This window comes from Klebsiella sp. K47, from assembly GCF_051858335.1.
Taxonomy (GTDB): domain Bacteria; phylum Pseudomonadota; class Gammaproteobacteria; order Enterobacterales; family Enterobacteriaceae; genus Klebsiella; species Klebsiella pneumoniae.
Map to the genome: position 1 here is coordinate 1 of NZ_JBPYUI010000031.1, position 47,473 is coordinate 47,473.

A 47,473-nucleotide genomic window follows, 5' to 3' on the forward strand; every position below is an offset into this window, starting at 1 on the left:
GATGCGTGATCTGATCCTTCAACTCAGCAAAAGTTCGATTTATTCAACAAAGCCCAAGCCTTGATGACGCACCACAACTTCTTGAGAAATTTTCCCAGCTCAGGGATATCGGTAAACGGGTTTCGACTGACGATGAGACCTCTTTATCAGGAAAACCATGCTGAACTTTTACCCTTTGTATGTTGACTGGAAGTACACCTGATGCCGCACTTTTTCATTGAGCGCCCCATCTTCGCATGGGTTATTGCCCTGTTTATTGTTCTGACGGGACTGTTGTCCATACCTCGTTTACCGGTTGCGCAATACCCTGAAGTTGCGCCACCCGGTATTATCATTTCAGTGAGTTACCCTGGAGCTAGCCCGGAAGTGATGAACACATCCGTCGTGTCTCTGATCGAGCGTGAAATTTCGAGTGTTGACAATTTACTCTATTTTGAATCTTCCAGTGACACGACAGGGATGGCGTCAATTACGGTAACTTTCAAACCCGGCACCGACATCAAACTCGCCCAGATGGATCTGCAAAACCAAATTAAAATTGTGGAATCCCGCCTGCCGCAGTCGGTAAGACAGAATGGGATAAATGTTGAGGCAGCTAATTCCGGTTTTTTAATGATGGTGGGGTTAAAATCGCCAAGCGGAGCCTATCAGGAAGCTGACTTAAGCGATTATTTTGCAAGGAATGTTACTGATGAACTCCGTCGCGTACCTGGTGTAGGTAAAGTCCAGCTTTTTGGCGGAGAAAAGGCACTCCGCATATGGCTGGACCCGATGAAATTACACAGCTATGGGCTCTCTGTTACGGATGTATTAAGCGCCATCAGTCAACAAAACGTGATTGTTTCACCGGGCAGAACCGGAGATGAACCCGCGACGAGCAGTCAAGAGGTGACCTATCCAATAACGGTAAAAGGGCAGCTCTCTTCGGTTGAAGAATTTCGCAATATCACGATTAAATCACAGGTCTCAGCCGCCCGGGTGACACTGGCAGACGTTGCCCGCGTGGAATCCGGGTTGCAAAGTTACGCATTTGGCATCCGTGAAAATGGCGTGCCTGCAACGGCTGCCGCCATTCAGTTGTCTCCTGGCGCAAATGCGATTAGTACTGCGTCGGGTATCCGCGCGCGGTTAACAGAACTGTCCGGTGTGCTTCCCGAGGGAATGACATTCACCGTGCCTTTCGATACGGCTCCATTTGTAAAGCTATCGATATTGAAGGTAGTTGAGACATTTGTTGAAGCCATGGTTCTGGTCTTTTTCGTGATGCTGCTTTTCCTTCACAAGATACGCTGTACGCTTATTCCTGCGATTGTGGCACCCGTGGCGCTGCTCGGCACATTTACCGTAATGCTATTAAGCGGTTATTCCATCAATATTTTAACCATGTTTGGAATGATACTGGCCATCGGGATTATTGTTGACGATGCTATTGTTGTGGTGGAGAACGTCGAACGACTGATGGAAGACAAAAAAATGTCTCCACAGGATGCAACGCGAGAAGCGATGCGTGAAATTACGCCGGCAATCATTGGTATTACGCTGGTGCTCACTGCGGTGTTTATACCAATGGCCTTTGCCAGCGGTTCTGTGGGTATTATTTATCGACAGTTCAGCATTTCGATGGCGATATCCATTTTACTGTCGGCATTCCTGGCGCTGACGTTAACGCCTGCGCTTTGTGCAACCCTGCTCAAACCACATGGTATTCATCAGGGTAAAAGCAGCGTATTTTCAGCGTGGTTTAACGCTCACTTTCATCGCCTGACTTCGTTTTACGCCACTGGTCTGGGATTTGTACTGAAGCGTACTGGCCGTATGATGATGATTTACGCTGCATTATGTTTGGCATTGTTTGCCGGGCTGTCCACCTTACCATCATCATTTTTACCCGATGAAGATCAGGGTTATTTTATGTCCTCAATCCAGCTTCCTTCTGATGCCACGATGCAGCGGACGCTTAAGGTCGTCGATACATTTGAAGAGGAGATCGCCCATCGGCAGGCGGTAGAAAGTAACATTATGATTCTGGGATTTGGTTTTTCAGGGTCAGGCCAAAATTCGGCCATGGCATTCACCACCCTCAAGGACTGGAGACAACGCAAAGGAACCACGGCACAGGAAGAAGCTGACCATATTCGGTCCCAAATGGCAAACGTGCCGGACGCCGTAACAATGAGTCTGCTGCCTCCGGCTATTTCTGATATGGGAACCTCATCCGGGTTCACTTATTATTTACAGGACAGAGGGGGGAAAGGCTATCAGGCACTCAAAAAGGCGGCCGATGAGCTTATTGTACAGGCAAATCATAATCCTCACCTTGCCGATGTCTATATTGATGGACTTGGTGAGGGAACAAGCCTTTCCCTGCATGTCGACAGGGAAAAAGCGGAAGCCATGGGGGTTTCGTTTGATGAAATAAATCAAACCATTTCCGTTGCAGCAGGTTCCAATTATGTTAATGACTATACCAATAATGGTCGGGTTCAGCAGGTTATCGTCCAGGCGGATGCGCCATACCGGATGCAGCCTGAACAACTTTTGGCTTTGTCTGTTAAAAACCGTCTGGGGCAGATGCTTCCATTATCCACTTTTGTGACGCTTTCGTGGAATGTTGCACCGCAGCAACTGATACGCTATCAGGGATATCCTGCCATACGCATAACCGGGAGTTCCGCACAGGGAAAATCGTCAGGTACCGCAATGGCGGCAATGGACAATCTGGCTAAGCACTTACCACCGGGGTTCGCCGGTGAGTGGGCGGGAAGTTCGTTACAGGAAAAAGAGTCTGCATCACAGCTTCCGGGTCTTATTGTGCTCTCGGTACTGGTGGTATTCATGGTGCTGGCTGCTCTTTACGAAAGCTGGTCCATTCCCTTCGCGGTCATGCTCGTTGTTCCTCTGGGGCTGCTCGGCGCTGTGCTGGCCGTATCCGTTACAAATATGACGAATGACGTCTTTTTCAAAGTGGGTCTGATAACCCTGATTGGACTTTCCGCCAAGAATGCGATTCTGATTATCGAGTTCGCGAGACAATTGATGAAAGAAGGAAAGAGCCTTATTGACGCGACATTGACGGCTGCAAAGCTACGCTTACGGCCAATTCTGATGACTTCTCTGGCTTTCACATTAGGTGTTGTTCCGCTGATGCTTGCCAGTGGAGCCAGCGACAGCACGCAGCATGCGATTGGTACCGGTGTATTCGGCGGGATGATTAGCGGAACGCTACTGGCCATTTTCTTTGTTCCGGTATTTTTCGTGACGATCACACGATTTACAGGCATGCGAAAATACAGACTGGGGAATAGCCGGAACGGCTAATCTCTGCCCTGTGTTCCGGCCAGTTTAAAGCAGACTTCTTGCTGAACTGGCTGGCATTACATTATCAAGGACATTATGACCATCATTACCACTCAAAGATTAATCATTCGCCATTTTAAGGAAGAGGATGCGGCAGCTCTTTTCGATTACCTCTCTTCACCACGTACTCCTTGCTTTAAGGATGAAAAGTTACATTCACTCGCTGAGGCAGAGGTCGACGTGGCTAAACGAGCCTCTGACCCAACACAGTTTGCCGTTTGTCTAAAAGAAACCGATACGTTAATCGGACATCTTTTTGCGGACAATAGCAACGAACCAGACAACAATACCTGGTCAGTAGGCTGGCATTTTAATCAACGTTTTGAACATCAGGGATATGCAAGCGAGTCAGTTGCTGCACTGTTTGATTATTTATTTAAAGTAAAAGGCGCCAGACGTTTGTATGCCTGGGTGGAAGATTATAATTACTCCTCTCAAAAACTATGCGAGCGACTACTTATGCGACGTGAAGGATGTTTTAAAGAATTTGTCTCCTTTGAAAACGAGGAGGGTAAGGCAAGGTATGACGACACATACATCTATGCGTTACTGCATAAAGAATGGACGAAGTAGAGGACGAAGAAAAATGTCCGCTCCTCGCTCATGGCGGACCTTTGGCTCAGTTAACAGTTCGCGCCGTGCCAGAAGCGGATCTCGCTTACTGCCAGGTATCAGTATTTACGGGAAGCAGATCAGCCAGGCTAGGGATATCTATTATTGAGTATTGAACTGAAATCGTATGTCTTGGATTTAAAATCGTTTGCGGGTGGGATATAGGCATTGAGCTTTTTACTGATGCTTGATACTCTCAGAGCACAAGCAGCGACCCAACACCATACTATAAAAGCCACAATAACGACGTATAGAGATTTCAAAATCTCTATACCATCACTCTGTGAAGAACCTCTGTATATCTCAGCACCGATATATAATAGCAACGATATTAACACAAAAGGTATTATCCACTTATGGAATTTATGAGGGTATATATTCCCGTTAGTAATTGTGTACATGCCCTGATAACGCAAGACTGCCTTCAAGGACGGAATTAATGACTGTGCATAATCGGAACTCAAGCATATGATTTTATAAGATAAATGCCAATCTCTATGCAGTCCGAACGACTGTAGGCGGAACTGCTGTTCCGCCTTTGCTAACGGATCGGAGATGGGTACAGAAGAGGTTCTAAGCCATTCGACTGCTTTTATCTGCTCGGAGGATGAGCGTGAAAAAAAGTCTCTGCGATGAAACTGAATATACTTTTTTGTAATCGCTCCAATGATAGTAAGAATGACTGCGGAAACCACTTGGTTACTAAATAGGTCCTTTATTACCGATATCATAGCTTTTCTCCTGCTTATCTAATTTCTAAAAGAGATAATATTTTATTTTTTAAAAGCTAAAGAATTTGGTTCCTCAATTTTATAGCAACTACTGTTCCTTTCAAAAGATCTCAGTCTAAAGAATACTACTTTCTCCGGCAGCAACTCCATTACCTGTGGTTTAACACGTAGCATAAAGTCATCAATGGAGCTATCCCGTTCCCGAACTTCCGCTCCTCGCTCAAATCAGACCTTCATCCCAGTCAGATTGCCCACGTCGTGCCAGAAGCGCAAGTAGGAGCGCCAGAAGCCCGCAAATATTGATGCTTCGTTTCCCCGGGATGCTTACACTTACAAACCAAAAAAAGCCCCTGCGCGAAAGCAGGGGCAAGCCATGTCAGAGCTTTTTTTATTAGTTAAACACCATCCCGCCGTCGATCAGCAATGACTGACCGGTCATATAATCAGAATCCGGGCTGGCAAGATAGGAGACGCAGGCGGCGACATCTTCCGGCTCGGACAGGCGGCCGAGGGTGATGCGTTTGGCGAACTCGGCGGTACCGTAACCCAGCGGTTTACCGGCGGCTTCGGACACCTGGCGGTCAATTTCGGCCCACATTGGCGTTTTGACAATCCCCGGGCAGTAGCCGTTGACTGTGATGCCCAGCGGCGCGAGGTCGCGAGCGGCGGTCTGGGTTAAGCCGCGTACGGCGAATTTACTCGAGCTATATACCGCCAGCTCCGGGTTGCCGACGTGGCCGGCCTGGGAACAGGCGTTGATGATTTTCCCGCCGTGACCCTCTTTCTTAAAGGCCTCGACCGCCGCCTGGATGCCCCAGATCACCCCTTTGACGTTGATATTATAGACTTTGTCGACAATCTCCGGGGTAATGGACTCGATCGGCGTGGACGGCGCCACGCCGGCGTTGTTGACGATGACGTCGAAGCCGCCCAGCGTTTTGCGCGCCTGTTCGACGGCGGCAAACACCTGATCGCGGTCGGAGACATCCACTTTCACCGCCATGGCGCGGCCGCCGGCCTGGTTGATTTCGGAGGCGACCGCTTTGGCGGTGGCGTCGTTATAATCGGCAATGGCCACGGCAAATCCATCCTTCACCAGACGAAGGGCGATAGCTTTACCAATCCCCTGGCCGGCGCCGGTAACAAGTGCGACTTTTTTCATTTTCCTTTCCTTATTGTGATGACTTACAGAATCTGACTCAGATGCAGCTGGCCCATCAGCAGCGGGTTATCGCGATAATCCACCGGGATGGCCACTACCGCCGGGCCGTCGACGTCCATCGCCGCGCGCAGGGTCGGCTCCAGCGCCTCGGCGCTTTCCACGGCAAACCCTTTCGCGCCGAAGGATTCGGCATAGGCTTTAAAATCCATCGGCCCAAACTCGACGCCGGACAGGCGCTGGTATTTTTTCTCTTCCTGGATAGCGACCATGTTGTAGCCGTTATCGACCCAGATAAGATGCAGCACGTTGGCTTTCAGGCGGACGGCGGTCTCCAACTCCATGCTCGACTGCAGGAAGCCGCCGTCGCCGGAGACGGAGACCACTTTGCGCTCAGGATTGACCAGCCAGGCGCCGATGGCCCAGGGCAGGGCGACGCCCATGGTCTGCTGGCCGTTGGAGATCATCACCTGGCGGGCGCGGAAGCTGTACAGGTAGCGGGCAATCCAGATATGGAAGCTGCCCATGTCCACGGTCAACGTGACGTCGCTGTTGACGATGTCCTGCATGGCGCGAACGATGCGCAGGGGATGCAGGGCAAACTGGTTGAGCTGCGCGCCGCGGCGGTCCAGCAGCTCGCGCTGGTGCTGGCGGTCGCGGAGGATCTCCGCCGCCTGCGGGGAGAGCACCAGCCGATGATCGATATTTTGCGCCAGCTTGTTGAGAGTGCCGGCGATATCGCCCACCAGCTCGACATCCGGGGTGTAGTTGCGCTCTTCATAGGCGGGCAGCACGTCGATGTGCACCAGCGTCGCGTTGCCGCTGTTCCACATCGCCGGTTCGTATTCCACCGGGCTGTAGCCGATGCAGATCACCAGGTCGGCGAGCTGCAGCAGACGGTCCCCGGCCTGGTTGTTAAACAGCCCAACCCGGCCGGCGAAGCGAGAGAAGTTATCCTGATTCACCGCTCCGGCGGCCTGATAGGTGCTGGTGACTGGAATATGGCTGGTCTCCAGCAAACGGCGCAGCGCCTTGCTGTTTTCCGGCTGGCTGGCCATCAGGCCGAGCAGGAAGATCGGGTTCTTCGCCTGGGCGATAAGCTTCGCCACCTGGTCGATGGCATCATCCGGCGCGGCGCCCATCTGCGGGGCCCCGCTGGCCGGCAGCACTTTGCCGCTGACCGGGCCATCGACCACATCCTGCGGCAGGCTAACGAACGCGCTGCCCGGCCGGCCCTGCTCGGCGGCGCGGAAGGCGTTGGAGACCACTTCCGCCAGCGCATCCGGCGCCGTCACCTCGACGGCGTATTTGGTTACCGGGCTGAACATCGCCACCGTATCCATACTCTGATGGACCTGTTTGGCTTTATCGGCGCGTTTTACCGCGCCGCCCAGGGCCACCACCGGGTCGCCTTCGCTGTTCGCGGTGGCCATGCCGGTGATCAGGTTAGAACAACCCGGACCGGAGGTGACCAGCGCCACGCCCGCTTTGCCGGTAATACGTCCGACGGCGGCGGCCATAAATGCGGCGTTGGCTTCGTGGCGTACCGGAATAATGCGAATGGAGGAATCCAGCAGTGAATCGAAGACCTTGTCGATTTTAGCGCCGGGGATGCCGAACACCTGGCGTACCCCCTGAGCTTCCAGCTGACTGACGACGAGATCGGCGCCGTGCGCCCACTGGCGTACCGGATACTGTTTGTCCATGTGACCCCCTTAACTTTCTACGGAACGGATGGCGGCATCGAGATTATCGGGATGCAGATTAGCCTGCAGGAACGCGCTGTCGGCGGGCAGGTCGATCATCAGCTTGTGAATTTCGCCGAAGGTCAGCACCCCGTGGTCGAGCTGGTAATCCAGCAGGTGACCGCCGCCTTTGCGGTCATCGGTAATAAAATGCTCGTGATACCCGGCGACGTTGATCCCCTGCATATGCTGCGGGGTCCGGAAGCCGACCAGCACCCCTTCGCGCTGGTTAAAGCGGAACACCGGCTGATCGTCGAGGACGTCGGTCATCGCCCGGTACGGCGGTGTCTGGCGCGGCACGGTGCGGGTATGGGCATGGCGGAAATGGCCGTCGATGCGCAGGGCGCAGAACAGGTTGTCAGAGGGGATTTGCTGGTCGATCACCTCGTGCAGTTGCTGGCGGCTCACCGGATGGTCAAAGGTTTTCCGGTACTGCGGCTGGAACCAGGTCATCACCGCGAACGGCGTTTTCTGCTCCGGCTGGGCTTTGCGCGCGCTGCCGTCGGCGCGCAGCTGATAGACCTGACTGCTGAAGGCGATCAGCTCCCCGTCCAGCTCATTAAAGGTGCCGAGGCCGAAATCGCCGTGTTTCAGCAGGTCGGCGATGGTGGTGCTGCCTTCGTAAACCCCGCTCAGCAGGGCGCTCATGAGCGATGTCTGATAGAGCACGCTCTCGGGATGCTGCGCGGAAAACGCCCGCAGGGTTTCGCATAGACTCTCTTCGCAGGTGCATTCAGCAGAATGATTCATATACCACTTCCTCGTTCAACAAATATAAGAAAGGTTAAATAAATGTTGACCCGATTCAGCTCACAGTTCCAATATAGAAACCATGCTGGTTTGAGACGTTTTCGATATGGAACTTCGTTATCTTCGCTATTTTGTCGCCGTCGCCAGGACGCGGCACTTCACCCAGGCCGCCAAGGAGCTGGGTATTTCACAGCCTCCGTTAAGTCAGCAAATTCAGCGGCTTGAGCGCGAAGTGGGGACCCCGCTGTTCCGGCGTTTAACCCGCGGGGTGGAGCTGACGGAAGCGGGAGAGTCTTTCTATGAGGATGCCCGCCAGATCCTCGCCATGAGCGATGCGGCGCTGGAGAAGGCCAAGGGCATTGCGCGCGGGATGAACGGCAGCCTGTCGCTAGGCATTACCAGTTCTGATGCTTTCCATCCGCAAATCTTCACGCTGCTGCACCGTTTTCAGCTCGACCACCCCGGGGTGACCCTGCACCAGATGGAAGACAATATGGCCAATCTGATGACCGCCCTGAGCGAGGCCGAGCTGGATATCGCCTTCGTCCGCCTGCCGTGCGAGAGCAGTAAAGCCTTTAATCTGCGGATTATTGATGAGGAGCCGATGGTTATCGCGCTGCCGCGCGATAATCCGCTGGCGACGCAGCCGACCCTTGCCCTGGAGCAGCTGCGCGACGTGGCGCCGATCCTCTTCCCGCGGGAGGTGGCCCCCGGGCTGTATGAGCTGGTGTATAACAGTTGCCTGCGCGCCGGGATCGATATGGAGCGCGCCTGGCAGTCGTCGCAAATTTCATCGTCGCTGAGCATGGTCAATGCAGGCTTCGGCTTCGCGCTGGTTCCGCAGTCGATGACCTGCATCCAGCAGCCGAACGTCAGCTATCACCCGCTTAGCGGGGCGCCGCTGAAGACCGATATCGCCATCGCCTGGCGGCGCTTCGAGCGCTCGCGTACGGTGAAACGCTTTCTGGCGATGTTCTGATCTTCGCGGCGCCAGCGGCTTACTGCGCCACCCAGCCGCCATCCATGTTCCATGCGGCGCCGCGCACCTGGGCGGCGGCGTCGCTGCACAGAAACAGCGCCATTTCGCCCAGCTGTTGCGGGGTGACAAACTCCCCGGAGGGCTGTTTTTCCGCCAGCAGCTGGGCGCTGGCCTGCTCCGGGTCGACCCCCTCGGCGATGCGCTTATCGATCTGCTGCTGCACCAGCGGGGTTAGCACCCAGCCCGGGCAGATGGCGTTGCAGGTGATGCCGCTGCGCGCGGTTTCCAGGGCCACGGTTTTGGTCAGCCCGACCACCGCGTGCTTGGCGGCGACGTAGGCCGATTTCTCTTTCGACGCCACCAGGCCATGCACTGAGGCAATATTGATGATGCGCCCCCAGTTGCGCTGGCGCATACCCGGCAGCGCCAGGCGGGTGGTGTGGAAGACGCTGGAGAGATTGATGGCGAGAATATCGTTCCATTTGTCCACCGGGAACTGTTCCACCGGGGCCACGTGCTGGATGCCGGCGTTATTGATCACGATATCGACGCCGCCGAAGGTGCTTTCGGCATAGTGCATCATCGCCTCGATCTGCCCGACGTCGCGCAGGTCGGCGTCGTGATAGCCGGGGATCTTGCCCAGCGCGGCGATTTCAGCCCGGGCGTGGCTGCTGTCGCCGAAGCCATTGAGCACCAGCTGGGCGCCTGCCTGCGCCAGCACTTTGGCGATCCCTAAACCGATGCCGCTGGTGGAGCCGGTGACCAGCGCCGTTTTACCGTGTAAGTTCATTTTATTACTCCTTCAATCTGGTATCAGACAATGCCGGTCACATAGAACGTGGCAATGACAAACAGTACCGCGAGGCTTTTGATCACCGTGATGGCGAAAATGCCGCCGTAGGCCTGGCGATGGCTCAGGCCAGTGATCGCCAGCAGGGTGATCACCGCCCCGTTGTGCGGCAGGGTGTCCATGCCGCCGCTGGCCATGGCGGCGACGCGGTGCAGGACCTCGAGCGGAATATTGGCGGCGTGGGCGGCGGCGACAAAGGTCTCGGACATCGCCGCCAGGGCGATGCTCATCCCCCCGGAGGCCGAGCCGGTGATCCCGGCCAGCACCGTGACGCTGATCGCCTCGTTTAACAGCGGATTGGGAATGGCCGCGAGGGCTTTTGACAGCACAAGGAAACCCGGCAGGGCGGCGATAACCGCGCCGAAGCCATACTCAGAGGCGGTGTTCATCGCCGCGAGAATAGCCCCGCCCACCGCCGTCCGGCTTCCCTCCGCCAGCCGGCCGCGGATATTGCGATAGCCGCAAACCAGCACCAGCACAATGCCGGAGAGCAGCGCCGCCTGCACCGCCCAGATGGCGGTGATTTTTCCCACTTCGGTGACGACAGGCTTCGCCAGGCCCGGCAGGGTGAGCTCATGGCTGGCGCCGTACCACTGCGGGATCCAGTGGGTGAACAGCAGATTCAGCACCCCCACTAACAGCAACGGGGCGATAGCGATTAGCGGATGCGGCAGATCGATGTCATCCGGGGTCTCCGGCTCATTTTGCAGGTCGGTCCCATAGCCTTCGCCGCGGGCCTGCGCTTTGCGGCGCTGACGCTCCAGCCACAGCAAACCGAAGATGATAATGAACAGCGAGCCGATAAGCCCCAGCCAGGGGGCCGCCCAGGCGTTGGTGCCGAAGAAACTGGTGGGAATAATATTCTGGATCTGCGGCGTGCCGGGCAGGGCGTCCATGGTAAACGAGAATGCCCCGAGGGCGACGGTGGCGGGGATCAGCCGTTTGGGGATCCCGCTCTGGCGAAATAGTTCGGCGGCGAAAGGGTAGACGGCAAAGGCCACCACAAACAGCGACACCCCGCCGTAAGTCAGCAGGGCGCACACCAGCACGATCACCGGGATCGCGTGGCGGCGCCCAAGGATGCGGATGGCGGCGGCGACAATCGAACGAGAGAATCCCGACAGCTCAATCAGCTTGCCGAATACCGCGCCCAGCAGAAACACCGGGAAATAGAGCTTCACAAAGCCGACCATTTTTTCCATAAACAGGCCGGTAAAGGCCGGGCCGACCGCGCCCGGGTCGGTGAGCAGCACCGCGCCGAGGGCGGCGATCGGCGCAAAGAGGATCACGCTGTATCCACGGTAGGCTGCCAGCATCAGTAACGCCAGCGCGGCCAGGGCTATTATCACACTCATCACGACGTCTCACTCTCATTGTTATTGTAGGGGTACAGAACGCGATACTAGGGTTTCAGGGCGAAGCGCAGCTGGTGTTCCCGGCGCGACTGGATGCGCTGGTGCCGGGCCTCGTCCCAGCGGTAAAAGCCTTGCCCGCTGCGGGCGCCGGTGTCGCCTCGCGCCACTTTCTCCGCCACCAGCGACATCATCTCCGTGCCGCTGGCCAGCTCCGGCAGCAGGTGCTGGCAGATATCCTGGACCGTCGCCAGGCCGGTCATGTCCGCAGCCTCCAGCGGGCCGACCATCGCATAGCGGCGGCCCAGCGAGGCGCGCATCACCTGGTCCACCACCTCCGGGGAAGCGATGCCGCTGTGGACGATATGCAGTGCTTCGCGCAGCAGGGCGAACTGCAGCCGGTTGCCGACAAAGCCCGGCGCGGCGCGGTTGAGCACCACTGCCTCCAGCGCGCAGGCGGCGCAAAAGTCGCTCACCTGGCGTGCCAGATGAGGCAGCGTGGCGCTCCCGGGCACCACTTCCACCAGCGGGATCAGGTGCGGCGGATGCCAGAAATGGGCGATCAGCAACCGTTCAGGGTGGCGCATGCCCTGCGCCAGCCGATCCGGCGGCAGGCCGCTGGTGTTGCTGGCGATAATCGCCTCGTCGGCGATCAGCGTTTCCAGCTCGGCGTACAGGGCGTGCTTCAGCGCCAGCCGTTCGGGGATCGCTTCAATCAGCAGCGTGGCATCGGCCAGGGCATTCAGCGTCGGGGTGGGGGTCAGACGGGCCAGCACCGCGTCGCGGTCGGCGGGATCCTGTTGACCGCTGGCCTCCAGCTCGCACAGGATGGCGCTGGCCACTGCCGGAACCTCGGCGAGACGCTGCGGATCGGTGTCATACAGGCGGACGGCGTGACCGTGGCGGGCGAAATGGCAGGCGATACCGACGCCCATCAGTCCCGCGCCAAGTACCGCCAGGCGTGGTGTAAACATAGTGGCTCCTGTTAACGTTGTAGAGTCATGGCGATGCCCTGGCCGCCGCCGACGCACAGGGTTGCCAGCCCTTTGCTGGCGCCCCGGCGCTGCATCTCATGCACCAGGCTGACGAGGATCCGGCAGCCGGAGGCGCCGATGGGATGTCCAAGGGCGATGGCGCCGCCGTTGACGTTGACCTTCTCGCTATCCCACTCAAGCAGCTGACCGACGGCCAGCGCCTGGACGGCAAAAGCCTCGTTGGCTTCGATAAGGTCCACCTCGTCCAGCGTCCAGCCGGCGCGATGCAGCGCCTGGCGGCAGGCGCTCACCGGGCCGATGCCCATCACCGATGGGTCGACCCCGGCGACCGCTGAGCTGACAATGCGCGCCAGCACCGGCAGCCCAAGCTCGCGCGCTTTATCGACGCGCATCAGCAGGACCGCCGCGGCGCCGTCGTTCAGCGACGAGGCATTCCCGGCGGTGACGCTGCCGTCAGCCGGGCGAAACGCCGGGCGCAGCTGGGCCAGCTGCTGCTCGCTGGTCTCCGGGCGCGGTTGCTCATCGTCAGTCACGAATCGCGGCGGCTTTTTGCCCTGCGGGACGCTGACCGGAACGATCTCCTCGCGAAAGCGCCCGGCGGCGATAGCAGCCGCCGCTTTGCGCTGGGAGCTGGCGGCGAAGGCGTCCTGGCGCTCGCGGCTGATGTCGAAGGCGTCGGCGAGGTTCTCGGCGGTAATGCCCATGTGGTAGTCGTTGAAGGCGTCCCACAGGCCGTCCTGGATCATGCTGTCCTGCAGGCTGGCGTGGCCGAAACGCAGGCCGTCGCGGGCGCCATGCATCAGATAGGGAGCATTGCTCATGCTCTCCTGGCCGCCGGCGATAACGATCCCGGCGTCGCCGCAGCGGATCGCCTGCACCGCCTGCTGAACCGCTTTCAGTCCGGAGCCGCAGACCAGATTGACGGTGACCGCCGGAGTGTCGACCGGCAGGCCGGCCCGCAGCGCGGTCTGGCGCGCCGGGTTCTGCCCGCAGCCGGCGGTAAGCACCTGGCCGAAAATTAGTTCGTCGACCGCTGCGGCGGGCAGCTGGCAGCGTTCAAGCAGGCCGCGCACCACCGCCGCGCCGAGGTCGACGGCGGAAAGAGGGGCGAAGGCGCCGCGAAAGCTGCCTATCGGGGTGCGTACTGCAGTAACAATGGCAATATCGGTCATGATCTCTCCTTAACTGAAGCGCATTTCGCGCACGTCGTCGGCGACGATCAGCCGTCCCGCCGTTTTACGTATCACCTCGTCGGGGCTGACCCCCGGGGCCACTTCGCGCAGGACAAACGCGCCGTCGACAATCTCCAGCAGGGCCAGATCGGTGAGTACCCGGCGAATACAGCCCACGCCGGTGAGCGGCAGGGTGCACTGCGGCAGCAGTTTGGATTCGCCGTTTTTTGAGGCGTGGGTCATCACCACGATGATGTTCTGCGCGCCGGCCACCAGGTCCATGGCGCCGCCCATCCCCTTGACCATTTTTCCAGGGATCATCCATGAGGCGATGTTGCCCGCGACGTCGACCTCAAAGGCGCCAAGAACGGTCAGGTCGACGTGGCCGCCGCGGATCATGGCGAACGACTGGGCGGAATCGAAGATCGCCGCCCCGGTTTGCGCGGTGACGGTTTGTTTACCGGCGTTAATCATGTCGGCGTCGATGGTTTCCTCATCGGGAAATTCGCCCATCCCCAGCAGGCCGTTCTCCGACTGGAGCATCACTTCAATGCCGGCGGGAATGTAGTTGGCCACCAGCGTCGGGATACCGATCCCGAGGTTGACGTAGTCGCCGTCGCGCAGCTCCTGGGCGACGCGCATCGCCATTTGTTCACGGGTCAGCATCTCAGTGCCCTCCGGCGCGCAGGGTGCGCTGTTCAATACGTTTTTCGAATTGCCCGACGATCAGCCGGTCGACATAGATCCCCGGAGTATGGATGGCGGAGGGGGGCAGTTCGCCCGGCGGCACAATCTCTTCCACCTCCACCACCGTAATGCGCCCGGCGGTGGCCATCAGCGGGTTGAAATTCTGCGCGGTGTGGCGATAGACCACGTTGCCGTACCAGTCGGCTTTCCAGCCTTTGACCAGCGCGAAATCGCCGCGGATCGCCTCTTCAAGGATGTAGTGTCTTCCGTCGAACTGGCGCACCTCTTTGCCTTCGGCGACCGGGGTGCCATACCCGGTGGCGGTGTAAAAGCCGGGGATGCCAGCGCCGCCGGCGCGGATTTTTTCCGCCAGCGTTCCCTGCGGGGTGAGTTCTACCGCCAGCTCGCCGCTCAGCACCAGCTGTTCAAACAGCGCGTTTTCCCCGACGTAAGAGGCCACCACCTTGCTGACCTGGCGCGACTCCAGCAGCATGCCGAGACCGAAACCGTCGACCCCGCAGTTGTTAGAGACCACCGTCAGCCCCTGCACCTGGCGACGCTGCACCTCGGCGATCAAGTTCTCAGGAATGCCGCACAGGCCGAAGCCGCCGGCGAGCAGCGTCATGCCGTCCGTTAACCCTTCCAGCGCCGCTTCGTAACTGGCGACGCGTTTATCCAGTCCTGCCATCTTGTCTCTCCTGCCTTGCGATAGCCTTATCATTGGCGCAGGCGACTGATTTGATAATTTTGAATTTGTGACTCACTCATTTGGAATTTTAATTAATTTCCTGTTAACTAATTTTTTTCAATTAGTTAACAGGAAGAAAAATGAGAATGAGTGTCAAACAGTTACGCGCGTTTTTAGCGGTAGCTCACACTCTGAATTTCGCCCACGCCAGCGAAAGGCTGAATCTGTCGCAGCCAGCTCTCAGCCTGACCATCAAAGGGTTGGAGGAGGCGCTGGGCGGCGCGCTGCTGCAGCGCAGCACCCGCAAAGTGACCCTTACCCAGGAGGGGGAACTCTTTCTGCCGATGGCCCGTCAGCTGCTGGCCGACTGGGATAACGTCGAGGAGGCCATGCGTCAGAGCTTTACCCTGCAGCGGGGTAAAATTTCGGTCGCCGCGATGCCGTCGTTTGCCGCCAACGTTCTGCCGGAGGCGCTGAAAGCCTTTCGCGACCGCTATGCCGGGGTGAACGTTACGGTGCATGACGTGATTAATGAGCAGGTGATCGAGATGGTGCGCGAGGGGCGGGTGGAGATGGGCATCGCTTTCGAGCCATCGCCCAACCACAACCTGCTGTTTACCCCGTTGGCGGTGGACCGCTTCGTGGCGATCGTTCCCCAACAATCCCCGCTGGCGAAGAAAAAGCAGCTCAGCTGGCAGGAGCTGTTGACCCTCGACTTTATTACCCTGCAGCGCCCCTCGGCGGTACGCCTTATGCTGGAGGAGGCGCTGGCGCGCAGCGGACGTCAGCTGGACGTGGCGCTGGAGAGTCATCAGCTGGTGACGGTGGGGAGGATGGTGGCCAGCGGCCTGGGGGGCAGCGCGGTGCCGGCGCTGTGTAAAACGCAGATGGCATCGTTGGGCGCCGTCTGCATCCCGCTCTGCGATCCGCCGATTGAGAAGTGCGTCGGCGCGATCCATGCCGGACATCTGCCGCTGTCGAAGGCGGCGCAGGCGCTGCTGGATACGCTGAAAGGGTTTTTACCCACCTGAGGTGTGGGCGTCAAAAAAAACCGGCCTGCTGGCCGGTTTGACAATCAGATTTTACAGGCGTCGCCGCAGTCGTCGTCGGCAACGATCGCCTGGGCTTTTTTGTCCGCTTCTTCCAGACGCTCCGCGTTGCGCTCTTCCGCTTCATCCAGGCCGCTGAAGACCAGGTTGTCGAGATCAATTTCCATAAGTTACCTATCGTTGCTGGTTTTGAATCAGGGTCAAGTATAGGGCATAACCGCCAGCGGATGTAGCCGCGCTTCGCGCCGAAGGCACAGAGCGTTAAGTCGCTGAGCGGAGGGCGTTACCTACCATAATTCATCGTTGACAGAATAAGTTTAACGACAAATAACGTCGCCAGGATAATTTCCTGCCTAAATATTAAATGAAAGGACAACGAAGGAGTAATTAAGCGTTGACGAAACGCTTTTATGTTAATATGGCCGCGATTATGGATGAATCTATGGATCTTAATCAATGGAACATACTGTTGCAGGCGCCATCAAAGAATGGCGTAAACATAATAAAGTGATCGGTCAGGTCAAAATAAGCTATAAAAAAATTTTACGAAAATGCAGAGAGCTCTCGCTCGCAGGAGGTAAATACAGAGAATATCAAGGACTTTGTGCGAAATATCAGTGCGCGCGGTTGACCGCGGTGACCAAAGGACTGGTGCCTTTTGAGGATAAACCGTTTAAAGCGTATCTCAATAAACGGCTGTCAAAACGACGCAAACTGGATATTGCCCATGGTTCACTGAATTTCATCGAGAAAACGTTTCACCCTGATGTCCTGCCGCAGCTCTACAATGTCGCGGATTTTGGCCGCGAGATGTTTTCTATTCCCTTGAAAAATGGCGATAAGCTTGACGTTAAGCTGCTGGCCTCGCCGTTTCAGGAGGAAGGGGAGCTGATGCTGCAGCTGTTTCTTGGCGACCGGCGCGTCTATAGCGTCTGTTTTTCCTGCACCGACGATGGCCGCGCTTATATCGGCGGCATCCAGGGCGGGAAAGATATCACCAATGACGAAGTGAAGGTGCTGACTAAAGAGCTGCATGGCGCGCGGCCGAAAAATATCATCATGAGCGTGCTGTATGGTTTGCTGCGATATTTCAACATCTCCACGGTCTACGCCATCGATTCTGATTACCACGTGAAAAGCGATCTGGTGAAAGCCAGTTATTCATCGCTGTGGCTGGAAATGGGCGGTGAGAAACAGGCTCGCGGCTGGTATAAACTGCCGGCGCAAGAGATCAAAAAGAGTATTGAAGAGGTGAAAAGTAAGCACCGGAGCCAGTTTATTAAGCGCGAAGGTCTTAAAGAGCTGATTCAAATTAATATGGCGAATGCCCTGCAGCAAATTACCTTGCCTGCGCGGGTGAATTAACGCCACTCACACGTCAGGCGGGCAGCAGGGGGCTGCTGCCCGGCTGGCGATTTCCTCTCTCCCCAGGTCGCTGTGCCGTAGGTTACTGCCCGCTCTCGCCGACTGGCGGTGACGCGGAGACGGTGAGCAGCGGAGCGCTGCGCCACCATACCATCAGGGCGACAATCGCGATAACGCTCAGCACGCCGAAGGCGGTGGCATAGGAGTAGTGCCCGGCGATAGACCCGGTTAACGCCGGACTCATTGCCGCCCCGGCGCCCTGCATCAGCATCACCACGCTCTGTCCAGCGTTAACGTGCCCGCTGCCGCGCAGCAGCGAGACGATAAAGCTGGGCACCGCCACCCCCAAAATCCCTGCCGCCAGGCCATCAAGAATTTGCACCGGGACCATCATCGCCGGGGCGTCGCTGGACGCCGCCAGCGCCGCCCGGATGGGCATGATCAGCAGCGCCAGCAGGATGCATCGCCAGTAACCGTATTTGTCGATGCTGCCGGCGACCCGGATGGCCACCGGGATCATCACCACCTGCGAAATAATCACCGTGGCGGCGGCAAACAGTCCGGGATTGAGGTGTCCCGGCGCGGCGGCGATCCGCATGCTCAGCATCGGCAACAGTGCGGCATTGGCGAGATGGAACAGCATCAGGGTTACGCCGGCGATCAGCAGCGGCGTATGGCGGAACAGGATGGCAAACCCCGGCAGGGAGGGCGTGGATGCCGCTTCGATGCCGCGGGCGGCATCATCGTCGATATCGCCGCCGCGGATCGCCAGCAGGGCGACCAGGGTAAGCAGCGTGGTACAGGCCATCAGAATGAAAATGCCGCCGATGCCCCAGTACCAGGCGATAGCCCCGGCCATTAGCGCGGTGAAGAAATTTCCCGCGTGGTTGAAGGCTTCGTTTTTCCCCATCTGGGCGCTAAAGCCGCGCTGTCTGGCAAGACCGAGGGTAATCCCGGCGATCAGCGGTCCGACAAAGGCCGCGCAGATGCCGCTGGCGACTTGCGAGAGGGCGACCACGCTGGTCTTCTGACTAAACCAGAGCAGCAGGGTGGTGAGGGTGATCACCAGGCAGACCCCGGCCAGCAGCAAGCGCTTATGCCGCGAGCTGTCGGTGATGAAGCCGGCGGGCAGGGTCGCCAGCAGGCCGGCGATACCGCCGACGGACATCAGCAGGCCAATGTCCTCCGCCTGCCAGTGACGCTGGGTGAGAAAGATCCCCAGAAACGGGCCGAGGCCGTCGCGCACGTCGGCAATAAAAAAGCTGGTCAGACATAAAGCCCGCAGAGAACGAAGCGACATTTTCTACCTTTAGCATGCGCGATCTGCGCGTCGGAATGGTCACCGGATACCTTCATCCTTTATCGCACAGTTCGATGAAACAAAAATGTCCCGCACTCGTCGGGTACCGTGGCTATGCAACATACCCGCTTGCGGCGGCTTTCGCCAGAGGCGTACGAAAGTTCTGTAGCGGCGCTATTAGCGTTCGTCTGCCTTGACGATCTGCAGGGCGGCGGGGCTCGCCACGGTGCCGCTGGCAGTAATAAACCCCGGATGGACAGCCTCGCCGCTGGCGCTGTCCACCAATGCTATATGCGGCGCACTGTGCAGCACGTGCTGGTGGCCCCATTCCATCAGGGCGAACAGCACCAGCGCCAGGCTACGGCTTTTATCAGTCAGAACATATTCATACCGTTCGCGGGAGCCGGCTTCCCGGTAGGGCACTTTGTTGAGCAATCCCGTTTCGGTCATGGTTTTTAACCGGGTGGTGAGCGTCTGGCGGGTAATATGGGTGTGCGACAGCAACGTTTCAAAGCGCGTCACGCCGTAAAACGCCTCGCGTAGGATCAGCAGCACCCAGCGGTCGCCGAGTATTTTGGCTCCTTCCGCCAGGCCGCACAGCGCCGGGTCGAGGTAGGGCAGTGATTTATTTTTTGACATCGCGAGATTGACCTTCTACTCTGAGTTTGAATTTTAGACCTAGATGCTAAGGAGAATAGCGTGCCATTTGTTAACGTGCAAACCATTAAAGGGATCATGACCGCGGAACAGAAAAGTGAGCTGCTGCGACGGATGACCGATCTGCTGGTGGAGATTGAGGGGCAGGGCGATCCGCAGTTCCGTCAGTCCGTCTGGATCCGCATTGACGAACATGACCCGGAGCAGTGGAGTCTGGGCGGCGTCCAGCCGACGGCCGCGATGATCGCGGCGAAATTTGCCGCCGCGCGACGCGACGAATCCCCGGAATAAAACGGGCGGCGAAGCCAGGCCCGGCGGTCTGGCGCAGAAGAGGGGCCAGATCGCCGGGTAATATTGCGATTCGCTATGATGCAAAAGCGTATTTTGCGGCTAAGGTAACGGTCAGGGAACCCAACAAACAGGGCGCGATGCCAGACGGCCAGCCTGGCGCCACTCTCAAACCGGTGAAAACAACGGATGTCTACAGAACACATGCTGCCGCTGGCGGTGCAGAACAAAAATATCCTTCGCCTGGCTGCCGCTCAGGCGCTGGCCGGCGCCAACTCGGTGGTCTTCTACGCTACCGGCGCGATAGTGGGTAACGCGATTGCCCCCAGCCCGTCGCTGGCCACGCTGCCGATCACCCTGTTTGTGCTGGGGATGGCGGCCTCCATTCTGCCTTTCGGCGCGCTGGCGCGAACGCGGGGCCGCAAAGCGGCGTTCAGGCTCGGCACCGGCGCCGGGATGGTGACCGGACTGGCGGCCGCCCTGGCGGTAGTGCTGAATTCTTTTCTGCTGTTTTGTCTAGCCGCGATGCTTGGCGGCGCCTATGCTGCCGTGGCGCTCAGTTTTCGTTTTGCCGCCACCGACGGCGTCGCCCCGGCGCGTCGCGCCCGTGCGCTGTCGCTGGTGATGGGCGGCGGTGTGGCCGCCGGGATCATTGGCCCGATGCTGGTCACCGGCACCATGCACCTCTGGCCGGCACATACCTTCGCCGTCACCTTCCTCGCTCAGGCGCTGGTTGCAGTGCTGGCCGCCTTTTTGTTGAGAGGGGTGACGCCGGCGGAGCCCACCGCGGCCAGCGTGCGCGGAGGGCGGCCGCTGCGCGAGATTGTCCGCCAGCCGGGTTTTGCCACTACGGTATTCAGCGGCGCGGTGGCCTATATGGTGATGAATTTTCTGATGACCGCCGCGCCGCTCTCCATGCATATGCACGGTCTTTCCCAGCAGGCCGCCAACCTTGGGATCCAGTGGCATGTGATGGCGATGTACGGCCCGGGATTTTTCACCGGCCGGCTGATCCAGCGCTTCGGCGCAGTGCGAATGGCGGCGGCGGGATTGCTGATCACCGCCGCGTCGGTGGCGGTCGGTCTCAGCGGTCTCGGCGTGTATCATTACTGGCTGTCGCTGATTTTGCTCGGCATCGGCTGGAACTTTGGCTTCACCGGCGCCTCGGCGAAAATCATCGATTTCCACCGCCCGGAAGAGAAGACCCAGGTTCAGTCGCTCAACGATTTTCTGGTCTTCGGCGTGATGATCGTGGGGTCGTTTTCGTCCGGGGTTCTGCTCAACGCCTTCGGCTGGAACGCCGTGCTGTGGGGCTCCCTGGTCCCGGTTGCGGTGGCGTTCTTGACCCTGCTGCTGCGCCCCTTATCCCCATCCCGCGCTTAGCGCCTGGCCTGCCGCTGCGCAGGCCGTCTTTTGCTTTTTTCAGCTATGCATTGCTGAAATTCATCTGACTCCTTGCGCGTAAAAACGTCACAGACGCTACATGCTGTAGTAATCTCTACAACATGACAATGCATCTCTTGATCCTTAACCTGACAACGTCTCAAGCCACGCTGCGCATGCGTGTCTGGCGAACCCTGAAGCAGAGCGGGGCGGTGGTCCTGCGCGATGGGGTCTATCTGCTGCCCGACGTGCGCCAGGGCTATGACACTTTCCTCAGCACCTGCCAGGCGATCCGCGCGGAAGGGGGGACCGGGTATGTTTTCACGATTGAGGCGGCGGAAGAAGAGGCGCTCAGGCCGCTATTCGATCGTCGTGAACAGTACGACGCGCTGTTGCAGGATCTGCAGGCGCTGCAGGGGACGTTATCCAACGACGAACTGGCGGCTCAGCTCAAACAACTGCGTAAAATTCAGCGTGACTACCGGCGGATCGAGGCCATTGATTTCTTTCCGGGGGCCGCCCGGGAGCAAGCCGCTGAGCGACTGGCCACTATCGAGCAGGTCATTAATCAGCGGCTATCGCCGAACGAGCCGCAGTCGGTGGCGGGCGAACTGAGCCTGCTGGACAGAGGCGCCTTTCGCGGCCGGCTGTGGGCCACCCGCCGACGCCCGTGGGTCGATCGTCTGGCCAGCGCCTGGCTTATCCGGCGCTTTATTGACGACGAGGCGCGGTTCCTGTGGCTGGCCGCGCCCGAGACCTGTCCGGCGACGGCGGTCGGTTTTGATTTTGACGGGGCGCCGTTCAGCCACGTCGGCACGCGGGTGACCTTCGAAGTTCTGGTCCGGCGCTTTGCTCTGGAGGCCGCGATCCCCGACGCCCTGGGGCGGCTGATCCACTTCCTGGACGTCGGTGGGGAACCGACCCCGGAGGCGGCGGGGGTGGAAAGCATTCTGGCAGGGCTGCGGGAAACCATTACGGACGATGACCAACTGCTGGCGGCAGCCTGCTCGCTGTTCGACGGCTTACTGAAGTCCTGTGAAATGAGGTCTGGTAATCATGAGCAAAACGGTCGTTCTTCCGCAGAGTGACAGCCCTTCCGTCGTCGCTTCCGTCCCCTTCTGGCAGGCAATTCGCTTCTGGCTGAAGCTCGGCTTCATCAGCTTCGGCGGGCCTGCCGGGCAGATCGCCATGATGCACCAGGAGCTGGTGGATAACCGACGCTGGATCTCGGAAGGGCGATTCCTGCACGCGCTCAACTTTTGTATGGTCCTGCCGGGCCCGGAGGCTCAGCAGCTGGCGACCTATATCGGCTGGCTGATGCATAAAACCTGGGGAGGCGTCATCGCCGGGGTGCTGTTTATCTTGCCCTCGCTGGTGTTGCTCATCGCCCTGGCGTGGATCTACCTCGTCTGGGGAGATGTCGCGGTGGTGGCGGGGATTTTTTATGGCATCAAACCCGCCGTGGCGGCGATCGTGCTGCAGGCGGCGCACCGCATCGGCTCGCGGGCGCTGAAAAATGGCGCCTACTGGGCCATCGCCGCCGCGGCCTTTGTCGCTATTTTTGCGCTGAACGTTCCTTTTCCGCTGATCGTCCTCGCCGCGGCACTGGTGGGTTTTATCGGCGGACGGCTGGCGCCGACGATATTCGGCAAAGCCGACGCCCACCGTGCGCAGAGTCACCCTGGCGGAGCCGCCATCATTGATGACACGACGCCGATCCCGGCCCATGCCATTTTCAGCTGGCGGCGCACCTCTCAGGTGCTGATCGCCGGGATGCTGCTGTGGCTGGTGCCGATGGCCGCCCTGACGCTAATGCTGGGCTGGGCGCATCCGCTGACCCAGATGAGCTGGTTCTTTACCAAAGCCGCGCTGATGACCTTTGGCGGGGCATATGCCGTCCTACCTTATGTTTACCAGGGGGCGGTGACCCACTATGGCTGGCTGACGGCAGGGCAGATGATGGATGGCCTCGCCCTTGGGGAGTCGACCCCCGGACCGTTGATCATGGTGGTGACCTTTGTCGGGTTTGTCGGCGGCTACACCAAAGCGGTGTTGGGCGTCGATGATGTGCTGCTGGGGGGCATTGCGGCGGCGTGCCTGGTGACATGGTTTACTTTTTTACCCTCGTTTATCTTTATTCTCGCCGGCGGGCCGTTTATTGAAACGACCCATAATAAGGTGGGATTTACCGCGCCGTTGACCGCCATCACCGCCGCGGTGGTGGGCGTTATCCTGAATCTGGCGCTGTTTTTTATCTGGCATACCGTCTGGGGACCATCCGGTTTCGACCCGTGGTCCGCAGCCATAGCCCTGGGCGCCGCCGGGCTGCTGTTTCGTTATAAGTGGAAGCTGACCTGGGTACTGGCCGCCGCCGCCGCAGTAGGGCTTATCGTCCATATGGCGGGACTGTCCGGCGCAGGATGAGGTTGGGCGGCAACGGGCCAGCGACCCGTTAGCGCCCAACCGGACCGGGGACCATCAGGTCGTGGGGCTTTCGCGGGTGGCCCGCGTCAGCGGGTTGCTGTCGAGTTCCAGCTGGTCGCGCAGCGCCCAGCCGCGCAGCTTGCCGGGGTTAAGCAATCCCGCCGGGTCGAGAGACTGTTTCACCGCCACGACGTCGGGACGAATCACGCCCTGTTTGCCGTCCTCAACCTGCAGCACGTGGGGGTTGTTAATCTTGACGTCGTTGTCGCGAAATATCTGCATGATGGCGTTAAGACGTTCGGGCGTGGTATAGCGCACCAGCTGCAGACCGCTGGCGGTGAGATTGCCCTCGATATCGCGCAGGAATTCAATATGGGACATCACCTCCCCGGCGAAGTGCTGCTCCATCTGTAAAATTTGCTGCGGATAGCGCAGCGGATCAAACGCCGTCTGCAGATAGGTCAGCGTATTGTCCACCTTGAGCGCATGCAGGGTGGTGTGGTTCCAGCAGTATTCCATTAACGAGCCGTTGCGCGTCCGGGCCTCGTCGCTGGCCTGCCGGATGGCGTTGCTCCCGCGATGGCGCGGTAACAGGCTGGCGCAGAGTCCTTCGCTCTCCTCGGCGATCAGGCTGATAACCGCATGTTGCCCGGCATGGTAACGATCGTTGAGGTGGCTAAAATAGTCAGCGATCGGCGTGGCCAGCAGCGCCACCTGGCGCTTCACCAGCCCCGGCGAGCGGACGCAGGCGTTGGCATAGTTCAGCGCATCGGCGAAATCGTCAAACACGTCCAGACGTTCAATCCACTGGTGCGCAGGTGCCAGCGCCAGCTCAACCTCCAGGATAATGCCATTGGTGCCGTAGGCGTGATGCAGCAGCAGCGCTTCGGGAGCCGGGACGGTCAGCACGCGGGGGACCGGCTCGACGGTCATCACTTTGACGCTGAGCACATTGCCGGGCGCCGCCAGCGGCCCATAGTTGATGGAGCCGATACCGCCGAACCCGCCGCCGTAGAGACCGCCCAGGCTCGCCAGTCGATAGGTCGATGGCATACAGCGCAGCTCCCAACCCGTCTGGCGGGCGGCGGTTTCGATGTCCGCCAGGCGAATGCCGGCCTGGGCCCTCACTGTGCCGTTGCCGAGGGCGACGATCTGGTTGAGCCCGGTCATATCCACCAGCAGCCCGCCTTCGAGGGGGACCAGCTGTCCGTAGTTGCCGGTGGCGCTGCCGCGCAGGGTCAGCGGCAGCTGGTGCTGCGCGCAGGCGCAGACCAGCTGGCGCAGCTCCTCTTCATCGCGCGGGCGAACCACCGCGTCCGCCTGTTTCCCCGCCAGTTGCTCGGTGAGTAGCGGACTGAACCAGTGAAAATCGCGGGAGAGCCGTTTGATCTTCGCCGGCTGTAAGGTCCACTCCAGCGCCGGGAGTGCCTGCTGGATCGCCGCGACCGCGTGTTGACGCTGTTCATCAGTCATCATTCTTTTTCCTGTTCGTCAGCAGAACATTAATGAGATTGCACGGCTTCGCTTTCATGCCAGGCGCTAAGCGCCCGGCGCGAAACCCAGGACATCACGCCAAACAGCGCGATCCCGGCGAGAGAGATCAGCAGCAGCGCGGCAAACATCAGCGGGATATCCAGCTGGTAGCCGGCCTGCAGGATCTGATAGGCCAGTCCGGTATTGGTCCCGCCGGTCCCGGCGACAAACTCCGCCACCACCGCGCCAATCAGCGACAGCCCACTGGAAATACGCAGCGCGCCGAAGAAATAGGGCAGCGCCGAGGGGATACGCAGCCGCACCAGCGTTTGCCAGCGGCTGGCGTGATTGAGGCGAAAATAGCTCAGCAGGCCGGGGGAGACGCTGCGCAGTCCCTGAGTGGTATTGGAGATGATGGGAAACACCGCCATCAGGGTGGCGCACACCACCAGCGAGAGCGTGGCATCCTTCACCCAGATGATGATCAGCGGGGCGATGGCGACGATCGGCGTCACCTGCAAAAACACGATGTAGGGAAACAGGGCGGTTTCCACAAAGCGGTTCTGCACCAGGATAAACGCCACCGCGGCGCCGATGACAATCGACAGCAGAAACGAGATCAGGGTGATCTTGAGGGTGAACAGCAGCGCCAGCAGCAGCGGCGTGAGATGCGTCCACAGGCTTTCCAGCATCACCAGCGGCGACGGCACCAGAAAGGCCGGGATACGGAAATAGCTCACCGCGCCCTGCCACAGGAGCACCATCGCCACCGCGACGAGGGTCGGATAGAGAATTTTGAGAAAACGCGGATGCTGGATCCACGGCGTTGCGGTTGTATTTTTCATATTATGACTCCATACCGGACTGGCTGGCCTGCAACAGACTGTCCTGCAGCTGACGGGCATACAGGGAAAAGGCCGGGCTGACGCGGAACGCCTCGCTGCGCGGGAACGGCTCGCGGATGGGGATATCTTCGACCACCCGTCCGGGACGGGCCGCCATCATGATCACCCGCTGGGAGAGAAACACCGCTTCGTGGATCGAGTGGGTGACGAACACTACCGTCAGGTTTTGCTCCTGCCAGAGACGCAGCAGGTCGCTGTCGAGTTTGTTACGCGTAATTTCATCCAGCGCGCCGAAGGGCTCATCCATCAGCAGCAGCTTTGGTCGGGTGACCAGGCCGCGGGCGATGGAGACGCGCATTTGCATGCCGCCGGAGAGTTCGCGCGGCAGGACGTCGGCGAACTTGCCGAGGCCCACCAGCTCAAGGACTTCACTCACCCGGGTATTTCCCTCCGCCCGCGGCACGCCGGCCAGATCCAGCGGCAGCCTGACGTTATTGCGCACGCTGCTCCACGGCATCAGGGTGGCTTCCTGGAAGACGAACGACAGCGGATGCTGGGCCTTTTCCCGACTGTCGCGCCGCCACAGCATCAGCTTGCCGTCGCTGGGCTCCACAAGGCCGGCGACCATCTTCAGCAGGGTGCTTTTACCGCAGCCGGACGGGCCGAGCAGGGTAATAAACTCCCCCTGATTGATGGTCAGGTTGACGGGCAGCAGCGCCCGGGTGCCGTTGCTGTAGATTTTCTCCGCCGACAGCACCTCGATGGCCGGGGTGGCAGCGGCGGGCATAAAGCGGGTATCGCTCATCACGGTCAGTTTCGGGGCGGTATTCATGGCATCACTCCGGCGTCTTTGACCATCTCCAGGGTGTAAGTCTGCTCAAACGGCACCTTGCTGGCGTCGATCAGTTTGTTTTTCACCAGCATGTCCCAGGTTTTCTTCAGCCGCGGCTCGGTGATGATGCCGATGCCGCCGGTCTTAGCATCGCCGCCGGTCACCAGCTGGTACTGCTTCATCTGGGCAATGCCAAAGGCGATCTGCTCGGCGCCCATCTGCGGATTTGCTTTACCGATCAGGCTGTTGCCGGGGGCGGGATCCTGCAGGTAGCTTTTCCAGCCTTCCATGGAGGCTTTGACGAAGGCCGCCACCGCCGCCGGACGTTTGCGGATGGTGTCGGCCATACAGATAATCGAGTTGCCGTAGGGCGGGTAGCCCCAGTCGCTGAGCGGATAGACATAGAACGGCTGCCCGCCTTTGGCGACGGAGAACGGCTCGGAGGTCACGTAGCCCTGCTGCACCAGGTTTTTATCGGCGAGGAACGGCTGAACGTTAAAGGTATAGGGGCGCACTTTGCTGCCAGCCAGACCCAGCTCGCTTTTCGCCCACGGCCAGAAGGAGGTATAGGCCTCGGTGGCGAGCAGGAAGGTTTTGTCTTTAAGTTCCGCCGGGTTCTCCACCTTGTCATGGGTGATAAACACCGTCGGCGAGTGCTGGAACACGGTGGCGACGGTCACCGCGTGCACCCCGGCCTGCCAGGTCTCCAGCGCCTGGCCGTTGTCGCCAAGGGTGCAGTCCGCCTGACCGGCCGCCATCAGCTGCATGACGTTGATCTGCGGGCCGCCCATTTTAATTTCGACATCGAGACCGGCGTGTTGATACAGCCCGGTGGCCTGGGCCTGGTAAAACCCGCCGTGTTCGGCCTGGGCATACCAGTTGGTGAGAAAGGTAAACTTCTCCGCCGCGAAGCAGGAGGCTGAGGTCGCGAGGGCGGCCACGGTCAGCAGGGTAAAAACGGGCGTCAATCTGGTATTCATCAGGGCTCCCTGGATTCAGCAGCGAAAGAAGGTGGTAGGGACTGCACAAAGCCGTGCCAGTGCTGTTTGCCCCAGGTCGGTTCGCGACGTTCGACCCAGGCCATGCGGTGGATCTCGATGATCGCCTGCGCCCAGCTGGCGGCGAGGGAGTCGAGAAGCCCTTCGCCTTGCTCCCGCGTCGCCGGGGTCGGGTCGCCAATCACCCCGCTGGGGCCAAAGTCATACGACGCCCACGCCGCCGCCGGACGGCCTTTCGACAGGGTTGGGCAGGGGAATTCCGGGGGGAAATTAGCGACGGCCCGTTCCATATGGACGCACTCCGGCGCCAGCGCCAGCATCAGCGCCGTTTCGCTATGCCCGGCGTGCATCGCCATCCGCTGTTCATGCGGGCTGAGAAACTGTTTTTCGCAGTTGGGCACGTTGAACACGTCGTGGGGGATGGCGATGAAATCCCCGTGGCGCAGGCGCATTTCCCGGCAGGCGATCTGCAGGATCTGCGGCTGGCCGCCGTGGCCGTTGATCATCAGCAGCTTGCGAAAACCGGCCCGATAGAGAGATTCGGCGATCTCCAGCAGGGTATGCAGCAGCGTATCGCCGCTAAGGGTCAGGGTGCCGGGAAAATGCAGATGCTCCTCGGACTTACCGTAGACGATCGGCGGAATGGCGTAGGCCGGGATCGTCGCCGGCAGCCTGGCGAGGGCATGGCCCGCCACGCCGGAAGATATCACGCTGTCCACCGAGCAGGGCAAATGCGGGCCGTGCTGTTCGATCGCCCCGGTGGGGAGGACGATAACCGTATTGTTTTTATCCGGCAGGGCGGCCACGTCCGTCCAGCTCAGAAAAGGAAGAAAGCGCGCGGCAGGAATGTAACCGTTAATCATCGCGGTGCCTCGGAGTTAAATGACGGGGGTAACCAGACGGTCGCTTCGACTTCAATCAGTACCGTGGCGTCGGGCAGCATTTCGCTGACCTGCACCACGGTGGAAACGGGCGGCTGGTCGGGGTAAAACAGCTTCCTGACCCGGCTGTAATAGGGAAAATGGTCAAGGTTGCGAAAGTACTGCACCAGCTTGATAACGTCGCTCATCTGCCCTCCCGCGGACGCCACGGTGCGGCGGATGCTCTCCAGGACGTACCAGCTCTGGGCGAGGATCGGGCCCTGTTTCGCATCGGTCGAAAATTCGCCGGTCGCCCCCAGCAGCTCCCGCACCGGCTCAGGCACATCCTGAAAGCCGTTGACGATGGTGCCGGTCAGGGGATTGACCGGAATAATGCCGGAGAGAAAGATAAAATCGCCGGCTCTGCGCCAGGCGGCATACCGCGCCAGCGGCGCCCCGGCGCCTGCTTCAAGACTCATGTGCCATCTCCTCCTGCCACACGCGCCGGTGGGTTAACCTGCCGTGGTTAACCACCAGACGGGCGGCGCTGTTTAAAGGCCAGGTAAAACGGTCGCTACCCGGGAAAATCACTACGCTGGCCGCCGCCCCGACGGCAAAAGGCGCCGCGTCTGCCGGCGAACCGGTTAGCGCCGCGCGATCGCAGATCAGCCGCGACTGCCGGTCGAACAGGTCGCTGAGCTGAGCGCTGAACAGACCGCAGGCCAGGGTGTCCAGCGGGTCATAGCTCCCCGCCGGGCAGAAGGCATCCTGCACGTTGTCGCAGCCGAGCAGGGTGGCCACGCCGGCGGCCTGCGCCTCGTGCAGCAGGGTGATCCCCCGCTGGCGCGGCGTGCGGCCGAACGTCGCATCCTGCAGCAGCAGGTTGGTCATCGGCAGAGCGATAAGGGTGACGCCGTGCGCCGCCAGCTGGCGCAGGATCGGCGCCGCCTGTTCGTCGCTGCCGGCGGCCAGTGCGCAGCCGTGGCTGCAGCAGATATGCCCGGGAAAAGGGTGGCGGGAGAGATGATCCGCCAGCCAGGTCAGCCCCTGAGACACTTCGCTGAGCTCCTCATCAATATGCAAATCCAGATCCAGATCCCAGCGGGCCGCGCTGTACAGCAGATTTTCCATGGCGGTGGCGTCCCAGTTGGAGGAGTGGATGAAGCCGCCCAGCAGGCAGCGCTCTCCGCTGTTGGCGACCGTCCGGGCGATGGCCTCCGCTTGCGCCGGCTCGCGAAACAGGGGCAGCGGGACCAGCGCCACCCGCTCCAGGGTGAGGCCGACGGTATCGAGGCGGGCGATCTCCTGCCAGGCGTCCGGCGCGTCGGCGGTAAACCAGTCGACATGGCTGCGCAAATGGGTCACGCCATTCGCTGCCGCCCGGGCCAGCGCGGTGGACGCTCGGCGTTGAATATCCGCCCTGGACCAGTGTCGGCGATCCTCATGCATGGCGTGGATCGCCGGCAGCAGCCCGGCCTGCGCTGGACGGCAGCGTTCAATGGTGAATGTCTTGTCCAGATGGGCATGGGGTTCCACCAGGCCGGGGAGCGTCAGGGCTCCCGCCAGGTCCCACAGGCCGGGAGTCGGCTGGTCGGTTGGGGTCAGTGCGGCAATCCGGCCGTCGCGAAAGGCCAGGTCCGCCAGCAGCGGCTCACCGTTGGCCCGCGTCGGCCAGCCGTCGGGCAGCGCCCAGGCCGGGAGTCGGGCGCGGCTGATACCGGTGAGCGGCGCGCAAGAGGAGGGGAGCGTCATCGTCAGTCTCCTCACAGATCCAAAACCAGACCCGGCGATTTCGCCCGCGAACAGCAGAGCGTGATCTGGTCGTTGCCGGCTTTCTCTTCCGCCGTCAGCACGCTGTCCCGGTGCTCGGGGATCCCGTCGAGGACCCCGGTAATACAGGAGCCGCACATTCCCTGTTCGCAGGAGAGCATTACCTCCACCCCGGCGTGCTGTAATACCTGAGCAATGGTTTGATCCGCGGCCACCTGCAGGCGCTGCCCGCTGGAGGCCAGCTCAATATAAAACGCATTTTTCGCCGCAGTATTATTTTCCGCCGCGGGAGTGAAACGCTCGAATACGAACTGCGACGGCGACCAGCGATATTCCTCCATGACCGACCGCAGTCTCTGAATAAAACCCTCCGGGCCGCAGGCTATTACTGCGGTATCAGGGTGGGGCACAGTTAAGCATTCGGGGACCCGCTGGCGAAGCGACGCGCCTTCCTCGCTGCAGTGAATGGCCACCGTGCCGTTCGCAGTCAGCTGGTTCAGGCGCGGGGAGAAGGCCGTCTGGCGCGAACTGGCGACATAATAATGCAGCTCCAGCGCCCCCTTTCTGGCGGCAATCGCTTCAGCCATCGCCAGCAAAGGCGTGATGCCGATACCGCCGGCAAACAGCAGGTAGCGCCCGGCCTGCGGCAGGGGAAAATGGTTGCGCGGCGGCGAAATGGCGAGCCGATCGCCGGCTTTGAGCTGCTGGTGCAAATAGCGTGAGCCGCCGGTGGAGGTGTCAGTCAGCCTGACGCAAATTTCATAAGTATTACTGCGGTCAGGCGTGCCGCACAGGGAATACTGCCGCGGACCGACGCCGGGAATAATAATATCGATATGCGCCCCGGCGGAGTAGGCCGGTAATATTTCCCCGGCCGCCGTCTGCAAAATTATGGATAGATTTCCCTGTCCGTTGGGGCGTATTTCCCCGACCGAGACCGAAATAAGATCGTGGCTGTGCATTACCGTTTTCTCTCCCTCATTCCGCTGTCTGCAGGGCGGCCAGGGGCGGCGAAGAGATAACTCCCCTTCGCGGTGAACTGTCCGGCGTGCAAGAAAATGGGTGAAACGATCGTTTCTCCGCTATGAATGCTACGGTATTGTGATAAAACTGTTGCGTCCAGAGCTTTGATTCGCACAACCCGTTGCAAAAAAGAGAGCACCCAAACCATGTTTGCCTTCTCCCGATTTCTGCTCTATTTCACCGAAGTGGCCCGTCAGGGATCGTTTCGTAAAGCGTCAGAGGCGCTGCATGTGTCGGCGTCTTCCATCGACCGTCAGATTTTGCGCGTGGAACAGGAGCTGGCGATGCCGCTCTTCGAGCGCCATCCCACCGGGCTGAGGCTGACCGCCGCCGGGGAGCTGCTCCTGCACGCGGCCAATAACTGGAAAAAGGACTTTACCCGGGTCTGCGAGCAGCTGGACGATCTGCGCGGGTTGCGGCGGGGGCATGTGCGCATCGCCACCATCGATGCCATTAACCGGCATTTCTTTTCGACGATGCTCAAAGAGGTGCATAAACATTATCCCAACATCTCTTTTACATTGACCACCATCAACAATATCCACATCCAGCAGGCGCTGATCTCCGGCGAGGCGGATTTCGGCATCATGCTCAATCCCCAGACCTCTCGTGAACTGCAGGTCCGGGCGTTTGCCGAGATGAATATGGGGATTGTGGTGCCCACCGGCCATCCGCTGGCCAGCCGCAGCGCGGTGCGCTTTAGTCAGTGCCTCGACTACCCCTTTATCCTGCCGTCCGCCCCATTGATGATCAGCGAGCCGGTGGAGGCGCTGGTGAACATCAGCGGCAACGAGGTGAAGGAGGTGGCGGTATCGAATAACATTCACATGATCCGCACCCTGATCAAAGAGCAGATGGGCATCGGCATCCTGTGCCGGCTGGATATTCTCGATGAGATTGAGTCCGGCCAGCTGGCGTTTGTGCCGCTAACCGATCCGCAGCTTAAGCCTTTCACCCTGGCGCTATGCGTCTCGCCTGCCCGCCAGCTTTCCCTTGCCGCCTCGATGATGCTGAACCAGCTGGAGATGCTCTTCAGCCAACTGTGAAATGTCGGGCAGGTACTAAAATCATTCATTAGTGCACCATTATGGTGCGTTTCTTGTGGGCATGAATCAAAGGTTGCATGCCCAAGGGGGGCGGCGCAGGCGATTTCTCGCGGCCGCTCGCAGGCGTTTAAATCTGGCATTGTTTTTGTATAGCTGAGTGTGAGTAGAAGCGGTCAGTACGGGTTATCCATACGGGACATTGCTCAGTCACCATGTCGCGGTTCAATGTTGACCGGGATGGGAGGCTGAGCCACATTCGCTCGCTCCCCCTCCCGGCGTAAAGAGGAGAGGGATATGAAAACAGGCGCACGCCTTCCCCGGGGCATACGCTGGCTGGGCCTGATGGCTCTCAGCGGTGTCTCGCTGGCCGTTCAGGCCGAGGAGAAAATCGTTCTGCTGACCTCCTGGTACGCCCAGGCGGAACAGGGGGGGTATTATCAGGCTCAGGCCACCGGGCTGTACAAAAAATACGGTCTCGACGTCGAGATCCGCTCCGGCGGACCGCAGGTCAACGGCATGCAGTTGCTGTTGTCGAAGCGGGCCGATGTGATCATCGGTTACGACCTGCAGCTGCTGGAAGGCATTCAGCGCGGCTTCCAGGCAAAAGCCATTGCCGCGCCCTTTCAGTACGATCCCCAGGGGCTGCTGACCCATGCCGATGTCACCTCTCTGCAGGGGCTGAAAGACAAAACCCTGCTGGTCTCCAGCTCCGGTCAGGCGACGTGGTGGCCGTGGCTGAAGGCGCAATACCAGCTGAGCGACGCGCAGGTTCGCCCCTATACCTTCAATATTCAACCCTTTGTCGTCGATGACGCTGTCGCCCAGCAGGCCTATGTCAGCTCCGAGGTGTTCCAGGTGCAGAAGGCCGGAGTGAAGGCGAACTTCTTCCTCTTTTCCGAACACGGCTATCCCCCCTACGGCGGCATCCTTATCGCCCGCCCGGACACCATCGCCGAGCGTAAAGCGGCGATGGCGAAGTTTGTCCGCGCCTCAATGGAGGGCTGGGTGAGCTATCTCAAGGATCCGGCGCCGGGCAATGCGTTGATTAAGCAGGACAACCCGAAAATGACCGACGATCTGCTCGCCTGGGGCGTGACCCAGATCCGTGAGCATCACCTGATCGACGGCGGGGATGCCGCCAGCCAGGGCTGGGGGACGATGACCGACGCGCGCTGGCAGAAGACCCGCGACTTTATGGTCAGCGCCGGTTTGCTGGCGGCGGCCACCGACTGGAAACAGGCCTACACTACCGAATTTGTTCAGGCCATGCAGGTTAAACCCTGAGGAGCAACGCCATGTCATTAATGATTAAAAATGCCCATGCCATCCTCAGCGGTCTGCCCGGAGAGGCGGCGCGGCTGGCCGGGCCGGATATTCGCATCCGCGACGGCAAGATTGCGGCCATCGGCAGCCTGACGCCGCTGCCGGAAGAGCGACTGATTGATGCCCGCGACTGCGTGATCTATCCGGCGTGGGTGAACACGCACCACCATCTTTTTCAGTCGCTGCTGAAGGGCGAGCCGCAGGGGCTGAACCAGAGCCTGACGGCCTGGCTGAGCGCCACGCCGTACCGCTTTCGCGCGGCTTTCGATGAACATACCTTTCGTCTGGCGGTGCGCATTGGCCTGGTGGAGCTTCTGCGCTCGGGCTGCGCCAGCGTGGCGGATCACAACTACCTGTACTGGCCGGATATGCCTTTCGATACCTCGGAGATTGTCTTCAGCGAAGGGGAAGCGCTGGGGATGCGCATCGTCCTGTGCCGGGGTGGGGCGACCCAGGGGCGGGCGGTGGAACAGGATCTGCCGGTGGCGCTGCGTCCGGAAACCTTCGACGGCTATATGGCGGATGTCGAACGGCTGGTCAGCCGCTATCACGACCCCCGGCCCGAGTCTCTGCGCCGGGTGGTGATGGCGCCCACTACCGTCCTGCACTCCGCGCCGGGCGCCCAGCTGCGGGAGATAGCGAAGCTGGCCCGCCAGCTAGGGATCCGGTTGCACAGCCATTTATCGGAAACCGTCGATTATCTCGACGCCGCGCGGCAGAAATTCGCCATGACGCCGGTGCAGTTCTGCGCGGAACACGACTGGCTGGGAAATGACGTGTGGTTTGCCCATCTGGTGAAGCTGCTGCCGGAGGAGATTGCCCTGCTGGGCCGTACCGGAACCGGCATCGCCCACTGCCCGCAAAGCAACGGCCGGCTGGGCAGCGGCATCGCCGATCTGCTGGCGTTAGAGCAGGCCGGGGTCCCGGTCTCGCTGGGGGTGGACGGCGCCGCCTCGAATGAAGCGGCGGATATGCAAAGCGAAGCCCATGCCGCATGGCTGCTGCAGCGCGCGCGCAAGGGGATGCTGGCGCAGCCGCGCTACGCCGGGGGCACCTTTGAGGGTGGGGCCGATGCGGCCACGGTGGAGGATGTAGTGCGCTGGGGCAGCGCCGGCGGGGCGCAGATCCTCGGCTTAGCGCAGAGCGGCACCCTGCAGGTCGGCATGCAGGCGGACCTTGCCATTTACCGGCTGGACGATCCGCGCTACTTCGGCCTGCACGATATGGCCATTGGGCCGGTGGCCTGCGGTGGGCGAGCCGCGCTGAAGGCGCTGCTGCTCAATGGCCGCCCCATCGTGGAAGACGACGCCATTCCCGGTCTCGACCTTGACGCGATGCGCCACGACGCGCTGGCGGCCGTCCGTACCCTCCAACAGCGCGCCGCTGTGTAACTGATAACAGGATAATGACGATGAACGCAACCACCCAGAATCAACGCTTCGCCTTACAGGAACTGGAAAAAGAGGCGCTGATGGGCGCCGAGGGCGAAGAGACCTTCGCCCGCGAAGTGCGCTGTATCGACCTGTCGAACTTTGCCGCAAGAAAAAATGACATTGCCGAACAACTGTGGGAGGCGGCGGTGGAGATTGGCTTCTTCCAGGTCAGCCATCACGGTATTCCGCTGGCGGATATCCGCCAGGCGTTCAGCATGACCGAGGCGTTTTTCGACCTGCCCGACGAGGTGAAGCGCCAGTATCCGCTGGCCGCCAACGCCGGCTGGGAAAGCAAAGCGCAGGTTCGGCCGTCGACCCGCACCCCGGATCAAAAAGAGTCGTATCAGATAACCCGGCCTCTGATGGCCGGGCGCTGGCCCAGCGATCGGGAGTTGCCAGCATTCCAGCAGACAATGCTCGGGTTTGAGTCGCAGTGCTGGCAGCTGGGGATGAAGATCCTCTCCTGCTTTGCTTTAAAGCTCGGTTTTCCGGAATCGTTTTTTACCACCGCGCACGATCCGCAGCGTGACACCTATCAGAGCACCTTGCGCATGCTGCATTACTATGCAACCGAGCAGTCGCAGCAGGGGATGTGGCGGGCCGGCGCGCACACCGATTTTGACTGCCTGACGCTGCTGTTCCAGCGCCCCGGCCAGGGCGGCCTGCAGGTTTGTCCCGGTAAAGACCGCGAAAGCCAGCAGTGGACCAGCATTGAGCCGCGCGAGGAGGTGATCACCTGCAATATCGGCGATATGCTGATGCGCTGGAGCGACGACCAGCTGCCGTCTAACTTCCATCGGGTGAGAAATCCGCTGCCCCATGAATATCAGGGGCCGCGCTACAGCCTGGCGTTTTTCTGCCAGGCCAATAAAGATGTCGAGATCCTCGGGCCGCAGAGGAAGTACCCGCCCATCAGCGCCGAGGATTATCTGCAGCAGCGGATCCAGGCCAATTTTGCCAAAGGGTAAACGTACCGGCGCGGGTCACTGCTGTTCAGGAGCGGCATGACCACGCGCCACGACCACCTTTTCCCGGCCGAGTACAGTAGCGAGATGGTCGGGCAGGGGCTGGTCAGTAATTAAACGGCTGATGCCCGACCAGCCCGCGTAGTGGTAGGGATAGGTGAGGTCGAACTTCGAGTGGTCGGCGACGACAATGCTCTTCGCGGCGCGCTGGATCATCGCCCGGTAAACCGTTCCACTGTCGATTAACGCCTCGCTTGGCCCATCGGCGGCGATACCGCTGGCCCCCAGTAACGTATAGTCCGCCGTGAACTGGCTGAGGAACTGAAGCGTCTGCGCACCGGTCATTGCCCCTTCGGTAGCGCAGTACTCCCCGGGAGCGACGATCACCCGGATGGTTGGATTCATCGACAGCACCGTTGCGACGCCGAAGGCGTGGGTGATGACCGTGATATCCCGCAGCTCGCTGGCCATCCGGCGGGCAACATGTACCGTGGTGGCGCCGGAGCCGATCATGAATATTTTGCCCTCGCGCATACAATGGACGGCATCCCGGGCGATGCGCTCGCGCTCTTCGGTAAACAGCTGGTGGCGCTCCGTGACCGTCGGTTCACTGTTCATGGCCCGCACCGCACCGCCGTAAGTTCGGTTCAGTACGCCCCGGCGGGTAAGTTCGTCGAGATCGCGACGGATGGTTTCGGTAGAGACACCGTGGGTGCGCGCCATATCCCCAATCCGCAGGGTCGGGGTCTCAGCCAGTTCGCGCAGGATCTGTTGCTGACGGTCTTCTTTTCTCTTCGACATGAACGCTGGTTACTCTCCCTGAAGTCGCTGATGCCGTTAATATACCTGCACGCCGAGGGCAAACAAACTGGATGTTTGCCCTGTCGGTTAGACTATCCGTTCAGGCGGCCCATGACTTTCGCCAGCCGTTCGAGGAAGAAATCTGCATCATCGCGACTGAAGCACAGCGGCGGACGGATCTTCAGGCTGTTGCCAAAGCGACCGGCCGCGCCAATCAGCACGCCCTCAAGCTTCAGGTGATAGATAACGCGACTCGTCAGCTGCGGATCCGGCTCTCCGCTGTCTGGCCGGGCAAACTCGATGGCGTTGAACAGTCCGGCGCCGCGAATGTCGGCGATGGCCGGGAAATCCTGGGCCAGCTGGCGCAGTCCGGCACGCAGATAGTCCCCGTTGCGCTGGGCGTTGTTCATCAGGGCCTCCTGTTCAATCACCTCCAGTACCGCGAGGCCCACGGCGGCAGCCACCGGGTTACCGCCAAAGGTGTTGAAGTACTCGGTCTTTTCGCTGAACGCCTGCAGAATAGCCGGACGCGTGATCACCGCGGCCATGGGAAAACCGTTCCCCATTGGCTTGCCGAGCGTGACGATATCCGGTTGCACACTGTGACGCTGGAAGCCCCAGAAATGAGAGCCTGTCCGACCAAAGCCCGGCTGGACTTCATCGGCGATAAACAGTCCGCCCCGGGCCTGTACGCGGGCTACCGCCTGAGCCAGAAATCCCGGCGGATCGGCGAAAACGCCGTCGCTGGAAAAAATGGTATCCACCAGTAGCGCCGCGCAGCCGTAGCCCCGCTCATCCAGCTCGTCCATGGCGCGCTCAACGTCGGCGGCGAAGAGGTCAGACAGCGTCTGGCCCGCTGACAGCCTGCGCAGGTCAGGGGCGGGAATGGTATGCACCCACGGGGGCAGGAGGGCCTCTTTGTGCCCGGAGGGAGAGACCTCCATCACCGCCGTTGTATTGCCGTGATAGGCACTCTCGGTGACGATGATCCCCTGCCGACCACTGATAAAGCGGGCCATCCGCAGGGCGATGTCGTTGCTCTCGCTGCCGGTGCAGGTAAATATCACATTCGACAGCCCGGCGGGGAACGTCGCCAGCAGGCTGTCCGCGTACTGCTCCAGTACCGGGAACAGATAGCGGGTGTTGGTGTTCAGTAACCCGGCCTGGCGCACCATCGCCTGGGTAATATGCGGATGACAATGCCCCACGCCCGGCACGTTGTTATACATATCCAGATAACGGTTGCCGGCGGAGTCCTCCATCCAGGCTCCGGAGGCCGACGCCATGACGATCGGTTGTGGATAAAACAGCACCGAACCGGTCCCCTGGGTGGCGTGGCGACGGGCAATTTGTCGGCTCAGGTTTTCGTCGGCCACGCCGGTCAGCGCGTCAAAACGGTTCAGTTGAAGAATGGGGGTTTTATTGTTCATCAGCAGGTTCCTTGCAGTTAACGGTAGCGCTAAGCGGTGACGCCTGGAGGAGAAACGCCTGGGCCAGGCGTACGGTGATGGCGCCCCATTGCGGGCTGTAGCGACGGGCGGTGGCTGTCTCACTATGGCTGGCCAGCCAGGCCGTCAGCTGTAAGCGGCGCAGCATCACCAGCACCGGAAGCATCACTTCGTCCTGCTGACTGAAGGGACGGACGCTACGGTAGCCCGCAAGCCACGCAGCGCGGTAGTCCGCAAGGGCCGGGTCGTCTTCAATAAAACTGACGGCGGTGGCAAAATCCCAGCCAAACCAGCAGATGCCGCAGTCGTCAAAATCAATCACCGTCAGCGAATTCTCATTCACCAGCAGGTTGGCCAGCCGCATGTCGCAGTGCACCAGCCCATAGCGGTCGGCGCCCTGTCCGTACGCTTCCAGTCTTGCGACCACTGTGGCCTCCACCGCCTCCAGCAGCGTAATATCGTCGGCGCTCAGTTGCGTCATCTTCCGCCAGTCGCCCCACCAGGCATGACGTCCGATAATCGTCTCGGTGTTCCACACCTTGCGATGAAAACCCTCGGGTTTTACCCAGCCTTCGCTGTGCCTGTGCAGTTCTCCCGCAACCCGTCCCAGGGCATGGTACCAGCCGGTGAGATGGCTACCGGTATCAGGTTCGCTGCCCGCAACAAAGGTGAATCCCACGACGTGGGTGACCGTTTCGCCGTCGATGAGGCTGGCGATACAGGTCCCATCATCCAGTACAAGCGGTACGGCGATGTTGATATCTCCCCGGGCATGCAGGGCGTTTAGCCACATCAGCTCAGAATGGATCTCCACCGCTGAGCTGTAGTTTGGGCGATGCACTCGCAGCACGATCTTTCTCTGCGTCATCTTATCGCTGACCAGAAACGTGGCATTTTCTGAAACCGTCAGCAGGCCAATCTCTGCGCCTTCGCTGAGGCCCCAGCGGGGCAGGAGCGGCCGCAGCTTCAGGGTAAGTGTTGTTAAATACTCGTCGTTAAACATGCTGTCCTCAATTTGAAATGACACGCTTAACACATTTTTATGTTGTGGTTGCGGGATTTGCAAGATGTGTGAGGTTTTTTTTGTTTTCTGTTGCGCTTTAATTATGCTTTTTGTTTATTAATTATTTTATTAACAGCAAGTTAGTGTGATTTAGTTGGCTGGATTCAGCCGGTTGCACCATAACGGAACGTATAATGTGTGTTTTTCTCATTCAGGCGTAATCAAAGCGTGAAGTTTGTTATTAATTAATTGATATATATAGATAAATTAATCTGTCTATTGCACCAGTCTTGTGCCCAATCATAGCGCATTATTTTTATGCTGAAATCTCACTTTAAAATGTTGAACATTCAACATTTACGTGATTATTCTTTTCCTGCCAGCGACGGAGATCGCTGCACGGCCAGGCCAAACGGATGGGATCGCAGAACTTTCACAGACGGGGAAAAATGATGTCAGATTTTATGAACAAACATGTGCTGGTGACCGGCGGGAGTAGTGGGATCGGTCTTGGCATTGCACTCGGCTTTGCCCGCGCCGGGGCGAAGGTGACCATTACCGCCCGCACACCATCGCGTATCGATAGCGCGATCGGCCAGGCGGCGGAGCAGGGATTAACGCTACGCGGTCTGACCTGCAACGTCAGTCATGCCGAAGAGGTAAAAGCCTGTGTGGCAGAAGCCGCACAGCAGTGGGGTGGTCTGGATATTGTCTGCTGCAACGCGGGGATTTTTCCTTCGGCGCCGCTGGCAGACATGAGCGAACAGCAGTGGGATGAGGTGCAGGCGATCAACAGTAAAGGGACTTTTTTAACTGTCCAGGCGGCGCTGCCATGGCTGAAACGGGCAGAGTATGGTCGCATCATCCTCACCTCTTCGATTACCGGGCCGGTAACGGGCTATCCGGGCTGGGCTCACTATGCCGCCAGCAAAGCGGCCCAGCTGGGTTTTATGCGTAGCGCGGCGTTGGAACTGGCCGGCGACAACATTACCGTCAATGCCGTCCTGCCGGGGAATATCGTCACGGAAGGGCTGAGGGATATGGGCGAGGACTATATCGCCGGGATGGCCAGCGCCGTGCCGCTCAAACGCCTCGGAACGGTGGAAGATATTGCTGCGGCAGCGCTGTTCTTCGCCTCCCGTCAGGCTGGCTACATCACCGGCCAGTCGCTAATTGTTGACGGTGGGCAGATCCTGCCTGAATCCGCCGCGTGCCTGAACTGAACGGAGCGTTCATCATGAGCAATGAAATTCTTGCCAATCCCGCGCCAGCGGCGGAAAAACATGTTGTGCAGCGGCTGCGGCCAAATGCGGTAGGCCTTGGCGGGGTGCTGTTTATGACTATCGCCACGGCAGCGCCGATCACTGCGATGCTGGGCAATGTGCCGATCGCGGTGGGTAGTGGTAATGGTCAGTTTGCGCCCGCGGGGTTTATGGTCGCCACCCTTATCCTTGCCCTGTTTGCCATCGGCTATGCGCAGATGGCCAGGTTTATTACCGCTACCGGCGCATTTTATGGCTTTATTTCACACGGCCTTGGGCGGATCGTTGGCATGGCGTCAGGAGTGACGGTGACCATGACCTACATTGTCTTTGAGGCTGCGCTGGTCGGGATCTTCGCCTTTTTCTGTGAGGATTTAATCAATACGGTCTTCAGCGTACATATCCCCTGGCTCATCTTAGCCTTCGCCATGCTAATGACTACCGGAGTGCTGAGCTATTTCGATATTTCGCTCACTTCCCGGGTGCTCGGCCTGTGCCTGGTACTGGAAATATTGATCCTCACCGCCGTCGCGGTGGCGGTGCTGATCCATGGCGGAGGGCCACAGGGTTTTGTCCCCGAGTCGATCAACCCGCTGAACGCCTTTACCCCGGCGAAAGGGGTGGTCGGCGCCAGTGCCGGAATTGGATTATTCTTCGCCTTCTGGTCATGGGTGGGCTTTGAGTCATCGGCAATGTACGGTGAAGAGTCGAAGAACCCGAAAAAGATCATTCCCCTGGCTACCCTGCTGGGCGTGATTGGTATCGGCGTGTTCTACGTGTTCATTTCGTGGATGGCGATTGCCGGAACGGGACCGGAGCAGGCTATTGCCCTTGCGCAGGATCCTAACCGCGCAGGAGAGATTTTCTACGGTCCGGCTCGCCAGTATCTGGGGGAGTGGGCGGTCGGGGTGTTTAAGCTGCTGGTGATCACTGGCTCTTTTGCCTGCGGGATGGCGTTTCATAACTGCGCGGCGCGCTATCTCTACGCGCTCGGGCGGGAAAATCTGTTTCCGTTTGCCGGGCGCACGTTGGGTCGTTCACACTCGCGCCACGGCTCCCCCCATGTTGCCTCTACGGTGCAGACCGTTATCGCCACGCTGATTGTGTTGCTATTCTTTATCACCGGTAAAGATCCTTACGCGGATATTTACACCCTGCTGGCGCTGTTGGGTACGATGGGCATTATGATTGTCCAGGCGCTTTGCGCCTTTGCGGTGATCGTTTACTTCCACGGCAATAAAGAAAATATTGGCAAAGGACACTGGTTTAAAACAGGCGTTGCGCCGTTGCTTGGGGGGATGGGGATGATCTATATCGTCTACCTGTTATTCAAAAATATGGCGTTTGCCGCGGGCGCTGCCGCCAGCTCCTCCTTTTATCATGCCATTCCGTGGATCGTGTTGGCCTGCTTCTGCTTTGGCGCCGCCATCGCGGTCTGGTTTTACCTCTTTGATGCGCAAAAGTACCGGGTTATAGGACGCATTGTACTGACGGATGATTGATGATGCGCACCTGCCGCCGGCTTTCGCTGGCCGGGCGGCAGGATATCCGGCGCAGGGCTTTTCAGAGGGAAGGGGGCGCCGATGCTGGTGACAAAGGTATCTCTGCCGCAGCTATAAAATCGATAAAACAGCGTATTCTTGGTGACAGGTAGCGGCTGGCGGGCCACAGGACCGAGAAATGCCCATCCTTGACGCAACAGCCGGGCAACACCTCCTGCAGTTGTCCCTCATCCATGGCCTCGCGCACGACAAAATCAGGCACATAAGCGATGCCCATCCCCGCCGCGCTTAAGCGAATGGCGGCCTCAATGTTATTGACCGTCATCACGGCAGCGGCCCTGAAATCTGCCGTCAGTCGCATACCGCGCAGTTCCCAGGGCTGGATCAGCCCCGTCGCGGGGAAGCGGAAAAAAATGCACTTGTGCGCCGCCAATTCCGCTGGTGAGCCGGGAACGCCGTATTCCGCCAGATAGGCCGGGCTGGCACAGAGCACAAAACGAAAGCCTCCCAGCGTTCTGGCGATCAAGCGGGAGTCCGCTAATTCACCGCTGCGGATAGCAACATCAACTCCCTCATCGATCAGATTGACCAGCCGGTCGCTAAAGTCGAGATCCAGTTCAACCTGCGGATAAAGACGGCTAAAGGCGGTGAGGGCGGGGAGTAACAGGCGGTAGCCAATGACAGGCAGTGAAATCCTCAGTTTGCCGGTGGGCTGTGAGAGACTGCTGGTCAGCTCTGACTCGGCCTCCAGGATCAGCTCCAGGATACTCTGACAGCGGGTCAGAAATGCGGCCCCCTCCGCCGTCAGGCTGACGTTTCTGGTGCTGCGGTTGAACAGCCGGACCCCCAGTTTATGCTCAAGCCGGGCGACATTCTTACCCACCGCCGAGGCAGATATGCCCAGCAGCCTGGCGGCCTGAACAAAGCTTAGCGTTTCGGCGGTGCGGACAAAGGACGTCAGCGAGGTGAGGCTGTCCATTGATTATAAACCTTATGTCTTTTAAGAAGATATTTTCAGTCTATTTATCGGCATTAACATCCGCAATAGGATGGCGACAGTTTATTCTTTCTTGCCGACTGATGAGGGCCGCCCGATGTTACTCACCGCCAGAACACCTTCCCGATACGCCAGCGCCCTGGCCGCGCTTTCTGTCTTTATGGCGGCCTTGCTGCTGCCGTTAAGTTTTACCGGCGGCGTCATGACCACCCCCGCGATACAGCAGTCGCTGGGCGGCTCTCCCGCTGCGCTGTCGTGGCTGACCAATGGCTTTATGCTGACTTTCGGCAGCTTTTTGCTGGCCGCAGGGGTGACGGCGGATGCCATCGACAGAAAACGTATTTTTATCGCCGGCGCCGCGCTGTTTTGCCTGAGCAGCCTGCTGTTTTGTCTGACGCACAATCTCTTCCTGTCAGGCGTGTTGAGGGCGCTGCAGGGCCTGGCCGCGGCGATGATTTTAGCCAGCGGCAGTGCGGCGCTGGCCCAGCTGTATGATGGCGCCCAGCGGACCAGGGCATTCAGCATCCTCGGCACGGTGTTCGGCATTGGTCTGGCGTTCGGTCCGCTGCTGATCGGCTTCATGATCGACGCGGTGGGTTGGCGCGGCGTATACGCCCTGTTTGCGCTGCTCTCGGCAGGGGTTCTGCTTATAGGCCTGGTATCTCTGCCTGCGACAGAAAAAAGCGAGCCGCGGACACCCGACAACCTGGGCTTAACCCTGTTTACGCTGGCCCTGATGCTGTTTACTGCATCGCTTATGGTCATTCCGGCCCGCGGTTTTTTATCCCTGACCACGCTGGCCTTGCTCATCGCGTCGGGGGGGCTGTTCGTGGCCTTTGTCGTACGCTGCCGGAGGGTGAACAACCCGGTGCTGGAACTCTCCCTGCTGCGTCATCCGCGTTTTGTCGGCGTACTGTTGTTGCCTGTCGCCACCTGCTGTTGCTACGTGGTCCTGCTGATTATTGTTCCACTGCATTTTATGGGCGGAGAGGGGATGAGTGAGTCGCAGAGCGCACTGTATCTGATGGCGCTGACCACGCCGATGCTGGTTTTCCCATCCGTTGCGGCCCTGCTCACCCGCTGGTTTTCACCGGGGCAGGTGTCCACGGCGGGACTGATGATGGCCTCCGTCGGGTTGTTGTTGCTGGGCGATGCTTTTCACAGTAACCACCTCCCGCAACTGGTGCTGGCGCTGATCCTCTGTGGGGCGGGGGCGGCGCTTCCCTGGGGACTGATGGATGGCCTGGCGATATCCGCTGTGCCGGTCGCCAAAGCCGGTATGGCGGCAGGCCTGTTCAACACCGTACGCGTTGCCGGCGAGGGGATCGCCCTGGCGGTCGTCTCCGCGGTATTAACGGCAAGCAATACCCTGACCCTGCAGAGTCGCGTTCACGGGTATGCCCCCGAGGTGATTCACCGCGCCGCAGGCTGGCTGGGGGCCGGCAATATGCCGCAGGCGGCTGCGCTTTTGCCTGATTTTTCCCTCCGGGTGCTGCGCGAGAGCTATGACTCTGCTTATACGCTACTGTTTAGCGGGCTGGCGGTCGTCACCCTGCTGTGCGCCCTGACGATCTGGCTGACGTTATGCCGGAAGGGGGGCGCTATCCAAACCCGCGACAGTGGATCCTGAACCCCCTTGATAGCCTTACATCTGGGCGTATCTATCGCCACGATCAGAACCCACCTTAGCGCCCTGTACCAGAAAACCCATACTCGACATCAGGCAGAGCTCCTGCTGATTCTCCGCGTAATCGACGGTGAATGGTTTCGCTCGGTCAGGAATGATGGTCGCGCAGGAAAACGGTCAGCACCTCTTTCGGCGGCACGCCGCCGCATTCGCCAATCATCCAGCCCACCGCGCCGCGGTGATAGGCGCCGTGAAAGAGCATGTGGTTCAGCATCTCCATCGCGGTCATATTGCCGTCGCCGCCGTCGACAAATTTGAAGGCGATACGTTCGTGGAAATCGGCGGGGGTCATGGCGCTGACGTACTGAATGTATTCGTCCGTACAGGCGGTCATGGCCGTTTCCAGCTCATCAACGGTTGGCGTCTCAGGGGTATTCAGCGCGGTGTAGCCGTGCGGCCTGCCGCGCAGGTTCGCCCGGAAAATCATATCAACGACATGGATATGGTTCATCAGCCTGATGGTCAGGTGACGCTTTTCGCCATGTACCGTTCCGTCAATCGCGCGGATCGCCTGTAAGGTGGCAAGGTCAATCCAGCGCTTGTATTTCAACAGCGTTACTACTGTGTCTTTGTCCATAGTCGGTCCCGGGTTGGTTGAACCGTTATCATACTGGTTATGCCGGTGAGCCGTCACTCACCGGCATCAGGCACAAAAAAGCCTCGCCGAGGCGAGGCTTTTCAATAAGCAGATGATTTAGTCAAACACACCGTTAATCACGGCGGTGACGATCGCGGTGCTCAGGGCCACCAGCACCAGATCATCGCCGACCGCCCGCCATTCATAGCCCGGATAATAGGGCAGGTCGTTAATCATAGAAGCTGGCAGGGTCTTTTTGGCGATCCCCGGAGGGAGTGGTTTGCCGCGGGCGACATTTTTGGCGATACCCGGCGGCAGCGCCTGATAGCCGACCAGACCGTAGTTCACGGCAAGGGAGCGCGCCCGTGAGAAGCTAATATCGCTGTCGACGTGGTCGGGCTTGCCGTAGTTTTTCCGTTTGCCGTGATCTTCAGTGGACTGGCCTTTATTTTGCCCTTTATTGCCATGGTCGCCACTGTTACCGTTGTTACCATGATTGCCGCTATTGCCATGGTTACCACTGTTCCCGTGATTCCCACCGCCGTTGCCATTGCCATTACCCGGGTTGGCATACGCTGGCGCGGCCATGACGGCAAGGGAAATAACCGCCGCCAGTGCTGTTTTGAGAGTGCGACGCTTAAGCATGATGTTGATACCTTAACAGGGAGTACACGCTTAAAAAATAAGATAAAGCTATACCCCAGGCAATCTCATGTTGTCTTATTTTTTTGCCCTTATTTAATTAGCGGCGGGAAAAGGGTAGCGGGACGCGGACGAGCAATTCCATTGCTGCGTTTTGACAGACGGGCGACCGCGCCCCGCTAAATATCTTGCCGGGAGGATCGCTCCCGGGCGTGGAGAAAAAATGCCCGAAGCCATTGGGCAAAAGAGTACAAAGATGTTCCGCTTCATTTATCGCGCGTCTCACAAGACGGGGCGGATAGTAAATCCTGGCGCTGCCGCGCACAATCGGTCGGTTGTTTAGAAATAAATAACCCCATTGACCGCGCTCAGGATGCGACCCAATGACAGGCGACCCGATGGCCCGGGGCCACCTCGCGCAGCGCCGGAGGCTCTCTGCGGCAACGTTCGCTGGCCAGCGGGCAGCGGGATGAAAAGCGGCAGCCGGCGGGGGGATTGGCCGGATCCGGGATCTCGCCTTGCACCAGCGCCTGCGGTTCACTGTGCGGGTCGAGGGTCGGCACCGCAGCCAGCAGGGCGCGGGTGTAGGGATGGAGGGGGCGGTTGAACAGCGCATCGCGGCTGGCGCTTTCCACCAGTTGCCCGAGATACATCACCGCCACATCGTCACATAAATGCTCCACCACCCCGAGGTCGTGGGAGATAAACAGAAACGTGACCCCGCGGTTGTCGCGCAGGTCGGAAAACAAATTGATGATCTGCGCCTGAATCGACACATCAAGGGCCGAGATGGGTTCATCGGCGACGATAAAATCCGGGTTGAGGATCAGCGCCCGGGCAATACCGATCCGCTGACGCTGGCCGCCGGAAAACTGATGCGGGAAGCGGGCATAGTGTTCCGGCGCCAGGCCGCAGATCTTCATCACGTCGATCACCCGGTCATATAGCTCATTGCGGGCGCACAGTTTGTGCTGCAGCATGGCTTCGCCAATCGCGTCGCCAATACGCAGCCGCGGGTTCAGCGAGCTATAGGGGTCCTGAAACACCAGCTGCATCCTGGGCCGGATAGCGCGCAGGGCAGGCGCGGTCAGGTCGGCCAGCTCCTGACCGTGAAATTTCACGCTGCCGGCGCTCTTCTCGTACAGGCCAAGCAGGGTCCGGCCGACGGTGGTTTTACCGCTGCCGGACTCGCCCACCAGGCCAAAAATGGTGCCCGGACGGATATTAAAGCTGACGCCGTCCACCGCGCGAAGCTCGCCGGTCTGCTGACCAAACAGGCCGTCGCGTAGCGGAAAATATTTTTTCAGTCCATCCACTTCAATGACATAGCGTTCGCTCATGCTGTCACCTCCGCAAATTCGCTATAAAAGCAGGCGGCACGTTGGCGGTCGCCGAGCAGCGGCGGAATCGCCTCCCGGCAGCGCGCCGTCGCCCGCTCGCAGC

Annotated in this window: 44 protein-coding genes and 3 pseudogenes; 18 read left to right on the forward strand and 29 right to left on the reverse strand. The window is 59.6% G+C overall.

Going from position 1 to position 47,473, the window contains the following annotated elements:
- Positions 1–56 precede the first annotated feature (56 nt).
- The 3 genes and pseudogenes from RRF55_RS23155 to RRF55_RS23165 form a co-directional block, all read left to right on the forward strand.
- Positions 57–164 (forward strand): annotated as a pseudogene (locus tag RRF55_RS23155) (ABC transporter six-transmembrane domain-containing protein); the annotation flags it as partial.
- 37 nt (positions 165–201) lie between these two features.
- Positions 202–3,318 (forward strand): multidrug efflux RND transporter permease subunit KexD, encoded by a 3,117-nt coding sequence (gene kexD, locus RRF55_RS23160; protein WP_004151177.1) that lies wholly within the window; start codon positions 202–204, stop codon positions 3,316–3,318.
- A 75-nt stretch (positions 3,319–3,393) separates the two neighbouring features.
- On the forward strand, positions 3,394–3,930 hold the full coding sequence (locus RRF55_RS23165; protein WP_004189572.1) for a GNAT family N-acetyltransferase: 537 nt from the start codon (positions 3,394–3,396) through the stop codon (positions 3,928–3,930).
- Positions 3,931–4,058: 128 nt separating this feature from the next.
- Here the strand turns inward: RRF55_RS23165 and RRF55_RS23170 are convergent, their stop codons facing one another.
- From RRF55_RS23170 to budA, 4 genes are all read right to left on the reverse strand, one after another.
- Positions 4,059–4,700, reverse strand: coding sequence for a hypothetical protein (locus RRF55_RS23170; protein WP_004200175.1), 642 nt, complete (start codon positions 4,698–4,700; stop codon positions 4,059–4,061).
- A 391-nt stretch (positions 4,701–5,091) separates the two neighbouring features.
- The gene (locus RRF55_RS23175; RefSeq protein ID WP_004151179.1) at positions 5,092–5,862 is read right to left on the reverse strand and encodes a (S)-acetoin forming diacetyl reductase; all 771 of its coding nucleotides are present in this window, start codon (positions 5,860–5,862) and stop codon (positions 5,092–5,094) included.
- A gap of 23 nt (positions 5,863–5,885) precedes the next feature.
- Entirely contained in the window at positions 5,886–7,565 is a 1,680-nt protein-coding gene (alsS, locus tag RRF55_RS23180) for an acetolactate synthase AlsS (RefSeq protein ID WP_004175750.1), read from the reverse strand.
- Between the two features lie 9 nt (positions 7,566–7,574).
- Complete coding sequence (gene budA / locus RRF55_RS23185) at positions 7,575–8,354, reverse strand: acetolactate decarboxylase (RefSeq protein WP_002908205.1); 780 nt, start codon at positions 8,352–8,354, stop codon at positions 7,575–7,577.
- A 106-nt stretch (positions 8,355–8,460) separates the two neighbouring features.
- On the opposite strand from budA, the gene RRF55_RS23190 reads away from it, so the two are divergent.
- Positions 8,461–9,333 (forward strand): LysR family transcriptional regulator, encoded by an 873-nt coding sequence (locus RRF55_RS23190; RefSeq protein ID WP_004145376.1) that lies wholly within the window; start codon positions 8,461–8,463, stop codon positions 9,331–9,333.
- 19 nt (positions 9,334–9,352) lie between these two features.
- On the opposite strand, the gene RRF55_RS23195 is transcribed toward RRF55_RS23190, so the two are convergent.
- Genes RRF55_RS23195 through RRF55_RS23220 form a run of 6 tightly spaced genes read right to left on the reverse strand, consistent with a single transcriptional unit; the run spans position 9,353 to position 15,077 of the window.
- Positions 9,353–10,123 carry a 3-hydroxybutyrate dehydrogenase gene (locus RRF55_RS23195; RefSeq protein ID WP_020316855.1) on the reverse strand — a complete coding sequence of 257 codons (771 nt, stop codon included), beginning with the start codon at positions 10,121–10,123 and terminating at the stop codon, positions 9,353–9,355.
- Positions 10,124–10,146: 23 nt separating this feature from the next.
- Complete coding sequence (locus tag RRF55_RS23200; RefSeq protein WP_014907456.1) at positions 10,147–11,541, reverse strand: GntP family permease; 1,395 nt, start codon at positions 11,539–11,541, stop codon at positions 10,147–10,149.
- A 44-nt stretch (positions 11,542–11,585) separates the two neighbouring features.
- A complete protein-coding gene (locus RRF55_RS23205) occupies positions 11,586–12,509 on the reverse strand; it encodes a 3-hydroxyacyl-CoA dehydrogenase family protein (RefSeq protein ID WP_048331915.1) in 924 nt (307 codons plus the stop codon).
- An 11-nt stretch (positions 12,510–12,520) separates the two neighbouring features.
- Positions 12,521–13,702: an acetyl-CoA C-acetyltransferase gene (locus RRF55_RS23210; protein ID WP_087847606.1), complete on the reverse strand. Its 1,182-nt coding sequence runs from the start codon at positions 13,700–13,702 to the stop codon at positions 12,521–12,523.
- 9 nt (positions 13,703–13,711) lie between these two features.
- Positions 13,712–14,368: a CoA transferase subunit B gene (locus RRF55_RS23215; RefSeq protein ID WP_002908192.1), complete on the reverse strand. Its 657-nt coding sequence runs from the start codon at positions 14,366–14,368 to the stop codon at positions 13,712–13,714.
- A 1-nt stretch (position 14,369) separates the two neighbouring features.
- On the reverse strand, positions 14,370–15,077 hold the full coding sequence (locus RRF55_RS23220; protein WP_004175762.1) for a CoA transferase subunit A: 708 nt from the start codon (positions 15,075–15,077) through the stop codon (positions 14,370–14,372).
- Positions 15,078–15,217: 140 nt separating this feature from the next.
- Between RRF55_RS23220 and RRF55_RS23225 the strand changes: the two genes are divergently transcribed.
- Complete coding sequence (locus tag RRF55_RS23225; RefSeq protein ID WP_004898701.1) at positions 15,218–16,108, forward strand: LysR family transcriptional regulator; 891 nt, start codon at positions 15,218–15,220, stop codon at positions 16,106–16,108.
- Between the two features lie 44 nt (positions 16,109–16,152).
- On the opposite strand, the gene RRF55_RS23230 is transcribed toward RRF55_RS23225, so the two are convergent.
- Positions 16,153–16,293, reverse strand: a complete 141-nt coding sequence (locus RRF55_RS23230; protein ID WP_002908189.1) for a hypothetical protein — start codon at positions 16,291–16,293, stop codon at positions 16,153–16,155.
- Positions 16,294–16,582: 289 nt separating this feature from the next.
- Between RRF55_RS23230 and RRF55_RS23235 the strand changes: the two genes are divergently transcribed.
- A complete protein-coding gene (locus tag RRF55_RS23235) occupies positions 16,583–17,491 on the forward strand; it encodes a DUF535 family protein (RefSeq protein WP_004180248.1) in 909 nt (302 codons plus the stop codon).
- Between the two features lie 82 nt (positions 17,492–17,573).
- Here the strand turns inward: RRF55_RS23235 and RRF55_RS23240 are convergent, their stop codons facing one another.
- Together RRF55_RS23240 and RRF55_RS23245 are read right to left on the reverse strand one after the other, a co-directional pair.
- Positions 17,574–18,791: an MFS transporter gene (locus RRF55_RS23240; RefSeq protein WP_004189586.1), complete on the reverse strand. Its 1,218-nt coding sequence runs from the start codon at positions 18,789–18,791 to the stop codon at positions 17,574–17,576.
- 177 nt (positions 18,792–18,968) lie between these two features.
- Positions 18,969–19,430 carry a winged helix-turn-helix transcriptional regulator gene (locus tag RRF55_RS23245; protein WP_004175770.1) on the reverse strand — a complete coding sequence of 154 codons (462 nt, stop codon included), beginning with the start codon at positions 19,428–19,430 and terminating at the stop codon, positions 18,969–18,971.
- A gap of 60 nt (positions 19,431–19,490) precedes the next feature.
- Between RRF55_RS23245 and RRF55_RS23250 the strand changes: the two genes are divergently transcribed.
- The 4 genes from RRF55_RS23250 (at position 19,491) to chrA (ending at position 23,543) form a co-directional block, all read left to right on the forward strand.
- A complete protein-coding gene (locus tag RRF55_RS23250; protein ID WP_048269175.1) occupies positions 19,491–19,739 on the forward strand; it encodes a tautomerase family protein in 249 nt (82 codons plus the stop codon).
- Positions 19,740–19,925: 186 nt separating this feature from the next.
- The gene (locus tag RRF55_RS23255) at positions 19,926–21,119 is read left to right on the forward strand and encodes an MFS transporter (RefSeq protein ID WP_225314218.1); all 1,194 of its coding nucleotides are present in this window, start codon (positions 19,926–19,928) and stop codon (positions 21,117–21,119) included.
- A 128-nt stretch (positions 21,120–21,247) separates the two neighbouring features.
- Complete coding sequence (locus tag RRF55_RS23260; RefSeq protein ID WP_023278926.1) at positions 21,248–22,207, forward strand: chromate resistance protein ChrB domain-containing protein; 960 nt, start codon at positions 21,248–21,250, stop codon at positions 22,205–22,207.
- Positions 22,176–23,543: a chromate efflux transporter gene (gene chrA, locus RRF55_RS23265; protein WP_032415086.1), complete on the forward strand. Its 1,368-nt coding sequence runs from the start codon at positions 22,176–22,178 to the stop codon at positions 23,541–23,543. The genes RRF55_RS23260 and chrA overlap by 32 nt, the downstream gene beginning before the upstream one ends.
- A 54-nt stretch (positions 23,544–23,597) precedes the next feature.
- On the opposite strand, the gene RRF55_RS23270 is transcribed toward chrA, so the two are convergent.
- The 8 genes from RRF55_RS23270 to RRF55_RS23305 are packed head-to-tail and all read right to left on the reverse strand — an operon-like array spanning position 23,598 to position 31,283.
- Positions 23,598–25,019 (reverse strand): FAD-binding oxidoreductase, encoded by a 1,422-nt coding sequence (locus tag RRF55_RS23270; RefSeq protein ID WP_020802930.1) that lies wholly within the window; start codon positions 25,017–25,019, stop codon positions 23,598–23,600.
- Between the two features lie 26 nt (positions 25,020–25,045).
- A complete protein-coding gene (locus RRF55_RS23275; protein ID WP_002908134.1) occupies positions 25,046–25,861 on the reverse strand; it encodes an ABC transporter permease in 816 nt (271 codons plus the stop codon).
- A gap of 1 nt (position 25,862) precedes the next feature.
- Entirely contained in the window at positions 25,863–26,693 is an 831-nt protein-coding gene (locus RRF55_RS23280) for an ABC transporter ATP-binding protein (RefSeq protein WP_023159800.1), read from the reverse strand.
- Positions 26,690–27,673, reverse strand: a complete 984-nt coding sequence (locus tag RRF55_RS23285; protein WP_002908130.1) for an ABC transporter substrate-binding protein — start codon at positions 27,671–27,673, stop codon at positions 26,690–26,692. The genes RRF55_RS23280 and RRF55_RS23285 overlap by 4 nt, the downstream gene beginning before the upstream one ends.
- A complete protein-coding gene (locus tag RRF55_RS23290; protein WP_064277273.1) occupies positions 27,673–28,554 on the reverse strand; it encodes a creatininase family protein in 882 nt (293 codons plus the stop codon). Before RRF55_RS23290 ends, RRF55_RS23285 begins: the two co-directional genes overlap by 1 nt.
- Positions 28,551–29,030 carry a RidA family protein gene (locus RRF55_RS23295; protein WP_002908128.1) on the reverse strand — a complete coding sequence of 160 codons (480 nt, stop codon included), beginning with the start codon at positions 29,028–29,030 and terminating at the stop codon, positions 28,551–28,553. Before RRF55_RS23295 ends, RRF55_RS23290 begins: the two co-directional genes overlap by 4 nt.
- Positions 29,020–30,303 carry an amidohydrolase family protein gene (locus RRF55_RS23300; protein WP_064153681.1) on the reverse strand — a complete coding sequence of 428 codons (1,284 nt, stop codon included), beginning with the start codon at positions 30,301–30,303 and terminating at the stop codon, positions 29,020–29,022. The genes RRF55_RS23295 and RRF55_RS23300 overlap by 11 nt, the downstream gene beginning before the upstream one ends.
- Positions 30,304–30,314: 11 nt before the next feature.
- Positions 30,315–31,283 (reverse strand): PDR/VanB family oxidoreductase, encoded by a 969-nt coding sequence (locus RRF55_RS23305; RefSeq protein WP_040226272.1) that lies wholly within the window; start codon positions 31,281–31,283, stop codon positions 30,315–30,317.
- Positions 31,284–31,490: 207 nt separating this feature from the next.
- Here RRF55_RS23305 and RRF55_RS23310 point away from each other — a divergent pair, with 207 nt between their 5' ends.
- From RRF55_RS23310 to RRF55_RS23325, 4 genes are all read left to right on the forward strand, one after another.
- The gene (locus RRF55_RS23310; RefSeq protein ID WP_002908057.1) at positions 31,491–32,390 is read left to right on the forward strand and encodes a LysR family transcriptional regulator; all 900 of its coding nucleotides are present in this window, start codon (positions 31,491–31,493) and stop codon (positions 32,388–32,390) included.
- Between the two features lie 294 nt (positions 32,391–32,684).
- Positions 32,685–33,674, forward strand: a complete 990-nt coding sequence (locus RRF55_RS23315; RefSeq protein WP_064153680.1) for an ABC transporter substrate-binding protein — start codon at positions 32,685–32,687, stop codon at positions 33,672–33,674.
- A gap of 11 nt (positions 33,675–33,685) precedes the next feature.
- On the forward strand, positions 33,686–35,104 hold the full coding sequence (locus RRF55_RS23320; RefSeq protein ID WP_064153679.1) for an amidohydrolase family protein: 1,419 nt from the start codon (positions 33,686–33,688) through the stop codon (positions 35,102–35,104).
- A 20-nt stretch (positions 35,105–35,124) separates the two neighbouring features.
- Positions 35,125–36,114, forward strand: coding sequence for an isopenicillin N synthase family dioxygenase (locus tag RRF55_RS23325; protein ID WP_074185306.1), 990 nt, complete (start codon positions 35,125–35,127; stop codon positions 36,112–36,114).
- 15 nt (positions 36,115–36,129) lie between these two features.
- Here RRF55_RS23325 and RRF55_RS23330 read toward each other — a convergent pair whose 3' ends face one another.
- The 3 genes from RRF55_RS23330 to RRF55_RS23340 form a co-directional block, all read right to left on the reverse strand.
- Positions 36,130–36,912, reverse strand: coding sequence for a DeoR/GlpR family DNA-binding transcription regulator (locus RRF55_RS23330; protein ID WP_004898673.1), 783 nt, complete (start codon positions 36,910–36,912; stop codon positions 36,130–36,132).
- A gap of 92 nt (positions 36,913–37,004) precedes the next feature.
- Positions 37,005–38,342 (reverse strand): aspartate aminotransferase family protein, encoded by a 1,338-nt coding sequence (locus RRF55_RS23335; RefSeq protein ID WP_008804577.1) that lies wholly within the window; start codon positions 38,340–38,342, stop codon positions 37,005–37,007.
- Positions 38,332–39,387 carry a phosphotransferase enzyme family protein gene (locus tag RRF55_RS23340; protein ID WP_223203120.1) on the reverse strand — a complete coding sequence of 352 codons (1,056 nt, stop codon included), beginning with the start codon at positions 39,385–39,387 and terminating at the stop codon, positions 38,332–38,334. The genes RRF55_RS23335 and RRF55_RS23340 overlap by 11 nt, the downstream gene beginning before the upstream one ends.
- 428 nt (positions 39,388–39,815) lie before the next feature.
- Here RRF55_RS23340 and RRF55_RS23345 point away from each other — a divergent pair, with 428 nt between their 5' ends.
- Positions 39,816–40,586: an SDR family oxidoreductase gene (locus tag RRF55_RS23345; protein WP_004898667.1), complete on the forward strand. Its 771-nt coding sequence runs from the start codon at positions 39,816–39,818 to the stop codon at positions 40,584–40,586.
- A 14-nt stretch (positions 40,587–40,600) separates the two neighbouring features.
- The gene (locus tag RRF55_RS23350) at positions 40,601–42,127 is read left to right on the forward strand and encodes an APC family permease (protein WP_004898666.1); all 1,527 of its coding nucleotides are present in this window, start codon (positions 40,601–40,603) and stop codon (positions 42,125–42,127) included.
- Between the two features lie 61 nt (positions 42,128–42,188).
- Here the strand turns inward: RRF55_RS23350 and RRF55_RS23355 are convergent, their stop codons facing one another.
- Positions 42,189–43,106, reverse strand: a complete 918-nt coding sequence (locus tag RRF55_RS23355) for a LysR family transcriptional regulator (protein WP_064153676.1) — start codon at positions 43,104–43,106, stop codon at positions 42,189–42,191.
- Between the two features lie 115 nt (positions 43,107–43,221).
- On the opposite strand from RRF55_RS23355, the gene RRF55_RS23360 reads away from it, so the two are divergent.
- The gene (locus RRF55_RS23360; protein WP_032415070.1) at positions 43,222–44,754 is read left to right on the forward strand and encodes an MFS transporter; all 1,533 of its coding nucleotides are present in this window, start codon (positions 43,222–43,224) and stop codon (positions 44,752–44,754) included.
- Positions 44,755–44,767: 13 nt separating this feature from the next.
- Positions 44,768–44,863: pseudogene (locus RRF55_RS23365) on the forward strand (transcriptional regulator); the annotation flags it as partial.
- A 36-nt stretch (positions 44,864–44,899) separates the two neighbouring features.
- On the opposite strand, the gene RRF55_RS23370 reads toward RRF55_RS23365, so the two are convergent.
- From RRF55_RS23370 to RRF55_RS23385, 4 genes and pseudogenes are all read right to left on the reverse strand, one after another.
- Complete coding sequence (locus RRF55_RS23370; RefSeq protein WP_004175817.1) at positions 44,900–45,388, reverse strand: DinB family protein; 489 nt, start codon at positions 45,386–45,388, stop codon at positions 44,900–44,902.
- A 117-nt stretch (positions 45,389–45,505) separates the two neighbouring features.
- Positions 45,506–46,033 (reverse strand): anti-virulence regulator CigR family protein, encoded by a 528-nt coding sequence (locus RRF55_RS23375; protein WP_002907918.1) that lies wholly within the window; start codon positions 46,031–46,033, stop codon positions 45,506–45,508.
- 365 nt (positions 46,034–46,398) lie between these two features.
- The gene (locus RRF55_RS23380) at positions 46,399–47,370 is read right to left on the reverse strand and encodes an ABC transporter ATP-binding protein (RefSeq protein WP_004151191.1); all 972 of its coding nucleotides are present in this window, start codon (positions 47,368–47,370) and stop codon (positions 46,399–46,401) included.
- Positions 47,367–47,473: pseudogene (locus tag RRF55_RS23385) on the reverse strand (ABC transporter ATP-binding protein); the annotation flags it as partial. The gene RRF55_RS23380 and the pseudogene RRF55_RS23385, both read right to left, overlap by 4 nt.

What these genes read in the sequence shown, in the direction of transcription:
- kexD (WP_004151177.1), top strand. Translation starts at nt 202, where the DNA reads ATGCCGCACTTTTTCATTGAGCGCCCCATCTTCGCATGGGTTATTGCC.
- RRF55_RS23165 (WP_004189572.1), top strand. Translation starts at nt 3,394, where the DNA reads ATGACCATCATTACCACTCAAAGATTAATCATTCGCCATTTTAAGGAA.
- RRF55_RS23170 (WP_004200175.1), bottom strand. Translation starts at nt 4,700, where the DNA reads ATGATATCGGTAATAAAGGACCTATTTAGTAACCAAGTGGTTTCCGCA.
- RRF55_RS23175 (WP_004151179.1), bottom strand. Translation starts at nt 5,862, where the DNA reads ATGAAAAAAGTCGCACTTGTTACCGGCGCCGGCCAGGGGATTGGTAAA.
- alsS (WP_004175750.1), bottom strand. Translation starts at nt 7,565, where the DNA reads ATGGACAAACAGTATCCGGTACGCCAGTGGGCGCACGGCGCCGATCTC.
- budA (WP_002908205.1), bottom strand. Translation starts at nt 8,354, where the DNA reads ATGAATCATTCTGCTGAATGCACCTGCGAAGAGAGTCTATGCGAAACC.
- RRF55_RS23190 (WP_004145376.1), top strand. Translation starts at nt 8,461, where the DNA reads ATGGAACTTCGTTATCTTCGCTATTTTGTCGCCGTCGCCAGGACGCGG.
- RRF55_RS23195 (WP_020316855.1), bottom strand. Translation starts at nt 10,123, where the DNA reads ATGAACTTACACGGTAAAACGGCGCTGGTCACCGGCTCCACCAGCGGC.
- RRF55_RS23205 (WP_048331915.1), bottom strand. Translation starts at nt 12,509, where the DNA reads ATGTTTACACCACGCCTGGCGGTACTTGGCGCGGGACTGATGGGCGTC.
- RRF55_RS23210 (WP_087847606.1), bottom strand. Translation starts at nt 13,702, where the DNA reads ATGACCGATATTGCCATTGTTACTGCAGTACGCACCCCGATAGGCAGC.
- RRF55_RS23215 (WP_002908192.1), bottom strand. Translation starts at nt 14,368, where the DNA reads ATGCTGACCCGTGAACAAATGGCGATGCGCGTCGCCCAGGAGCTGCGC.
- RRF55_RS23220 (WP_004175762.1), bottom strand. Translation starts at nt 15,077, where the DNA reads ATGGCAGGACTGGATAAACGCGTCGCCAGTTACGAAGCGGCGCTGGAA.
- RRF55_RS23225 (WP_004898701.1), top strand. Translation starts at nt 15,218, where the DNA reads ATGAGAATGAGTGTCAAACAGTTACGCGCGTTTTTAGCGGTAGCTCAC.
- RRF55_RS23230 (WP_002908189.1), bottom strand. Translation starts at nt 16,293, where the DNA reads ATGGAAATTGATCTCGACAACCTGGTCTTCAGCGGCCTGGATGAAGCG.
- RRF55_RS23235 (WP_004180248.1), top strand. Translation starts at nt 16,583, where the DNA reads ATGGAACATACTGTTGCAGGCGCCATCAAAGAATGGCGTAAACATAAT.
- RRF55_RS23240 (WP_004189586.1), bottom strand. Translation starts at nt 18,791, where the DNA reads ATGTCGCTTCGTTCTCTGCGGGCTTTATGTCTGACCAGCTTTTTTATT.
- RRF55_RS23245 (WP_004175770.1), bottom strand. Translation starts at nt 19,430, where the DNA reads ATGTCAAAAAATAAATCACTGCCCTACCTCGACCCGGCGCTGTGCGGC.
- RRF55_RS23255 (WP_225314218.1), top strand. Translation starts at nt 19,926, where the DNA reads ATGTCTACAGAACACATGCTGCCGCTGGCGGTGCAGAACAAAAATATC.
- RRF55_RS23260 (WP_023278926.1), top strand. Translation starts at nt 21,248, where the DNA reads ATGCATCTCTTGATCCTTAACCTGACAACGTCTCAAGCCACGCTGCGC.
- chrA (WP_032415086.1), top strand. Translation starts at nt 22,176, where the DNA reads ATGAGCAAAACGGTCGTTCTTCCGCAGAGTGACAGCCCTTCCGTCGTC.
- RRF55_RS23270 (WP_020802930.1), bottom strand. Translation starts at nt 25,019, where the DNA reads ATGATGACTGATGAACAGCGTCAACACGCGGTCGCGGCGATCCAGCAG.
- RRF55_RS23275 (WP_002908134.1), bottom strand. Translation starts at nt 25,861, where the DNA reads ATGAAAAATACAACCGCAACGCCGTGGATCCAGCATCCGCGTTTTCTC.
- RRF55_RS23280 (WP_023159800.1), bottom strand. Translation starts at nt 26,693, where the DNA reads ATGAATACCGCCCCGAAACTGACCGTGATGAGCGATACCCGCTTTATG.
- RRF55_RS23285 (WP_002908130.1), bottom strand. Translation starts at nt 27,673, where the DNA reads ATGAATACCAGATTGACGCCCGTTTTTACCCTGCTGACCGTGGCCGCC.
- RRF55_RS23290 (WP_064277273.1), bottom strand. Translation starts at nt 28,554, where the DNA reads ATGATTAACGGTTACATTCCTGCCGCGCGCTTTCTTCCTTTTCTGAGC.
- RRF55_RS23295 (WP_002908128.1), bottom strand. Translation starts at nt 29,030, where the DNA reads ATGAGTCTTGAAGCAGGCGCCGGGGCGCCGCTGGCGCGGTATGCCGCC.
- RRF55_RS23300 (WP_064153681.1), bottom strand. Translation starts at nt 30,303, where the DNA reads ATGACGCTCCCCTCCTCTTGCGCGCCGCTCACCGGTATCAGCCGCGCC.
- RRF55_RS23305 (WP_040226272.1), bottom strand. Translation starts at nt 31,283, where the DNA reads ATGCACAGCCACGATCTTATTTCGGTCTCGGTCGGGGAAATACGCCCC.
- RRF55_RS23310 (WP_002908057.1), top strand. Translation starts at nt 31,491, where the DNA reads ATGTTTGCCTTCTCCCGATTTCTGCTCTATTTCACCGAAGTGGCCCGT.
- RRF55_RS23315 (WP_064153680.1), top strand. Translation starts at nt 32,685, where the DNA reads ATGAAAACAGGCGCACGCCTTCCCCGGGGCATACGCTGGCTGGGCCTG.
- RRF55_RS23320 (WP_064153679.1), top strand. Translation starts at nt 33,686, where the DNA reads ATGTCATTAATGATTAAAAATGCCCATGCCATCCTCAGCGGTCTGCCC.
- RRF55_RS23325 (WP_074185306.1), top strand. Translation starts at nt 35,125, where the DNA reads ATGAACGCAACCACCCAGAATCAACGCTTCGCCTTACAGGAACTGGAA.
- RRF55_RS23330 (WP_004898673.1), bottom strand. Translation starts at nt 36,912, where the DNA reads ATGTCGAAGAGAAAAGAAGACCGTCAGCAACAGATCCTGCGCGAACTG.
- RRF55_RS23335 (WP_008804577.1), bottom strand. Translation starts at nt 38,342, where the DNA reads ATGAACAATAAAACCCCCATTCTTCAACTGAACCGTTTTGACGCGCTG.
- RRF55_RS23345 (WP_004898667.1), top strand. Translation starts at nt 39,816, where the DNA reads ATGTCAGATTTTATGAACAAACATGTGCTGGTGACCGGCGGGAGTAGT.
- RRF55_RS23350 (WP_004898666.1), top strand. Translation starts at nt 40,601, where the DNA reads ATGAGCAATGAAATTCTTGCCAATCCCGCGCCAGCGGCGGAAAAACAT.
- RRF55_RS23355 (WP_064153676.1), bottom strand. Translation starts at nt 43,106, where the DNA reads ATGGACAGCCTCACCTCGCTGACGTCCTTTGTCCGCACCGCCGAAACG.
- RRF55_RS23360 (WP_032415070.1), top strand. Translation starts at nt 43,222, where the DNA reads ATGTTACTCACCGCCAGAACACCTTCCCGATACGCCAGCGCCCTGGCC.
- RRF55_RS23370 (WP_004175817.1), bottom strand. Translation starts at nt 45,388, where the DNA reads ATGGACAAAGACACAGTAGTAACGCTGTTGAAATACAAGCGCTGGATT.
- RRF55_RS23375 (WP_002907918.1), bottom strand. Translation starts at nt 46,033, where the DNA reads ATGCTTAAGCGTCGCACTCTCAAAACAGCACTGGCGGCGGTTATTTCC.
- RRF55_RS23380 (WP_004151191.1), bottom strand. Translation starts at nt 47,370, where the DNA reads ATGAGCGAACGCTATGTCATTGAAGTGGATGGACTGAAAAAATATTTT.